Below are 55,711 nucleotides of genomic sequence, written 5' to 3' on the forward strand. Positions count from 1 at the left end.
CTGGTGGAGGCGAATGACTCGGCGTGCGCTCACGCCCCGGAGCAGGAAGCACTGCGGGAGTGGGTTACTCGCGGGGCGAGAGAGTTGCCCCTCCGCAGTGGCGAGCACCACGCATGAGGGGCGCGCCTCCTGGACGTGCGTGAACCATCAGGTGAAACAGGGCGCTTCGGCAGGCGGACGGGCCCGGGCCGCATGGGCATACCCTGAGAGGCATGCCATACCGGCCCGGCTCACCCTCGCGTCGCCAGGCCCTCGCGCAGCATTTCATCCACGAGTGACGCGGCCTTCTCCTCGGCGGTTGCGCCCTGCACGCGCAGCGCGACGGACTCGAAACGCTGGGTATTGGCAACCACCCAGTCGATGTACTCGGGAATGGAAAGGCGCTCCACGCCGAAGGCGATGTCCTGCATTCCCTTCACGATTTGGACGGCCGTGCCCTCGAAGACACGTCCGTCGCGCATGATGATCATCATGACTTCTTCTCCTTCAGGTGAGTGCGCCAGCAACCGGACTCGATGATGGGGCGGCCAGCCAACCGCCCCTTGGGAAACAGGTATGCCTCGACGCGGCCGGCACCGTCGAGGGCAATGGGCGTGCGCTCGTAGAAGCGAGGGTGCCCCTCGAGCCTGTCGAGCGCCGCCAGCATGAGCGCGTCGACTTCGTACACTTCGCCCTCGATGGCGTGTTTGCCGCCGGAGGCGAGAGCGGGGAAGGGCCCGTAGTCGTGAAGCGTGAAACGCGGACGCGTCCGCGCGGGGCCGATGAGGCGTGCGCCGCGCAGGAGGCGGTGATTGGGCTCGCCGGACAGCAGCGTTCCGTAGACGAAAACGCGTGTCGATGTCGACGCGCGCGTCACGCCACACCTCCGAGGGCGCCCGCGAGCGCGGCGCGGTTGAAGCCCAGGCGCCCGTAGGCGTGCCAGAGGACGCGGAAGTAGCGGCCAGCGGGCGGCCAGGCCTCGAAGCCAGTCTCGGGCTGGAGGTACACCAGCGCGCGGCGGCGCAGGCCAGCTCTGTCCATCACCAGCCGGATGGCGCGCCGGTACGCGAAGGGGTGGCCCTCGAAGATGTCGAGGGCCCGCAGGTCCTCGGGAGTGAGGCGGTACAGCAGTCCCTCGACGTGGGCGCCGCGCACCCGCTGGAGGCTGGCGACGGCCCCGCCCCAGCGGCGGCTGTATCCGCCGAACACCAGGGTGTGGCCGGAGAGAGTGGCCCGGGCTTCGACAGTGGCGTTGGGGCAGCGCACGCGCATTTGGGCCCTGTCGAGGTTGGAGCCGTAGGCGAAGTAGAGCATGGGGATTCTCCCGTGGGTGGCAGGCGCGCGGCCCGCCGTTGTCAGTGCCAACCAGGGCCCCGAAGGGCCCCGGCGTTGAGTCCGCTTCAGGCGGCCGCCAGGGCCTCGTTCGTGCCGCCCTGGGCGCTGCCGCTGCCGCCCTGCGCGCCTTCGCTGCCGGGCGTGCCTTCCCCACCCGGCCCGCGCCCGTCGCGACGCTGGCCCTTCCAGGCGGCGCTGCCTTCCAGGTGCTTGAGAAGGTGCAGGCGCGCCGTTTTGAACTCCTCTCCAATCAGGCCCAGGTGGAGCAAGAACACCCGGAAGTCGTACTTCGCGGTGGCGGGGTTGAAGTCGCGGCGCTTGCTGGAGGCGGCCTTCGAGGCCAGGGCGCGGGCGGCGAGGGCCAACACCAGTTGGACGTAGGCCTTCACCTCGCCCGCGTGCACCGAGCCGTTGAAGTATCGGAATTCAATCGTGCCCCGGAAGAAGAGGCTGTTGAGGTTGAGGCCGTGGTAGCGGTTATGTAGCGCGCTACATAACCGCTATTATGTGGAGCCCGTGATTATGTGGCGTGGCGCTCGACGAGGCCTCTCGTAGCCGCGTCGAGCGCCGGCCGACTCCACATAATCCTTTAGAGCTTCTCGAGGAGCGCGAGCAGCTCATCGGGCGGCTCGTACTTGTCGAGCGCTGCCGCCTCGTCGTGCTGTCCCTTGGCGAGCGCGGCACGCTTCATCTCGGTGTTGGCCTCGACGTAGTGGTGCGTGGTCTCCTCCGACGCGTGGCCCAGCACGGACCTGATGGTAGTCAGGTCGACGCCCGACTGCAGCATGTCCATCGCCGTCGTGTGGCGCAGCAGGTGCGGCGTCACCGAGCGACCTCGCAGGCTCGGAGCCTTGGCTGCCGCCTCGTTCACTGCGCGCGCGAGGATATGGTTCACGCCCCAGCGCGTCAGCCGCTCACCACGGGAGTTCGTGAACAGCGGACCGCGCTGCTGCCCGCGCGGCTTGCTCTTCACGAAGGACTGCAGCGTCGTCGCCAGCTCGGGTAGCAGCGGGACGACGCGGTCCTTGCTGCCCTTGCCGTGCATCAGCACCTGCGTGGGTGTGGCGAGCCGGAGGTCTCCGACATCGATGGCGATCGCCTCGGAGACACGCGCGCCGGTGCGCACGAGGAAGAGCACCATCGCGTGGTCCCTGCGCCCCTGCGCCGTCGCGCGGTCCATGGTTGCGAGCACAGCGGCAACCTCCTCCTTGTTCAAGAACGACACGACCTTCCTGGTGGCGCGCTTGCCCGGGATGGAGAGGATTCGCTGGGCCATGGCTACGGACGACGGGTCGGCGTAGGTCACGTGCCGGAAGAACGAGCGGATCGCCGCGAGCCTGGCGTTGCGCGAGCGCACGCTGTTGCCTCGCTTCTTCTCGAGGAAGTCGAGGAACGCCAGCACGAGGTCGCGATCGAGGTCCTTGACCTCCAACGCGACCGGCGGCTTGGCGAGCTTCTCCGCCGCGAAGACGAGCAACAGGCGCAGGGCGTCGCGATACGTGGCGATGGTAGCAGGGCTCGCGCGCCGCTGCGCCGCGAGGCGCTGGCGGAAGAACGACTCAATGAGTCCGGCGAGTGCCGAGGGCTTGCGGCGGCTCACAGCGTCACCTCCTTCGCGTCACCCACGAAGCTCGCGAATCGATCAGCGGCGAGGCCGAGCAACTCGGCGGTCGCCGTGAGGTAGTACGCAGTGTCGCTGTAGTGCGCGTGGCCCATGTAGGTCGCGAGCACGGGCAGCATCGCCATCAGGTCGAGCCCCTCGCGATACCAACCGGCGAGCCGTCGCACTGCGAAGGTGTGGCGCAGGTCGTGGTACCGAGGTCCGTCACCGGCTGCCTCGCGCAACCCGGCGGCGCGCCCGAGCCGCCAGAAGTCGAGCTGCGCGGTGTGCCGGGAGTAGCGGCGCCCGCGCAGGTTGAGGAAGAACGCGGGCTCCGCGACCTCGCCGAAGTGCGCGTCTCTCAGCTCTGCGTAGCGTCGCAGTACCTCCAGCGTCGTCGCATGCACGGGGACGAGGCGGTCCTTGTTGAACTTCGTGCGCACGATGGTCAGCACGCCGGTCCGGAGATCCACCTGGTGACGGTCCAGCCGAAGCACCTCGCTGATGCGCATACCGGTGGCAGCTCCGAGCCCGACCATCGCGTGCACGGTGGCACCGCGCACCGGGTGGCGGCTGGAGATCTTCTTGGCCTCCTTGAGCAACCGAAGCACCTCGTCGTCCGTGTAGATGTGCGGCACGGGCCGCTGCCGAGGCCAGCGGATGAACCTCGGGTCCATGAGCGGCGTCTTCGGCTCGAAGTTGGCGAGGTACTCGGTGAAGTTGCAGACCACCTGGTAGCGCCGCGACTGGTGCACCTCGCTGACGTTGCCCGAAGTCGCGAAGGCGACGATCAGCTCGGCAGTCATGGCGCCCTCGTGGCGGCGCGCGTACGTGAACCGGTCGAACTGGATCAGCAGCTCGGCCTGGGTCTTGAACTGGAAGCCGAGGCGCCGACGAAGGGCGACGTACTCGCTGAGGTGCGGCGCGAAGCAACTCAGGAAGGCTTTCATTGCGCACCTCCCATCGCCGGGAACGGCAGAGCCGCCATCGCGAGCCGCGTTACGTCGACCTTCGTGTAGATTGCCGTGGTGTCGATGCTCGTGTGCCCCAGCACGTCGGCAATCGTCTTAATCGGCACGCCCGCGTTGACGAGCCTCGTGGCCATGCTGTGGCGAAGCATGTGCGCGCCCTTGCTGGGCGCTGCGATGCCCGTGCGGAGCAGGTGCTCCCTGACGATCGCGTTGATTCCGCTGGGCGTCGTGAACACACCACGAGGCGCCTTGTGACGAACAAACACCTCGGGGTCGTCAACCATCGGACGGCCGTGGAGCACGTAGTCGGCGACCGCCGCGCCGACCTCCTTCGGCATCGGCAGCACGCGAGCCTTGGCGCTCTTCGTCTGCGGCAGGTGCAGCTCCCCGGTGCGCCAGCGGATGTCGGCGAGCCGCATCCGCCGAACATCGGCGTTGCGGAGGCCCAGCACCGCCAGGCAGAGCAGCACCGCCTTGTCTCGCATTCCGTGCGGATGCATGACGTCGACCGAGTCGATGAGCTGCCGCACCTTCTCCCAAGGAAGGTGCTTCGGAATCGTGTCGAGCCGCCACCGAGCCGTGCGCGGCACGGCCGCTTCGAGCCCGAGCGGCGCGTGCCCCTCACCGCCGAGGAAGCGCAGGAAGGCACGCGTCTCGCTGGTCAGGTGCTTGCCCCAGCTCGAACTCGGGGCACTCGCCAGCGACGACGAGACGTACGTCAGCACGTCGGCCCGCGAAACCTTGGCGAGCTTGCGCCCCCAATCGCCGACCCACTGCATGAAGCGCGTCGCGGTGCGCAGGTACGCCTCGCGCGTCGACGGCTGCAGCCCCTTCACGTCGCGGAGGTAGACGTCGTACGCGTCCATGAGCGGGGCGCGCACCAGCGGCGGCGTCGACACGGCGGGCGCGCTCACGCCCTTCGCGCGCAGATGGCTGAGCAAGAGGCTGGTTGCGAGCTGCGCCTCGGGGAACACTCCCTCGGTGGCGAGGTCCTCGAGGAAGCGCTGCGCGAGGGAATCGTCGAAGTCCGCGACGTCAACGCCCTCGCTGCGCGCGAATGCCCCGAACCGAGCGCACAACGACAGACGGTTCTGCCCGGTCGAGAGCGCGAAGCCTTGGCGATGGAGCTCAGCGGCGAGGTCGTCGAGGTGCGGTCCGAGCGGGCCTCGACGGAGCTGACGCAGCCTCGTGGGGCGAATGAAGTACTTGTCCAACATGCGAGTCCTCCTTGAACGCCGGGGGATTCCGGCTGGAGGACACGATCCGGATTATGTGGAGTTGGCGCGAGCTTCGCGCCGCTACGTCGACGCTGGCTGGGTGCCACGCCACATAATCACGGGCTCCACATAATAGCGGCTGGAGTCGTAGCGCTGCGGGGCGAGGTTGCGGCGCCCGTACCAAGCCTCATTCACGTCCTGGAGGGTGCGCGGGCGCCGGGCCTCCAGCCGCTGGAGGAAGGCCCCGTCGATGGGCTTGCAGAAGCGGTTCAGCCGCGCGGCGCTCACCCCGAGGGCGGTCTCCAGGAGGCGCTCCTGCTTGTGCACCATTTTGACGAGGTTGGTGACGCCCTTGGCGTCGAAGCGGCTGCCATCGACGTGGATGAGGCCCCCGGTGGAAGCGTCGGCGCGGGCGCCGGCCTCGCGAGCGGCGCGCACCACCTGCTGTAAGGCTTCCAGGTCCTGGTAGGTGAGGATGGGGGAGACGATTTCGCCGCTGTACTCGCCCCCGCTCAGCGAGCCGTCCGGCACCACCTTCCAGGCGCGGCCCTGGGAGTCCATCACCTGCCAGCCCCGGTAGTCGCCGGAAACGTGCCCGCCCACCGCGCCCTGAATCGCGTGGGCCAGCTTCTGGCGGCTGGCGCCAACCGTCTCAATCTCAATTCCAAACCGGAGCGTCTTCATGGAGTTTGCCTCTCGCGTTCGCGCGGGGCTGTGGCGCCCGTTGCGAAACACATACACGCTCTTGTATGCGAATGAAGCAAGTCCACTTCGACGGCCGGAAGGGCGGATTTGGGCGTCTGGAGTATTCGCGAGAATATGCGGGGTTTCTCGTCCGCTCTCGACGGGTGGCGCGTGTTTCAGGCGCTTGGGTTGCGGCTGGTGGGGGAATTCCAGTGTGTGTGATTGACTGGGTGAGGATGGACGGGGAAACCTGCGCGGTGCTGCGGCGCGGACTCCCGCTGACCTCTCCGCTCAGCCCAGCAGGGTGTTGAGGAGCATCATCCCGCGCATGGCCTCGGCATGGTCCCCCTCGGCCAGCTCCAGGTAGATGCGGCCATGGTTCGGCTCCGAGAGGCGCTCGCTCTGCACGATCCACCGCTCGCTGGCGGGGGTGCTCAGCTCCAGGCTGGCGGCGAAGGCGTGGAGCAACGCGCTCATCTGCCGGTGGGTTGCGCTGGGCGGAAGGAAGATGTCCAGTTGGGGCTGGGCCGTGCCGTACCGGCTTTTGCCGAGGTCGAGGCTCAGCTTGGCGTTGCTGAAGTCAATCACCTTCATCGGGATAACGTGAAAAGGGATGGCCGTCGCGCTCATGGTCGGTATTCCTGTGGGATTGCGCGGTGCTTTTTTGTGCCCGTCGCGAGGGGCATACACGCTCTTGTGGGCGGGTGTATCAAGTCCTCTCTGCTGTCTTTGGGGTGTATGTTCTGTGGCGGGGCGTTGGCGTTTGGCTGGGGCGCTGTTCCCGATGGAGCGTGTGTCTGGTGGTGAGGCTGGGCGTGCGCGCTTGGGGCCTATTTCGGCCGCTTCGAGTGGCTTGCCGGACGTGCCTGTCGCAGCCCGGCAAGGCCCTCGAATGGCGAGGGGCTGCGGCTAGGTTGCACCCTTGGCGGTCGGCGTGGGCTTCGTGTCCTCCCGCTCTGCTCGAATCTTCATGAGCTTGTCGATGATCTTGGCCTTCTTGGTTTCCCCCAAGTAGGGGAAGCTGTTTCCGGTGTCGATGACGTAGCGGCGCAGTTTCTTGACGGTCATCGTTTCCAATTCTTCGCGTGTCTTCATGTTGTTCCCGTGGGGACTGCGTTGAAGGAGGGGCCGGTCGAAGGTCTCGGGCGGTGTTTCACTTCACGGCGATGTTGGCGCCCGCCTCGCGTGTGGACGGCGGGGCGGAGCGCGTCCGGGTTGGGAGGGCCTCTCGGCCTATTCGCTGTCCTGCTGGGGCGAGTGGATGCGGGCCTCACTCCTCCTCTTTCGGGGCGAAGCGCGCGGCGGCTTCGGTGGCGCCCATGGCCGTGAGTTCTCGGTGGACCGCGCGCATGAAGAAACGAGTCCGGCTCGGGATGCCCGCGTCGCGCCAGGCCTTGTCCAGGGCCGCCAAGTCCTCCGCGTCGAAGGAGAGGGGGATGACGCGCTTGCCGTCCTCGCGCACCTTCACCTCGCGCTCGGGACGGGGACCCACCGGCACGCGTCCGGCCTCCGCCTCCCGAATCTTCCACTTGAGGTAGGGGATGTCGCTGCTGCCCGTCGGGCGCCCCACGACTTCGCGGTACTTCGCCTGCAACGCTTCCAGCGACATGCCGGCGAAGCGCCCGCGCTGGTTGGCAGACTGCGTGCCCTCGACCGACGTGGGGGGCTGTGCGGCAGGCGCCGGAGGCGCGCTGGGGGCGGTGGCCGTCGCCCGGCGGGAGGGGCTGCGCCGCTTCTTGGCGGCGAGAGACTCCTCGATGCGGCGGATGAGGAACTTCTTGTTCGGGCTGCGCGTCTCCTCGCCCACCACTTCGCGGTAGCGGGCGCGCAGCTCCGTCAGGTTCATGGACTCCAGCTTCTTCTTCGGGGCGGTGGTGCGGGACATGGTGCTGTTTTCCTTTCCGGGCCGTGGGTACACGTCTGCCGTTCACGAGGGCGGCCCGGTGTCCCTCATGCGCTGGTGCCCCGCTGGGCGGGGCGTGGGTGGTGAGAGGAGGTGCTACTTGCTGCGGGCGCTGTTGGCGGCGCTCAGGCCGGCCTGATAGGCCGCTTCGAGGGCCTCCTTCAGGCCCCACACCGCCACGTCGTGGAAGTCGAGGCTGTCGCTGTTGCGTGTCTTCAGGGTTTCGATGTTGAGCGATTGGCGTGCAATGCGCTCAAGGACTTCTTCGGGCGCCCGGGTGGGCTTCGCGGCGGTGGCGGGGCGGGGCTTGCGGGGTGTCATTGTTTCGTCTTTTCGTACGCTTTCGGAGGCGCGCGTGAGACATACGCGCTCTGTTTTGCGCGTATGACAAGTCATTGTTCGTTGGGCTTGCTCAGGTGCGCGAAGCACTCCAAATCGATGGCGCGCGGGTCGACATGCACGAAGGAGGTGGTTCCGTCCGGGTGAATGGGAGCCGCGTCGATGCAGTCCTCGGCCGTTACACCCCCGAGGCGCGCCAGCTTTTCGTTGTCATTCACGTAGTAGTCGTCCGCGTCCGGGTTGGCGTCGGGGCGGAGGCTGCCTCGCAACACCGCGAAGATGCGGACCCTCTGCCCCCGGAGCCCGGGGATTTCATTGCCGATGTAGGTGGTGTCAGTGCCGATAAACATGCGTGTCTCCCTGGCGCGCAGTAGGCGGCGCGTGAAGACATACACGCTCTGTCTTGGGGACATAGCAAGTCGAGGAACGAGGGATTCGCGACGCCCCGGGGCATCGCGGCGCGAGGGACTGTTTTGCCGACAGTGTATGTCTATTGACTGGACTCTTCAGGGGCGCGGGGCTGCTCGTCGGCGGGGACCGCGATTCGGAGGCCCTGGGGGAGCCAGCGCTCGCGAGCCTCCTGAGAAAGGGGCCGCATCAGCACCTTGCCGGCGCTGCCCCCCTTGGGCTTGAGCACCGTGTGCAGTCGCCCGCGCTGGACCAGCTCGGCATGGAGGTGGGCGACGAGGAGCCGGTGCAGGTGCCCGAAGCTGCCTGGGACGGGGTGCCCCGGCTCGCGCTCGGCTGCGCGGGTGAGGAACTCGGTGGATCGGCAGGCGGGGCAGGGGGGCAGTTGGACGAGGCTGTCATCCGCGTCCCCTCGCCGGGCGACGCCCACCTCCTGAGGGTCGAGGGCAAGGCGGTTGTCTCTGCCGCACCTGATGCCGCGCTGCAGGACTTCAGTCGAGGTGATTTCGTAGAGGGCCGTTCGAGTCCTCACGCGAGAGCGGTGTACGCGCCGAGCCAGTACGTCGCGACGAGGTGGTCGTAATCATGCATGGTGTTGATGATGGGTACCGTTTGAGCCGCCTTCCTTGGTACGCACCACGTGCGTATCGACCTCGTCCTCTGGCCAAGCGTCCGTATGGGGGGCTGGACATACGATGCTCAAGGTCAGCTGCGACGTCTTTAACCATGGCTCTGGAGAGCGCCAGGGGGGTGGTAGGGCCGACACCCCTTTCATCGCCTCCAGGTGGCTCAGGGCGTCCCGGCTGTTGGCGATGCCGAGGGCCGCGCAGACGTCGGCGGCGACGAACCATGGCTCACCCCGCTCGTCCATGGAGACACGGATGCGGTGTGTCTCGAAGTTGAAATGGGCCAGCGGATGCACAGCGACTCCTTTCGGGGAAACGCCGAGGCCGCGCGGGGCCCGACTCAAGAATGCGCAGCGTGGTTAATGACTTGTCTTGTGGGGGCGACAGAGCGTGCATGGCCGCGTCCTCTTCACGAAGGAGTCTCCATGTCTGCCTATGCTGCTGTCGCGCGCGCACCCCGCACTCTCACGGAGAAGGAGGTGGCGTTGCTGCTGCGCACCACGGGGTTGCACAAGGAGGGATTCAGGGACCACTGCCTCTACAGCCTCGCGCTGGCATCGGGCCTGCGCGAGCACGAGCTGGTGGCCCTCAACGTCGGCGACATCTTCGACGAGCGCGGACGCGCACGCCGGCACGTACCGCTGCGCGTCTTCAAGGGTTGCCGCCGGCACCCGGGCCCCCAGGAAGTCGTCTTCTCGGACACGGTGCGCGCGAAGCTGGAGAAGTTGTTGCGCCTGAAGCGCTCGCTGGGGCACGACGTGGGCCCCCAGGCTCCGCTCTTCCTGAGCCGCAAGGGCCTGCGCCTTTCCACGCGGCAGGTGCGCCATGGCTTCGCGGTGTGGCAGCAGCGCGCGGGCCTGGAGCGGCACCTCAACTTCCACGCCGTGCGCCACACCGCGTGCACCGGGGTGTACCGGCGGACGAAGGACATTCGCCTCACCCAGCGCTTCGCGCGGCAGCGCAGCATCGACTCCACGGTCATCTACACGCACCCCTCGGACGACGAGCTGGTGCGCGTGACGCAGGACTTGCCCTGCTGATGGGGAATGCCGCCTCCGCGCTGAGCGCCCGCGAGAGCCCCTGGCTGGGCCGGGGTGCCGCGCGGAGGCGGTGAGGGCAGTTGTGCGCGGAGATCGCGCGGGCTGCCCCAGGCACGGCCGGCGAAAGTGAACAGCGCGAGGCGTTCACTTACCGGGTGCAAATGAACAGGCGCGGGGTGTTCACTTTTTCAGAGGTGACTCTCTCGAAAAGGGCCCCAGGTACACGCCCCGGCGGCGAGGCCCGCACGAAAAAACGCACCACCCCCCACCCTGGCGTCAGGGGTAGGCGGGGTAGGCGTGCTGGCGTCGTCGGTAGGCATGGTGGCGCCCGGCAGGGGCAGGCAGTGACGGTGACGGGGGAGGAGCTGGGCCGCGAGGGTGCGCGGCAGGCGGCCCCAACCAGCGGAAAGCGGCAATCGGCCTCGGCGCTTCGGCCCTTTATGAGGCCTCGTAAGCGCGCGAAACAGCGTGGGGTCCGTGACGCCGAATGGCCGCCTTTACCTGTTTTCGGCCATTCGGCTCGGCCCTGGTAACGGCACGCGCGCCCAGCTGCGCGCGGGACGGCGGGCCGGTGCTTCGAGGGCGGTCGCGGGGAGTCGTGGGCCTCACGGAGAGCACAAAGCCCTGCGGCCCGAAGCGCTGGAGGACACGCGCGCACGAACGGGGCGCCACGCAGAGGAGGCGTTGGTGCGCGGGGCTGAATCGGGGGCGCGCGCTAGGGGCCAGGGGCGGCAAGCGGACCCCAGCGGGGAGGGGGCAGGTGGGCCGGGGAAGTGAATGGCGCGCTGGAGTCCGGCCCGCTGGACGGAGTGTACTTCCGGGCGCGAGTTCAGGCTCGGACTCGGACCGCGGTGCTCGAGCACCTGGTGGCTTGGCGCCCCAACCCCGCGAAACTACGAGACCTGCGGCGCCAGGCGTGTGCTTCCGCGCGCCAGGTGAGCTCCACGGCGGAGCCTGGCCTGGTGGGGCTTGGTCCGGTGAAAGTGAACGGGCCTGAAAGTGAACAAGCTCGGGAATGAAGCCCGTTCACTTTCTTGGGATTCGCCCCAAAGGGGGGCGTGGGGGGAAGAGAGCCTGCTGGAGGGGCATCGTCCCGAGCGCGGGAGTGTCGCTGGCCCAGGGCCCACCTGGACGAACAGCTTCGGGCTTCGCGCAGCCGCCGAGACAGCCGCGCCTTCGAACTGTCATGGGCCGCCCTCTACTGTGGGGCACCTGCGCGAATCGAAGTCCAGCTCCGCTCAAGCAGCCCGGGTGCTCAGGAGCGTCAAAGGGCCGCTTCGCTGAAGCCTGAACGGTTCTCGCCCTTGCCCCGCCTTCCTCGCGCAGGCGAAGGGCAACCGGGCGCAAGTGGCCAGTCCTGAGAGCGCAGGAGTCGCGAGCTGGTTGGCCGACCCGGATGCGATCCGTTGAGCCGGTCCCTGGCGTCCAGAGCAACCAGGGCAGGGAAGCCGGAGGTGCCGAGGTCTCACCCAGGCGCCCTGTACCTCCAGTTGAAGCAAGGCACCAACACCCCGACTTCAGCCGCCGGACTTCTCCAAAGTCCGGCAGAAGTCCGGCATGAAGTCCGGCAGTAATTTCCGTAACAACTTCATGGGGTTGAGTCACTCTGCCGGACTTGCCGGACTTCAAAGCCACTTTTACGTACGCGAGGGAAAATATTTTGGGAGGGAAGCGCGCAGAAAATATTTCCCCGTAGAGGGGCGGGACGGGGGAGGAAGTCCGGCAAGTCCGGCAGGATGGTTTAACCCCTCGCAGTTACAGCGATTTTTGGTGCCGGACTTCAGCGGGGGAAGTCCGGCATGAAGTCCGGCAGTCCGGCAGGAATGCGAGAGTCGGAGGGGAGAATGTAGGTGGTGAGGCGACTCACTCTCCTGTTCCCCGCCTTCATCGTCCTATTTGCCCTCGCGTCGTGCTGGGGCCGCCGGTTGCGCGTCACCGGTGAGCACCACCCCGTGCGTCCTGCTGGGGTTGCCCTGGTTCGAGCGAGAGCGGCTTCTGGGGAAGGCGGCTGTCCAGGCCCTTCGGCGCAAAGGTTGCCTCGCCCACGCACTCCTCATTCGTTCCGAGCAGTCGTAGGCCAGCCCCTCGTGGAGTGCTCGTGGCCTCTTCCCTTGGAGCGCAGCGTGGGCGTCCGAATGGAGGAGGTGGGAACTCCGCCCGTGTCCAAGGCAGGGGCATGAGGCCCGCCCAGCAGAGGCCATCGCCGCCCTCATGAAGGAGCGCCCCTCCATGCGGGATGGCCCGCCGCAGCCTCCTCATGGTGCTGCCGGACGCCGGGCAAGCCACCAGGACTCCCGCAAAACCTGAGTACCTGGCGAGTCGGAGGCCCCGGTGGAAATTCGGGCGCGTCAGCATGTCCCCGATTGCGGGCCCCGAGCCTTTGTCCCTGCAGGGACGGAGCGGCTTCTCAGCAGCAGCGGCCACAACCTCCTCCGGCCCCGAGGCACACATGCGTGACGAGAGCGACTCCCCCAGGCCAGTTACCCAGACGCCCAGCCCTGCCCCAGCCCAGTCCTTGAGGGAGGACTGCCGCACGCAGGAGTTGGCGAAGCAGCCCAAGGAGGCCGGGGACGCCTGGCTGAAGCTGGAGAATGACGGAGACAGCGCCGTCGTCGTCTTCCTCGGGGAGCCGCACCCGCGCGACGTGGCTTTCATTGACAACAAGTTCGTCCCCTTCACCCGGAGGCTGAAGGTGGAGGGACACAAGCCCGTGCTGCGATTCACCCACAACGTCGCCCTCTTCGAGACGCGCGAGGTGAAGGTGCTGGAGTACGGGATTGCCTTCTTCAAGGAAGCCCTGCGCATGCGGCACACGTTTGGGCTTGAGACGTGGGCTGTTGAAGTCCAGCGTCACGGGGCCGCGAAGGACTGGTGGCAGACGCGCTACTCCCTGCAGCCCGAGCGCCGCCTGTCCCCGGAGCAGCAGCAGGCCTTCCAGGGGCTGCCGCTTCACGACTTGGCGAGGCTCCGGGTGGACGCGGCGACGCAAGCCGAAGCGGCGCGCCGCGGCGACGCGGGCGCAAGGCCACCCAACGCGCGCCTCGTGCAGTACCTCTCTGACGTACTGAAAACCATGCCGCGCAAGAGGGTGGAGCGCCTCCTCCACCACCACCTCGGAATGCAGCAGGTTGGGGACGTGTCAGCCATGCGCGGCGAGGAGTGGCAAACCTTCGTCGAAGCGGTTGCCGTCGAGTACCGGGCGTTTTGGGAACGAAACTGCTGAGCGCCAGCCCGAGGTGAATTGAGCCTCCAAGCGAGGGCGTGCTGCGAGGCAGCACGTCTACACGTCCCCGGAAAGAAACCCATGCAGGACTCCTTCTCCGCGAGCCGCGGGGACGAGGGGCGCGTTGCCTCTCATGTCCTCGGCCTCCCAACAGTCATTGGGCAGATGCAGCCCGGCGCTATGCTGGCGTGGCGTGCGCGTCAGCCCGTTGTGCGTCGAGGGCTGGACTCCGCGGCGGCGAGGCGCAGCCCCCAGGTGCCTGCGCCATGAGCTTTCGCGTCTTCGTGGAGCAGGTGCGGAGCCGCTCGGACATAACCGACGTCGTCGGCGCCCACGTCGAGTTGCGCCCTTCGGGCAGCACCCTCAAGGGACTCTCACCCTTTCACCCCGAGAAGACGCCTTCCTTCGTCGTGTGGCCCGCCACGCAGACGTGGCACGACTTCTCCAACGGCGGCAGCCTGGGGGGAGACGTCTTCACCTTCGTCCAGGAGAGGGAGAAGGTTGACTTCAAGGAGGCGGTATTCCGACTGGCAGGGCGCGCCGGCATTCCCCTGCCCGCGCCCCATGACGAGTCCCACGCGCGTGAGCTCGAGGCGCTGGTGGAGCGCCGCGACGTCGAGCGACTCCTCACGGCCGCCGCCGACTACTACCACCGCCACCTGCCCGCGAACATTCGCGAGGAGTCCTTCAAACAGCACTACGGCTTCACCGACGAGGTGGTGGACAGCTTCAAGCTGGGGTGGGCAGACGGCGGCCTCTTCGCGCACCTGAGAGAGGGTATGGGCGCGAGCCGCGAGGCGGCCCTCAAGACGGGCCTCTTCGTCCAACTGCCGGGCGGCCACGTCGAGGACTTCTTCCGGGAGCGCCTCGTCTTCCCATATTGGAAGGATGGCCGCGTCGTCTACTTCATCGCCCGCGCGACGCAATATACGGGCGACGAAGAGTGGGAGAAGGCGAAGTACAAGAAGCTCCTCACCCATTCGGAGCGGCACCCCTACGTCTCACCCACCGTCCGCAACGACTACTTCTACAACGAGGACGCGGCACGCAAGGCCGACACGCTGCTGATTACGGAAGGCGTCACCGACTGCATCAGCGCCATGCAGGCGGGCATTCCTTGTCTCTCTCCCGCCACGACGCGCTTTCGCAAGCAGGACATTCCTCGGCTGCTGAAGCTCACGCGCGACGCGAGGCGCGTCGTCATTTGCAATGACGCCGAGGCCAGCGGCGCCGGAGAGGCGGGCGCGCGGGAGACTGCCGCAGCCCTCTGGGCCGAGGGCCGAGAGGCGTGCGTCGCCCTGCTTCCACGTCCGCAGGGCACCGAGAAGGTGGACGTCAACGCGCTTGTCGCGTCGCAGGGCGCCGCGACGCTTCACGAAGTCCTCGGACGCGCGAGGGCATACCCGGAGTACCTGCTGGATGGCATTCCAGAGAGTGCGCCCAAGGCAGACTTGGACAAGGCGCTGGCGCCCCTCCTGGCCTCATTGCAGCAATGCACGGCAGTCCGAGCCGACGTGGTGCTGGACGCCATTTCGGCGAAGTTTGGCCTCCGGAGGCGGGCACTCAACGCCAACCTCAAGGGGGTGGTGGCGGAGAAGGAGGCGGCGGCCATGGCGCAGCGCCGTGCGTCCGCCGCGCGCCCGGAAATCAACGTGGGCAACCGCCAACTTTGGGCCATTGTCACCGAGGCGCGCCAAGCGGTGGTGCAGGCGAATGCGCGTCGCATGCGGGCTGCCAGCACGCAGGGCTTCGCCAACGAGGCGGCGCCACTCTTTGTGCGAGGCAACGCCCTCGTGCAACTCGCGCAGCCCGAGAAGGAGGCGCCCATTCTCTCGGAGATGACGGAGGCCGCCGTCTACGGAGTCCTCCTCCGGGAGGCGACGTGGGTAGCGGAAGTCGAGGGCAGGCCGCACTCCGTCTTCCCGCCGAAAGACGTCGCGCGGGACTTCCTCGCGTACCCGCCTCCGGGCCTTCCCTCAGTGGAGGCTGTCATTACCACGCCGGTATTCGGACAGGACGGGAAGCTCCTCCTGACGCCTGGGCTGCACCCGGAGGACAGACTCTGGCTGGAGCCCGCTCCTGCGCTTCACCTCGGCGCCGTGTCCGAGCGGCCGACACCCGAGGAGGTTGCCGCCGCACGTGCCCTCTTCTCTGACGACGTCTTCGTGGACTTCCCATTTGCCCACCCCAGCGATAAGGCACATGCCCTCGCCGCCGTCCTCCTCCCCTTCGTCCGGCGGATGATTGAGGGGTGCACCCCCCTCCACGTCGTAGAGGCGCCCGCTGTCGGCTCCGGCAAGGGCCTCTTGTGCGACCTCGTCTCGTGGGTGGCGACGGGCAGGGCGTTCGCCATTGGCACCTTGCCTGAGAATGAAGAGGAGATTCGAAAGACGCTCACCGCCGAGCTCGCCCTGGCGCGCCCCCTCATCCTCCTCGACAACGCCAATGAGAAGGCGACGCTCTCCTCCGCGGCCCTCGCCGCCATGCTGACGAGTACCTCCTGGACGGACCGTCTCCTGGGCAAGACGCAGAAGCTGACGCTGCCCAATACCGCCATGTGGATGCTCACCGGCAACAACCCGAAGCTTTCAAAGGACATTGCCCGTCGCTCCGTGCGCATCCGCATCGACCCCAAGCTGGACAGGGCCTGGACGCGAAGTCGCTTCAAGCATGACCCGATTATCCTCTGGGTGAAGGAGCACCGGAGCGAGTTGGTGCGTGCGGCCCTGACGCTCGTGCAGGCGTGGATTGCTGCGGGGAGGCCTCTGGGGCGCGAGCGGCTGGGCTCCTTCGAGCACTGGGCGGCCGTCATGGGCGGCCTTCTCAATGTGGCTGGGGTGGAGGGCTTCCTCGGCAACCTCGACGAGCTTTATGCGAATGCGGACGTCGAAGGGGAGTCCTGGCGCGAATTCGTCCAGGCCTGGTGGGGAGCGCATGGCACGGCGGAGGTGCTCGTCTCGAGCCTCAACGAGCTGTGCGAGAAGGACGAGCTGATGCTTCAGGTGCGAGGCGAGGGCGGCTCCCGCTCGCAGCAGAGCCGGCTGGGCCGAGCGCTGCAAACGGCGAGGGACAGAGTCTTTGGGGACTTGCGGGTGGTGGTGCGGAACCAGGACCGCAAGAAGCGGACGATGTACGCACTCCAGAAGTTGGGAGGCGAGCCGGAGGTGAATGCAGACATGGCTGCCGCAGAGGTAGATGAGGTCGACCCATGGGCGGAGTAGTGACCCGGCGCGCCCCGCAGCAACAGTGCGAGGCCGCAGTGGAGATTCTCTCGGAGGCCCTCTGGGAGTTGTTGCTTCGTCGCCATTCGCAGCATGCGCCGCACGTAATGAAGTTGCACCAAGAGGAGAGCGCGCATGGCTGAGCCGCAGACTCTCGACTTGTCTTCTTCTGGGGACAGAGCGTCCATGGTTTTCGCCCGAGGGCGTGCTGCCCCGGACGAAGGAGACACCACCATGGCGAAGAAGGGGATTGCGTGGGCTGCCCGTAAGGAGCTGGCGGACGTGCCACAGCAACTGGCTGCGCTGGCCAGCATGTCGGTGCCGGAGCTGGCGGAGAAGTACCAGGAGCTGTACGGCGAGCCCACGCGCAGCCGCAACCGGGACTACCTGAAGAAGCGCCTGGCCTTCCGGATTCAGGAGCTGGCCGAAGGGGGACTCTCCGCGCGCGCCGTCGCACGAATCTCAGAGTTGGGCGACAAGCTGCCCGAGCGCTGGAGGATGCGGCAGGTGGAGGAGGCGAAGCCCTCCGCGACGCCTCCTCCAGCCCCTGCGGACGTGCGCGCAGGGACTGCGGACGGTCGCGACGCGCGCCTGCCCCCGCCGGGCACGGTGCTGACGCGCGTGTTCAAGGGCACGCAGCACCGGGTGACGGTGCGCGCGGACGGAATTGAGTACGAAGGCCAGCTTCACCGAAGCCTCTCCAGCGTGGCCAAGCTGATTACTGGCACGGCCTGGAATGGCTTCAGCTTCTTTGGACTCAAGGCCGGCAGCTCGAAGGCGGTGAAGTCATGAGCGGCCCCGCCTTCTTTCAAACGCACATGGGCCAGCGCTTCTTCGAGTCGACGATGCCGAGCCTCGTCCGCGAACTGAAGCGCCTCAACGACAACGTGGAGCGACTGGTGGCCGTGGCGGAGCAACTCTCCGGACAGAAGCCGTCGCCGAGCGTCGAGCCGGTATCGACAACAGAGGGGGCGGAGGGGCCATGAGGAAGAGCAAGCCAGCGCCCTCGGACGCGAAGCGCTGCGCCGTCTACACGCGCAAGTCCACGGCTGCAGGCCTGGAGATGGAGTTCAACTCGCTGGACGCCCAGCGCGAGTCCTGTGTCTCCTACGTGCAGCGCCAGCCCGGCTGGGTGTTGGTGGACGAGAGCTACGACGACGGCGGCTTCACCGGCGCGAACATGGAGCGGCCCGCCTTCCAGCGACTGATGCAGGACGTGGACGCGGGCCGGGTGGACGTGGTGGTGGTGTACAAGGTGGACCGCCTCTCTCGCAGCCTCCTCGACTTCGCGAAAGTCATGGAGCGCTTCAACGCGGCGGGTGCCTCCTTCGTCTCGGTGACGCAGAACTTCAGCACGGCGGACGCGATGGGCCGGCTGACGTTGAACATGCTGATGAGCTTCGCTGAGTTCGAGCGCGAGATGATCTCCGAGCGCACGCGGGACAAGGTGGCCGCCGCGCGCCGCAAGGGGAAGTGGACGGGAGGACGCGCACCACTGGGCTACGAGGTGAAGGACAAGCGCCTCGTGGTGAATGAGTACGAGGCGGTGGTGGTGCGGGAGGCCTTCGCGTTGTACCTCCAGCACCAGCAGGCCTCGGTGGTTTCGCGCCTCCTCAACGAGACAGGGCGCAAGACGAAGCGCCACGAGGCCCAGAGCGGTGCCACGCGCGCGGCTCGGAAATGGACGACGCAGGACGTGCTGCGCCTCTTGAGGAGTCCCTTGTACGCGGGCTTCGTGCCGTATGGCGACGAGGCGCATCCGGGCGAGCACTCGCCCATCGTGGACAGAGCCACCTTCCATCAGGTGCAGGACATCCTGGAGGGTCGCGGCCCTGGCATCCAGTACCACGGGCGCAACCCGGACTACGTGCTGCGAGGCCTCCTTCGCTGCGGCCTGTGCGGCGAGGCCATGACGCCCGGCTCCACGCGTAAGGGCACGCGCGAGTACCGCTACTACCGCTGCGTCACCCGGGACAAGCAGGGGAAGGAGGGGTGCCGGGCCTCGCCCCTCCCGGCAGCCGCCCTGGAGGACTTCGTCGTCGCCCGGCTGCGGGAAGTCTCGGTAGGTGGGGGCTTCGCGACGCAGGTACACGCCCGCCTCACGGCGCGGCTGGAGGAGAAGCACAAGGCCCTGCGCGCCGAGCGCGCGCAGCTCCCGAAGGACCTGGCCAAGCGCGCCGGGGAGTCGGCGAAGTGGGTGGACTCCCTCTCGAAGCTGGAGGGCCCCACCCGGCGCCTCCTGGAGGAGAAGCTGACGGCCGCTGAAGAAGAGTCCGTCGGCATGAAGAAGCGGCTGGCGGAGGTGGAGCGCGCCCTGGACGCCATGGAGGGGGAGAAGCTGGAGGCGGCCTGGGTGGCCCAGGCCTTGGCGGACTTCGACGCGGTGTGGGACGCCCTCACGGCCGCCAACCGGGGGCGCCTGCTGCAGGCCCTCGTCGGCCGGGTCGTGGTGGACGAGGAGACGGACAGAGTGGATGTGCACCTTGCCCATGCCGGTGCCTCCGCAACGCCCGCGCGCGAGGTGGCGGCGTGAGCGCGAGTCCCGAGTCTCGGCCGGCGGAGGCCGGCCTCGTCAGCGCGCAGTTTCACCGCGTGCGGCGCTCGAAGGTGCGCTTCCGGGAGGGCGTGCGCCCCCCGCCGCGAGAGGCGGCGCGCCGGCCAGCGCACGTCGCGCGCATGCTGGCCCTGGCGCACCACGTGGAGTCCGCTATTGCGCGAGGGTTGGTGGGGAGCGCGGCGGACGTCGCAGCCCAGTTGGGCTTCACCCGCGCGCGCGTGACGCACCTGCTGGACTTGCAGTTGCTGGCGCCCGACATCCAGGAGGAGGTGCTGTTCCTCGAGGCCGTGGATGGAGAGGAGCCCCTCAGCGAGCGAAGCCTCCGGGCCATTGCACACGCGGGGACGTGGGCGGTGCAGCGCGAGCGTTGGCGCGAGGTGAAGGCTTCATTTTGAGACAGGAGTCCGGATGCCTGGACTCCTTGGTGTAGCGTGAGTGCAAGAGGCTGAATTGTTGTCCGTGTTGAGAGCGCGAGGGTTGTACGTCCCGCGACGAAAGTGAGCGAAAGCACATGCAGAACGACATGAAGGGCATCATCCAGACTGCGGTGGCGGAGGCGGTGGAGAAGACGATGGGCCGGCAGGTGGAGCTGCAGGAGCGGCAACTGGAGCTGCTGGGGAAGATTGCTCAGTTCCTGGGCATTGGGTCCGGCTCGGCTCATGCGGCGTCCGCGCCGAAGCGGGCCCCCGTACCGCCTCCCGCGTCGCAGCGCATACCCGCGTCCGCGCCGAAGCGCACGCCCTCGGTGCCCGTGCGGAAGTATGTAAGGCCGGAGGCTGCGCCGAAGCCCACGCGGACGAAGGCTGCACCCCAGAAGCGCCGAGGGCGTCCGAGTGCGGCGGGACGCACCGCGACGGCCGCCGTCCCCAGCTCCAGCCCTGGCCCTAGCCCCGCGACGCCCGTCGCATACGAGGTGGGACAGGAGGTGCGTTACAAGCAGGGGCGGGGCGCCTTCAATGCGAAGGTGAAGGCCGTCGACGAGAAGGCGAAGACGGTGACGTTGGAGCGCGTCTCCGACGCCAGGAAGGTGGTGCGCCCCTTCGACAAGGTGACGCCAGCCTGAGTCTGGGCCGCGAAGCGCCCTCTCTGGAGGGCGCTCCTGCGGCAAGTAGCTCGAAGGCGAAAGTGACACTTTCGCCCGGAACACCGCTGCTGGAAGGCGCTCGTCGCTACGGCGCGTCGGCCATGTCTTCGAGCTGCCCTTCGGCGAGGGCGCGGTAGTGGGGCACGACTTCCACCTTGAGGACGTCCTGCATCTCCTGGCGGGCGCGGCCGAAGTCCCCCTTGTCCTTGTGCTGGTACATCCGGTGCAGCGCATCCATGAGCCGATGGGAGCCTTCTCGGATGCGCCGGGACTCCTCGCTCAAGAGGCCCAACGCACCCTCCTCCGTGGCGAGCGCGCTCTCGGCCTCACTGTCGCTGATGCCCACCTCGGAGGCCGTGCGCCTCAGCAGCGCCTTCGCCTCAGTTGTGAGGGCCAGGCGCCCTCCTGTGGTGGAGACACGACGCGCCAGTTCGCGAATCGGACCCCAGTCAACGGTTTCACTCATGCGTCATTTTTCCTTTGCGAGCAGCCCATGCCTCTCTGCGAAGCCGGGGCTGGGGCCGCTTGCACCCAGGCGGGGATAGGCGCTCATGGGAGGCGGCCTGTCCGCTACGAGGGGCAGAGGGCTTCACAGCCTCCCAAAGGTCATGTTAATTCGACGGTCCAGTCAACTGTACCTAGCAGATTCCGGAGAGTTGTCCGCGACGGCGAATCTCAGTGTCCGTGGGGCCGCGCCCCTTCTTTCAGGAGGATTCACAGCCATGACGAAGCGTTCGGAAGATGAAGTGTCGACGGAGGAGTTACCGCCCAAGCCCTCCGCTCCGCCCAGCCCCAGTGCGCCACGCTTCCTCTTCGAAGTGGAGGGCGTCCGCTACGAGGCGGTGCGGGAAATCGAAGTGCGGTCGAATGGCGAGAAGCTCCTGAAGGCGGAGCGGCGTGTGGCGGATGGAGCGCTGTCCGGTCCGTGTCTGGTCCGCAAGATTGCCAGCCCCTCCACGTACATGATGCGCAAGCGGATGATTGAAGAGGTGCAGTTGGCCTTCCGACTCAATCACCCCAACATCGCTCAAGTCTTCCATATGCAGGTGGATGAGGAAGAGGACGTTCCCTTCAGCGTCATGGAGTACGTGGGCGGGCCCTCACTGGAGACGCTGGTGTGCGCGGCGTTGGTGCGGGGCAAGCCCCTCTCGGAGGGCTTTGGCTTGTACGTGGGGGCGGAGGTCGCGGACGCGCTGCACTACGCGCACACGCTGACGTCAGAGAAGGGCGTGCCCCTGGGCATCGTCCACCGTGACGTGAGTCCCCGGCACATCGCCTTGGGCCTGCAGGGGGAGGTGAAGGTGCTGGACTTCGGCTCGGCATTCTCGCTGCTGGTGGGGCGGGAGGAGTCGCCGGAGAATCTGCTGCGAGGGGATGTGGCCTATGCCTCTCCCGAATACCTCCGCAAGGAAGGGCTGACACCGCGCTCCGACGTCTTCAGCCTGGGGGTGTTGCTGGTGGAATGCCTCACGGGGAAGCACCTCTTCGAGGTGCGCGACGTCCCGGTGGTGGCGAAGGAGAGCCGGTTTGTCGCGGAGTCGCATCCCTCGTTGCCGCTGCAGCAGATGCAGGCCCTCATGGAGAAGTTCGGTCCGGCCGTCGTCGAGAAGGCGGTGGCCCACCTCAACGAGGACCTCAAGGCGGTGCTGCACACGGCCCTGCGCCTCAACCCCGAGGAGCGCTTCGCGACGGCGGCGGACATGAGGGATGCGTTGCGCGGTGTCGCCCACGCCCAGCTCCGCAAGCCCTATGGGCGCGCGGAGGCCGCCCAGGAGGCCGCCCTCGTGGTGTCCGAGGGTGGGGTACTCCGTGACCAGGTGGAGTTCGGCGAGGCCGGCCTCTACCCGGATGGGTTGGAGAAGCACGAGTTGGGGCTCCCGAAGAAGGAGTAGGCCGCCGATGCTCTGCTTTCGCCTACTGCGCAATGGCCGGCACGTCGCAACCGCGGGGGTGTCGGGCTTCGGTGTTGTCTCCACCATTCTGACGTGGGTGCGCCGCCCCGATGATGAGACGCGCGACAACCCGGAGGTGGACCTCCACCTTGGGGGCTCCGTGGGCAGGGAGTACCGCGAGCGCCTGAGGTGGTGTTACGCCAACGACATCCGTGCGGGCGACGTCCTCACGGTGGAGGTGCGTGAGGACTTGGAGCCTGACCCTCCGAAGGAGAGACGCCTCGACGAGGAGGCGGGGCTGGATGATGTGGCCCGCCTCCAACTGAGGAAGAAAGCCCTGGAGGCGCAGCTCGCCGACGTGAATGAGGAGTTGGCGGAGCGCGGCGCGGCGTAGCGGGGTGCCTCCTCCTTCGGACGGGGAGGCGCTCCGTCATCGCCGGAGTCCGTTCGGGTTGGGGGCGCGCGTACTCCGGTGCAGGGCCCCGAGGCATGGGGCTCTGCCCGCCAAGCCTGCTCCCTGCTCGAGGCGCCAGCCGCACGCAGCCTGCTTCTGGAGGGGCGGGTGCCCTCGGGGCACTGCTTCAGCGGGCCAACTCGGTGGTGATGCGGACGAGGGCGTCCAGCTTCGACGCGTCGAGCTTCCGTGCGAGGAAGAGCAGCCGCCGCAGGGTGACGTCGTCGTCCGCCCGCGTTGGACTCCCGCTGTTGGGGGATTCGGTGAGCCCCATCATGTCCTCGGGGGAGACCATCAGCTCAATGCACAACTTCTTCAGCGTCTCGACGCTGGGAATCATGTGTCCGCGCTCGACACGGCTGTAGACGGCAGAGGCCAGCCCCACGCGCTCCGCGACTTGGACCTGCGTCAGACTCATCTGCTCCCGAGCAAGGCGGGCGATGCTTCCAAGGTGCGCAGCAAGCTGTTCGTTCATAGGTACAAGGGAGTATACCTGAGTTGCTCGTTGTCAAGGGAGTGCGATTCCATCAGCGCATGCCTGAGAGGAGCTGAATGAGGGCAAGGGCCTGGCGCCCGTCCAACTGGCGCACGCGGCGTCGCAGGGCGTCCTTGGCGGTAGCGCTCGTGCCCGGCGGCAGCGCGTAGGAGAAGCCCAGCAGCTCGTTGGGGGTGGTGCCGACGACGGTGCACAGGCGGAACAGCGTCGGGACGCTGGGAAGCATCAGTCCCCGCTCGAGCCGGCTGTAGGCGTTGCGGGAGATGTCGATGAGCCTCGCTACCTCTGTCTGCTGCAAGCCCGCGCGGAGGCGGGCGGCGCGCAGGGCCTCGCCGAGGATGGCAGGCAAAGGGCGCGAGCGCCTCTTCGGCGGGGCGAAGGTGAGGGCGTCAGGGGGGATATGCATTCCAAGTAAACTATACCCTATAGTCTAGTTGAATTCACCTGGACTGTGGCTCGACCTGTCGTGGTTGGTGGTGGTGGGAGGTGGGATAAGACTTCGCGCGATTTCCCTGGGCTTCTGGTAGCGTGGGCCGGCGCCGGGAGGGAATCGCATGCGCGTGGTTGCAGTCCTGCCGTCCTACAGAGCCGCCAGGAGGACGTCGCCATGAGGGACAACGGCCCCCCAGCCGTGCTGTCCCCTGGGGACGTGGTGAAGGGCTACACGGTGGTGAGGCAGTTGGACCGAGGTGGTTTCGGCACCGTGTACCTCGCGACGAATGACGGGCAGCCCTGCGCACTGAAGCTCGTGGAGCGGCAGCGCGTGGAGGGGCGGGCGGAGAAGGAAGTCTCCATCCTCCTGCGCTTGACGCACCCGAACGTGGTGGGCATTCGCGGCTTCACCTACTGGCAAGCCGAGGAGCGCGACTTCGCCCTCATCGCCATGGAGTACGTGGAGGGGCGGAAGCTGAGCGCGTGGGTGAAGGATGAGAACCCCTCGGCCCGGCGAATTGCGAAGGTGACGCTCGACATGGCGAGGGCGCTGGCAGCCTCGCACGAGGCGGGAGTGGTGCACCGGGACGTGAAGGACGCCAACGTCATGGTGCGCGACGCGGACGGCCTGGCGGTGCTGGTGGACTACGGCATTGGGGACTACGCGGGCGCCCCCTCCGGTGTCACCCAATCCCTGCTGCCGCCGGGGACGATGGAGTTCCGGCCCCCCGAGGCTTGGCTCTTCCTGCGGGAGCACCTTGGCCAGAGAGGCTTCCGCTACGTGTCCGCCCCCTCGGATGACATGTGGGCCCTGGGCACCCTCCTCTACCGTCTCCTGACGGCGAGGCTGCCCTTCGACGTGGGGACGGAAGAGGACTACATCCGGAGTGTCATTGGCAATTCGCCTGTGCCCCCTCACCACGTCAACCGCTTCGTCCCGGAGCCGCTGGGCATGTTGTGCATGCGGCTGCTGGAGAAGGACCCTGCTGCACGTCCTGCCGCGAGCACTGTCTGTGCAGCCCTGGAAGAGCTCCTGGCCGGGGCGGAAGGGGAGGCGTGGGACACGCCCTTGTTTGACTCGTATGGCCCGAACTCGGCCACCACCGAGGGTGAGGTGGACAAGCTGGCTCGGTGGGCGAAGCGGCCCCTGCGCCAGATGCGCCGGGGCAAGGCGCAGGGGCCGGAGCTGCTGGGCGAAGGCAGGCCTGCAGCATTGCCACTCGAGGCCCCGCTGGCGCCTGCGGCCCCCTGGCCCGTGGAGGCGCATGGGCCGGGCTTGGCGCTTGAGGGCGGGGTGGGGGCGGAAGCCGCAATGGAGGCGGACGCCGCGCGGCAAATGGCGCCTGTGGCCCCCGTCGTCGAGGCAGGGCGGCGCTCGTTCCTCTCGCGACTCAGGATGGGGCGTATGCTGGGGGCGGGGCTGCTGACCATGGCCCTCGCGTATGGGGCGTACTTCTCACTGCGGACGGACTCACCGCAGCCGCAGGCCGTCACCGGCCAAGAAGTAGCGCCATATATAGAAAAACCTCAAGCTGGCCAGGCCGCAGCTCCCATCGGGCCGGAGGCCACACCTGCGGCCGTCGCTCCCCCCGCGACGCTTCCCGAGGTGACTGCCACCGTGACGACGACGAAGAGTGACTCCCCGACCTCCCTGCCGGTGCCTTCCAAGAAGGCCACGAGGAGCGTCAGCAGTGCCGTGGCGACGGCGGCCCTCTGCACCACGTTCGCGTGCTCCGGTCCCCAGGTGCGCCCGGCTCCGGAGCCTGAGCCGTGCCCGGCAGGCGCCACCAAAGGCATGAAGAAGCTGGGCATGGAGATTGGAGACGACGAGGCGGCTACTTTCGTTCGGGGAACGCAAAAATACGTAACGGTGAAGGAAGGTACTGCGCAGATCATTGTGGGGTCGGACTACGCCACTCTGTCTGGGCGACTCATTATCGCCGAGCGCGTCTATGTCCGACTGACTCGAGCGCGATTTCGCGGAGAGAGCCTCCCCGTGTGCTTGGAGGTGCGAGACACCTCGGACAACCGCGGACTGGAGATAGAGGGTGGCGGAGGGGAGTCTGGAAAGGCGCGCGTGTACTCTGCCGTTTTTGTCAAGGCAGTGAGTGAGTTTGAATGACCTGTCGTTGTTGGGCAGGCGCCCGTGAGTCGCCAGCGGCGTCGCCGCTGGCTTGGTAGGGGAGACGTCGCGTGCATCATTCTGTGTCGGCCGTGCTGCTTTTCCTCCTCCTCGCAGGGGAGGGAACGGCCCTAGCGCAGTCGCCCGCCTCCACCGTGGGACTGAGCGTTCGCCGAATCGAGCTGGTCTCGGATGATGTTCAGCCAGCACCTGAAGTAGCAGTGAGCCCAGGGCTCTCGACGGTGTTTATCTTCGATTCGGAGGTGAGTCGAGAAGGGGTGACGCTCGAGGGGCGCGAGCGCTTCTCGGTCGTGGATGCTGGCCTCAGTACGATGCTGCGCTTGGTTCCTTCAGAGAAATTCAATCCGGGTGACCGACTCAAGTTGACGGTGCGCTTTCAGGATGGTGCGGCCCCGGCGAGTGCGACGTTTGTCCTGGTAGCGCACCCCGCACGGTCAGAAGCGCTCGTCGAGGTCTACCGGCGCAAGAGGAGCGTCGAGACATACCAGGAGGAAGTCCGCCAAGCGCGCATCGAGGCTGAGCAATGCCGAGAGGAGAATGAGCGTCTGCGCGCGGAGCGAAATGCTCCTGATGGGCTGACAGGACTCATCTCGACGGAAGTCCTCAGCAAGCGAGGCGTTGATTTCCGCGACGTGACCAAGGGGGTGACCGAAGGCCCAGGAGCGGCAGCCGCCAAACACTATGTCGCTGCATACCGCACGGCCCGCAGGGTGGCTGTTGAGGTCATCCTCATGTCACGGGGGGACGACCAACCGTGGACAGCAGTGGGGGCGATGCTCAGGGGCAAGGCCAACGAGGAGTTGAGGGTGCTTCGAGTGTGGCAGTCCGGTCCCATGGCCCCCGGTTCGACGTTCCAGCGAGTGGTGGTTGAGGCCGAGGCTGCATCTGAGTCCCCTCAAGGGAGCTTCACGCTCAAGCTCTGGGACGCGGATGGGCGCCGCACCGTCACCCTGGGCAACGTCACTTTCCCTTAACCTTGCGAGCACTGCCTCCAAGCACTTTCGTGGGTTTCCGACATTGGGGGCTTGTGCCGAATGTTAATCTAGGGTCCAATGGACTGTACCTATTAGTCTAGTTCATTCTGGCGTGCCCTGGAGGGCGATGTGTTCCTCACTGTGCTGGAGTGCGCGCGCGTAACTGCGCGCTTCCTTGGTGGCTGCGGAGGGCGCCCGGAGGGCGACGCGCCTGAGCCACCTTCCTAGCTCCACCTCGAAACAGGCGTTGGGCTCTCGCGCTGCGTCGAGGACCTCCCGCACCGCCATGTGAGGCGCGTGCTGGTGGTCCTCGTGCGCCGAGTAGCCGTCTGCACTTCGTCGGGCCGCGTGCCTGATGAGCGTTGAGGAGCCCTTCCTCAGTCATCCCTATTCGCGTTTGGAGTCATGAGCGGAGCCGGGCCTGCCCGGTGCCGTGGCGTGACACGTCTGCCTGCTGTTGGGGCGGGGCTGGGCTTCCCAGCGCCGTGACGTGACACGTCTGCCTATGGCTCGGCCCAACCGGCCGGCTGGCGACTCCCGCAATGCAATGCATCCACCCTGCAGCCCGGCGCCCTGCCGGACTGAATGGGAGACCTCTGTCCATTGCCCCGCCTGCGGGGCCTTCACAGGAGACATCGATGTACATGCGCTGGGCCGTCGTGCTGCTGCCGCTGCTGGTTCCCGGAACAGGGTGGGCGGAGGAGATTGCCTATGAGGACGACCTGGCGAAGGTCGAGGAAGACACCGTCCTCCTTGAGCCAGAGGTGGACGAGCAACTCGAGCCCTCCATGGACGAGGGTGACGCCCTGGTCGAGGAAGAGCCGGACTCGTCCAACTCGGGCTCTGGCTGGGCGAACCGGCTGAGCCTGGAGACCACCACATGGGCGTTGCTGCCTCGCCGTGGAGCGGGGACGGACGAAGGCTTCCTTCAGGTGCAGCCGCGGCTGGAGCTCGTCAAGCCGGACATCCTCCAACTCGACCTCGGGGCCCCGGTGCGGTTGCGCATGTGGGGCGCAGAGGCGGGTGCCAGTCTGGTGCGGAAGGAGGACTGGGACGAACTCTCCGACTGGGGCCAGGTGGTGCAGAACCTGATGGTGGGAGGGGACGCGCCGAACTTCGTGTGGGTGGGTGCCTTGGAGTCCTACACGCTGCTGTCCGGGCACCTGGTGCGCCGCTACAACAACCGGGGCAACCCCGACTACCACCCGGCCGGCGCGGTGGTGACGGCCATGCTGAGGCCCTTGTACGTGGAGGCCTTCGCCTCGGACGTGCTGGGCGCGCGGCTGATGGGAGCGGAAGTCGCCCTGGACATGCAGCACGTCCTCTTCGGCCGCCCTCCCTACCCCATGCAGTACACGCTGGCGCTGTCCGCGGTGCATGACTGGGGCAAGGCCGGAGGGATGTCGGAGCCGATGACGCTGGCCCACCTGGATGGGACGGCCATGCTTGTGCGGCGCCGCAACCCCGAAGGTGGCTTCGAGTTGCAGGCGAATGCGGGCTGGGGCGGACGCCCTGGCGAGGGCGGTGTTTGGGGCGCGGTGGCGGGGTTGGGAGCGGAGTACCTGACCTCGAAGATGGACATGCGCGCGCGCCTGGAAGGCCGCCTTCAGCGTGGAGGCTTCCGGCAGGGGGCCTTCGGCCCGGACTACGAGCTGGCGCGCTTCCAGGTGGCAGGCCCGGCCGCCGTGCCGCAGGCGGACGCTCCCTTTCCAGACGGGTACTCGGCCTACGGCGAGCTGATTTTGAGCTGGGACGCGGAGAGCCTGAGTGTCTTGGGACAGCGTCACTTCCGCCTGACGATGGGTACCGAGGTCTTCAACTGGGGCCGGGTGGACGTGGACGGCCGGCTGGAGACGCAGCTCTTCCACCGGAACCTCTCGGTGGGGGTGGGCGGGGTGGCGGTGGGTGCGGGCCAGCCGGGAGTGCGCTACCTCGCCTCGGGTGACGCGCGGTGGCGCTTTCTGGGCGGGAAGCTGTACGCGGTGGGGCAGGGCGGCACGCTGCTCTTCCCGACAGCGGAAGGGACACTGCGGCCAGGCGCCTTCGCTTCGGTGGGGCTGGGGGTGGACAATGCGCGCTGAGCAGCCTTGGGGCAGCGGGTTGGGCCTCGCGCTGGTGGTGGCCCTCCTGGCCTCCGGGTGCGCTTCGTTGCCGGCGAGGCCGGGCCAGGCGGGCCGTGGGGCGGCTCTAGCCTTCAGTCCCTTCTCCGCGCCCTCTCATGCGGCGAGGAGTGCGGCGGCAGGTGTGTATCGGGGCGAGGAGTCAGGCGCCGCGGATGGGACGCCAGAGACGGCCCCGATGGGCTATCGGCGGGTGCCCGTCGGCAACGCCGTCCACGGGAAGGAGGGGGCGCGGGGCTCGGGCGAGGAGGGCGGAGCCTTCGCCTGTGGCGGCAAGGCCCTGCCCTCGGGCTGGCCCCGTCTGAGCCACAGCCGGGAGGTGCTGGCGCCCTTCCTGGCGTGTGCCTCGCCCGCGGAGTTCGTGGCCATGCAGCGCGGGGTGGACATGGCTGCGCTGGTTCAGTCCCTCACTCCCTGGGATGCAGTCCGCCTCGGTGCCCTGGGTCCTTTGGACGAACACGCCTCGGCCGTCCTCAGTCGCAAGCGCGCGGCCTTCCTCGTCACGGCCACCGAGAAGTACGGCGTGCCGTATGCCGAGGTGCTCGCGCTCTTCGTCCTCCACTCGGCCTTCGACGACGAGCTACGCGAGGTGGTGCAACTGCTCGCCCGTGACAAGCAATTGGGCGAGACGCTGGGGGCCATGGCCGCTGTCCGCGAGGAGCTGAAGCGGCGGGGCCTGGCGCTGGAAGGCTTCCCGGAGCGGGGCGAGCAAGGCCGCGATGTGCTGCGCGGGCTGGGGCGCGCGGGCAGGGACATGCTCTCCAGCAGCTTGGTGAGTGGCGAGGCCCGGTACACGGAACTCATGGCCATGCGTGGGCAGATGCCTCCGCCCTACCAGTCCGCCCTCGACGAGGTGGAGAAGGCGTTGATGGAGAGGCACTACTCGCCGGGAAGCGTTTCGGCGGGGGCCTTCGACCACCTCACCTTCGGTGTGCCGGTGGGCTTCTACCACCTGGTGGCCGGCACAGGGCATGGGGCGTACTCGCTGGCGCAGGGCAAGTACGAGCAGGCCACGCGCGAGTTGGCGCCGGCCGCGCTGATGGTGGCGCTGTATGCCGGGGGCAAGGGCGCGCGCGCGCTGGTGGAGTCCAACGCTGGTGGGCGGGCGAGTCTGCGGCGGCTCGCGGCCTCGGAAGTCGAAGCGCTGAAGGCCGTCTTGAAGGAGCTGGAGGAGGAATTCGGCCCCGACGCCATCCGCGAGGGCTTCGCCATCCTGCGGGGCGACAGGAAGCTCGCCTTCGCCGCGCTGACGGAGGGGCGGGCTGGCGTCGTCGCCATCGTTGAGGCCCGCGGAAACCCCGCGAAGGCTCAGGCGTTGCTGATGGAGGCGGCCAGCCGAGAGTCCGCAAAGCCCGTGGTCACAAGGGGCTCGGCAGGGAAGCGGTCCGACAACCTGGACCTCTTCGAGCAGAACGCCGAGGTGTCCGCTGCGGAGGCGCAGGCGGCAAGCCGGGAGACCTCCAAAGCTGCAACGACGAGAGGCGAGGCGAATCGCGAGCCCGCCCGGTCTGCCGCGAGAAGGAAGCAGTTCGACAACCTGGACCTCTTCGCCCGGGACGCCGAGGTAGGCGCAACGGAGTCTGCGAGGGTCAAGCTGTTCCAGGCGGAGTTGGAGGCCTCGGGCCCACGGCTCCCGAAGGACGTGAATCTACTGCGGGAAATGGCTCCGAAGCTGGAGGAGCCACCGCCGGGAGTCGAGAAGGGGGCTCCGCTCTGGCAGGAGTACGTCGCCTACCGCAAGAGGCGGCTGAAGGAGATTCGGGACGGTGACGCCGTCAAGGGCCCCCTGAAGTGGGAGGGCTACGGGGGGATGCGCGCCTACTATGCTCGGGGCATGGCTTTCGAGCGGACCATGATCGCCATCCTGGAGGCGGACGCTGCGTTGCCCCGCGCACAGCGGCGGTGGCTCGGCGACTTCGAGCAGCCGCGCATCGAGACGCACGTGGGCGTGTCGAAGGTGGACTTCCGGTACGCCGACGTCCTCGTCATCGAGGAGCGCCCGCCACCGGGCCAACCACCTCGGGTGGAGACGTTCAGCTTCAAGAGTCGAAACCTCAAGCCTTTCGAGGCCGAGGACCTACGCGTGCAGTTGAATACGGATGCGAGCAATGCGATGAAATACTACGGTGGAACGTTGAAGATTGTTCGGGACGGACTGCGACAGCAGGCGAAGGTTCAGAGAGTGCGCCTTGTGTACGAGGGAGGAAAACTTCTGCCCAGCGACCCCGCCATATTGAACGATGCGGTAACCAGGACGCAGAGGCGGATCGAGGGGGTGGAGGTGTTGTTTCAATGAGGCTGGATGAACTGAGCAAGGTAGATAGTTTTCGCTTCACCTTCGATGGGGCCTTCGAGCCGAAGGATGGATTGGAGCGCGAAGTGGCTCCCTTCCTTGATGGCCTTGAGAGGCATTCCGTCAGTTGGATGCCGACGACTGTCAAAGGCAATCGGAAACGCAAATACTCCCGAGACGCTGTGCTGCGCGCGCTAGAGGAGCGACGCGATGAGTATGGCTCAATCATTGGGCTGTCTCGCGCGGAGAGTCCTGCTGTTTCGATGGCACTCGACCTCGGGCTCACTCAGCGGGCGTCCGACCTGAGCGTCAGTCTCACTATACAGCCGCTCAAGTTTTTTGCTGCGGCGGAGGCCTGTCGCGATTTTGTGGCTATGGTGCGTGCCTGGGCCTCTCGATACCCTACGCATCATTCGGTAGCTCATGGTTTGGCAGATTTGCAGTTGGCGGACTCTCCCGCATTCGGCCGTGACGATGCGGCATGGAAACGGGACGGGTTCGACAGGATCTATGAGCTGTTCTGGCTGAACGTCTTTGGTCCCAAGCTGGTCGAATCAGTGGGAAGAGAGCGGATGCTCTCGACGCCAGCGCACCTCGTGGAGGAGCTACCCAACGGCTCCGTCCTCGTGGTGCTATGGCCGACTGCTGCCGAGTTCGCTAGTGAGGAGGCGCGTGTGGTGCAGGCCCGAGCCCACGTCCACCTGCGGCCGGACCTCGACTTCAACACCGTGCTGCGCAAGTTGCGGGAGCGCAGCGCAGCGCTTGTGCCCGTTGAGCCGCGCTTCCACCCTGACGTGGCGCCGTTCCTCTCTCTGCTGCTGGACGAGTTCGCCATCAGCGAGCGGCAACGGAAGATTGCCGAGTTCAACGCCTTCCAGCCTCCTGTGCCGGATGAGTGGCTGCCGGTCGCCCTTCCATCGGACGTGGCGAATCCGGAGCGCGTCCTCGAATCCTACGGAGACCTGTCCGAAGGTCTCGTGGCTGGGCTGCACACGAAGGTGCCCTCCCTCATGGACGAGACGGCCGAGTCCATCACGGATCTCGACTTCTTCTTCTGGAGGGAAGACTTCCCCGAGAAGTACGAGCGGAAACTCATCGATGGACACACTGCACCGGCGCTAGGAGCCTATCTGGGAGACGTGCTGGTCCGGCGGTTGGGCGGGACATGGGTGCTGCGGCAGAAGATGGAAGAGTCCCAGGTGCGGGTGGGCAAGCGCGTCTGGCTGCCCTTCCTCCGCGCCCGCCGGTACATGCAGTCCTGCCGGTCGCTGCTGGACTACTCGCTCACGCAGTTCTTCCACGAGGTGGAGCGGTACCGGCCCTGACGGCGGCGGCTGGGTCGGGCTATGGGGATCGAGGCAGAAGCAGGAGGAGCAAGGGCGCGTGCCCGCAGGCGCGCCTGGCGGCTCCTGCCTCACGCGCCGGTACACGACGTCCAGCGCGTTGCTGCTGGACCATTCACCCACCCAGCCCTCCTGTGGGGAGACGGTTCCTGAGAGACGCGGTGGGTACCACGGTGTGAATGACTGTCGTTTCTTGCGTGGGGTTGAGTGTGAAACATCCAGGGATGTCGGCTGTTGTTGGCATGGTCGCAGGCTCCATGGGCGCAGTCTGGCTCGCGTGGAAGCCTGAAGAGCGGACGATGGCGTGGGTCCAGACCGCGTTGCTTCTCGCCATCTTCATCGCCTTCATTGGCTACAAGTCATGGAGATTCCGGAAGTGGGCGGCGCTCTGTGAGCGGGGGGCCGCGCTGCTTGATGCTGGCGACCTCGGAGCTGCCCAACGCGCGCTCGAAGATGCCGATGGCTACGCCCTCCGCCCTCCGGAGCGCGTACTGACGCGCTTCCACCTTGCGTTGTGTGCGTTGTTCCAAGGGCATGTGGACGCCGCACACGCGGTACTCTTGGCGCTCTCTCGTGGGTGGCGTACCAAGGAAGTGCCCGACGTCTACGTTCGTGCCCCCGACATGTTGGCGGCATGTCTCGCCCTCCAAGGAGACCTGGTCGAGGCGCGGCAATGGCTGGAAGAAGCCCATCGTCGCCGCGGGCCAGGCGCTGCGAGCTTCTCGTTAGGGGAACTGCTCATCCTGTGCCGAGAGGAACGTCACGGTGCGACGGTGCGTTTGCTCGACGACCGTCGAGAGGCGATTGAGAAGTCCGGCGTCCTTATCCGCAATCAGCTTCGAGTTATTCGGGCTTTCTCCTGGGACGCGCTCGCCATGGAGACGGGCGGCACCCCGCCCGAGGAGCTGAAGGGCTTGGAGCCAGTCCGGCCTGGAAAGTTCAACTACCTTGGCGCCCAGTGGCCTCGAATGGAGGCATTCCTCCGTGCTCGCGGCCTGGGCGAGAAGGAGGCCGCATGACGTTGCCATGTGGCCTACCAGCGGCTGCGCACGAACACGTCCAGCGCGAATGAAAACGGAAACCCCAGTGCGCCTAGGAACACCGCAGCCAAGGCATGGCGGCGTTCAACATCCGGCGCCTGTCCGGCCCTGACTGCGCGTAGGTGCTTCCATCCCAGGAAGGCTCCCGCGAGTGCGCATGGGAACAGGACGAGTCCGAGGCAGGAGAGGGCAAGGACTCCCCAGGCATGAGCCGAGACCTTCTGCGGGACGGCCGGCCGCAGCTCGAGGCACGGGCCACAGTAGACGGTAGCCACGGCACTTCGAACGCATTGGAGGCACACGAACGCCCCGCAGCGGTGACAGGTGTCGATGGCTGCCTGTTCCTGATGAAGGTGACAGCGGGGGCTGTCAGACCACCTCGGCTGCATTGCTACCTCGCCCAGTGCGGGCCTGTTCGTATGGTGCCGCGAACGGCGGGAGCCTGGGCGAATTCATACCGCAGTGCGGAGCGCATCGCTGGTGTGCGAGGCATTCAGAAGAAGCGGCGCGGGAGTTCTCGCTCTCGGCATTGAGCTCCTCGGTTGGCGCCCCGACGGGGCGTGGCACGTCTGTCCATACTCCCAACGGGCCGGGTCGCCTTTGACTCTTGCAGTCAACTTCCCTACCCGGTTTGCCGACCTGTCGGACTGAACAGGGAACCTCTGTGCTGAGCGCCCCTGCTGGGGCCTGCCACGGAGGCGTCCATGGGAATGCATGGGAGTTGGGCCGTCGTCTCGTTGCTGCTGCTGTTGCCCGGGGCCGGAGGGGCGCAGGAGGCCAACACTCCAGAGGACTTCGACGCCACCGTGCGCAGGCTGGAGGAGGCCATCTCCGACAACTCTTCCGACGAGGAGGAAGAGGGAGAGGCTCAGCCCGAGGAGGAGGCTTCTGCACCCGCGGCGCCCGACTCGGCACCTCCGATGACGAACCTGCTGCGCATGGACGCGGCGACGTGGACGTTGCTGCCCCGGAGGGGCGCGGGCACCGAAGAAGGCTTCTTGCAGGTGGAGCCCATGGTGGCCTTGGGGAAGGGGGAGTCGTTCCGCCTCATTCTCGGGGCGCCGGTACGACTGCGGCTGTGGGGTGGAGGTGAGGGCGCGGGCCTCGTGAGGAAGGAGGACTGGGACACGCTGTCCGACTGGGGGCAGGTGGTGCGCCTCTTCATGGTGGGAGGGGATACGCCCAACTCGATGTGGTTGGGGATGATGGAGGGTTACTCCCTCTTGTCCGGGCACCTGGTGCGGCGCTACGGCAACCGCGTCAACCCCGACTACCACCCGGCCGGCGTCATCGCGACGGGGACGCTGGGGCCGGTGTACGCGGAGGCCTTCGCCTCGGACGTGCTGAGCGCGCGCCTGGCGGGGACTGAAGTAGCCCTGGACGTGCAGCACGTCCTCTTCGGCCGCCCCCCTGTCCCGGGGCGGTACACGCTGGCGCTGTCGGCGGTGCATGACTGGGGGAGGGTAGGCGGCACCGCGCGGCCCATGACGCTGGCGCACCTGGACGCCACCGCCGTGGTGCTGCGGCGCGGGCGCAAGGGGCAGAGGCTGGAGGCGCACCTGCTGGGCGGGTGGGGTGGACGCCCGAGCGAGGGCGGAGCCTGGGGCGCGGTGGTGGGCGTGGGCGTGGATGCGCTGACGCCGACGGTGGACATGCGCGCGCGCCTGGAAGGCCGCCTTCAGCGAGGAGGCTTCCGTCAGGGCGCCTTCGGCCCGGACTGCGAGTTGGCGCGCTTCCAGGTGGCGGGCCCGGCCTCCGTGCCGCTGGCGGAAGTGTCCTTCCCGGAGGGGGCTTCGGCCTACGGGGAGGTGATTCTCGGCTGGGACGCGGTGCGGCTGAGTGGCATGCGCCAGCGACACCTCTTCCTCTCCCTGGGGGTGGAGGCCTTCTCCTGGGGCCGGGTGGACGTGGACGGGCGTGTGGATGCTCAGCTCTTCCACCGCAACCTCACGGTGGGCGTCGGCGGACTGGCGACGGCCATGGGCCAGCCAGGGGCGCGCTACGTCGTCTCGGGAGAGGCCCGGTGGCGCTTCCTGGGGGGCAACGTCTACGCGTTGGGGCAGGGCGGCACGCTGCTGTTTCCCACTCCGGAAGGGACGCTGCGGCCGGGAGCCTTCGCGGCCGTGGGGCTGGGGGTGGACAATGCGCGCTGAGCTATGGCCGTGCGGCGTGGTGGGCTTGGTGCTGTCCCTGGCCCTCCTGACGTCGGGATGTGCCTCGCTACCCTCACGGGCGGGCCCTGGAGGCACCCTGGCGTCCGTCTCGGGCGCGACGCCCCTGGTGGCCTTGGGGCGCGGTGCTGTCGCGAGTCTCCCCGAGGACGACGCCCACGAGGACTTCGACGCGGAGTCCGCGGACGGACCGCTTCTGCACCGCCGCCGGGCCACGCCGTCTCCCCCGAATCCCGGAGGGGGAGAAACGGCGCCCCTGCGTGTGGTGGGGGCCCTGGAAGGTGTGTGCGGGGACGTCCCCTCGGGCTGGCCTTACCTGGACTCGGAGGAGGAGGTGCTGGCGCCCTTCCTGGAGTGCACCACGCCAGCGGCCTTCCTGGCCTTGCAGCGCCAGGCGGACATGCCCCGGCTGGTGGAGGCCCTCTCAAACTGGAACGCCGTCAGGCTGGGCGCCTTGGGCCCCCTGGAGGCCGAGGCTGCCCGCGTCCTCCTCAAGAAGCGCGCGGCCTTCCTCTCCACTGCCGTCGAGAAGCACGGCCTGGCCAAGGCGGAGGTCCTCGCCCTCTTCGTCTTGCACACCTCCCACGACGACGAGGTGCGGCAGCTCATGCGCCTGCTGGCCAAGGACAAGCTGCTGAAGCGCGCCCTGGGCGCCATGGAGGTGGTGCGCGAGGAGTTGAAGCAGCGAGGCATGGCCCTCGCTGACTTCCCGGAGCGGGACTTCCGCGGCGGCGACATCGCGCGTGGGCTGGGACGGGCCGTGGATGACGTCGCGGCCTCCATTCCTCTCGTCGGAGGAAGCCGGAGCATCGATGCGTCCGCGCTGCCCCTGCAGCTTCCACCGCCCTACCAGGAAGCGTACCGGGAGGTGGAGAACGCCCAGTTCCTGGGGGCCTTCGCACCGGGCAACGTGGCACTGGCTTCCTTCGACCACCTCACCTTCGGTGTGCCTCTAGGCTTCTACCACCTGGCGGCGGGGACGGCGCAGGGCGGGGCTTCCCTTGCCAAGGGTGAGTACGAGGAGGCCACGCGCCAGTTGGCGCCCGCGGCCCTCATGGTGGGCCTGTATGCGGGAGGGAAGGGGGCGCGCGCGCTTCGTGAAGCTGGCGTCTCCCGGCTGGAGCGCGCTCGCCTCCAGGCGGTGGTGTCCCGCGTCGAGGCACTCAAAGCGGTGCTGGAGAGGTTGGAGGCGCGAGTCGGGGAGAGCGTCGTGGGGGAGTTGGCGCGCTACCTCCAGCAGGACCGGGACGCAGCCATTCTGGTGGGGGAGTGGGGCGAGGCGGGCGCGCTGGCGTTGTACGAGGCGCGAGGCAACGTCGCTCAGGCACAGGCCACGTTGGCCGTGCGGTATCGCGAGCCCACCAGTGTTGCGTCCACCGGCGGGGGCTCCGAGAGAAGGGGTGGTCCCCGGCCCTCCGTGCCTCCTGAGGCGGCAGGCCTCCCGGCCGAAGTGGCGGAGGCCAAGTTCAAGCAGTTGGAGGCGGAGTTCCCGGGAGAGCGACTGTCGATGGAGGTGGCGGAGTTGGCGAGGCACCGCGAGGCTCTGCGGAAGGTGGCTCCTGCCGAAGTCACTGCGGAGCCCCTCTGGGCCGACTACGTGGCGTACCTGGAGACGAGGGCCGCAGAAATCAAGCAGGGGATCGCGGAGAAGGGGCCCCTGAAGTGGGCTGGCTACCAGGTGCTGAGAGACAGGTACGCTCGGGGCCTGGACTTCGAGAGGACTATGGTTGCCATCCTGGAGGCGGACGCGGCCCTGCCGCGGGCGAAGCGGAGGTGGCTCAAGGACTTCGACCAGCCGCGCATCGAGACGCATGTAGGGGTGGCGAAGGCGGACCTGCGCTTCGTAGACGTGCTCGTCATCGAGGAGGGCCCCGCTGCTGGCCCGACGCCCCGCGTGGAGACGTTCAGCTTCAAGAGCCGGGAACTCAATCGCCTGGGGAGGAGTGAGCTGACGGCGCAGATGAGAGCAGATGCAGGCGACGCCTTACTGTACTACGGAGAGACGGTGGACATTAGGCGGCCTGAATTCAAGCTCCGTGGTATGCCGGTAAAGGTCGAAAGGGTCCGCCTCGTCTATGAACGCAAGCTTGCGCCAAGCGATACGGACATGCTGACGAGTGCGGTAAGGAACGTCAAAGAGGATGTCAAGGGAGTGGAGGTCTTGTTTCAATGAAGCTGCTGACCCTTAAAGACCTGAACGTTGAAGATACGCTGAGGTTTTCGTTCGACGGGTCATTCAGCCATCATGATGCGTTAGAGCGTGAGTTGGAGCCCTTTCTTCAAGGGCTTGAGTCGCATGCGGGTGATTGGATGCCCGACGTTGTAAAGGGCAGTCGGCAGCGTAGATATTCGCGTGATGCTGTCGTGATGGCTCTGAAAGAGCGCCAAGATCGGTACGGTTCGACAGTTGGTTTGTATCGCACGGCTTTCCCGGCCGTCTCGTTGACGATTGATCTTGGGCTTGCGCTCACTCCTGCGAAAATACGCATCTGGCTTGATGTGCAGCCCGTATCTTTCTTTTCGGAACAGGAGCGCTGCCAGGAGTTCGTAAAGGCAGTTCGCGGATGGGGTTCGATTTATCCGGTTCCCTATGCTGTGGCGCACAGTGCAGCGGACAGGCAGTTGGCTGATTTTCCTCGGTTTGGCCGCGATGACGAGACGTGCGAGAGGTATGGGACCGACAGGGTCTACGACGTATTCTGGCTGAACATCTTCGGTTCGAAGTTGGTGGAATCCGTCGGCCGAGAGCGGATGCTCTCGACGCCCGCGTACCTCGTGGAGGAGCTTCCCCACGGCTCCGTCCTCCTGGTGCTGTGGCCAACTCCCGCCGAATTCGCGAGTGACGATGCGCGTGTGGCCCAGGCCCGCGCGCACGTCCACCTGCGGCCGGACCTCGACTTCGACACGGTGTTGCGCACGCTGCGGGAGCGCAGCGCCGCGCTCGTGCCCGTCGAGCCGCGCTTCCACCCTGACGTGGCGCCATTCCTCTCGCGGCTGCCAGACGAGTTCTCCATCAGCGAGCGGCAACGGAAGATTGCTGAACTCAACGCCTTCCGGCCTCCTGAGTCGGAAGAGTGGTTGCCGGTTGCCCTTCCATCGGACGTGGAGAATCCGGAGCGCGTCCTCGAGTCCTACGGAGACTTGTCCGAAGGTCTCGTGGCAGCACTGCACACCAAGGTGCCCTCCATCATAGACGAGACGGCCGAGTCCCTCACGGACTTGGACTTCTACTTCTGGCGGGACAACTTCCCCGAGCGGTACAGGCGCGAACTCATCGACAGTCACACGGCCCCTGCGCTGGGGGCCTACCTGGGGGACGTGCTGGTGCGGCGGTTGGGAGGGACGTGGGTGCTGCGGCAGAAGATGGAAGAGTCCCAGGTGCGAGTGGGCAAGCGCGTCTGGCTGCCCTTCCTGCGGGCCCGCCGGTACATGCAGTCCCGCCAGTCGCTGCTGGACTACTCGCTCACGCAGTTCTTCCACGAGGTGGAGCGGTACCGACCCTGACGGCAGCGGCTGCTGCGTGGGGTTGTCGGAATCGAGAAAGGAACTGGAGGAGCCAGGGCGCGCGTCGGTGCGCGTGCTTGGTGGCTCCTTCCTTCCTCACTCGCTGGTACGAGCCGCCTCGACGGGCGGCACATTACTCCCACAGTCTGTCCAACTCTTCGTTTGACACGCCACTATTCGGGTGGCGCGCGTACTGGACCTCGCAGGGCAGATCCTCAAGCGTGGCAATGATGCCTACGACCAGGGCTGCGACCTCGCCAAAGGCGATCACCTTTCGGTACCTGCGAGAGCACATCGCATCTCGCAACCATCCTGAGCAGGCGCGCACCGCAGCGGGGACTGGGGCCAAGTCCCGTGGGGCCTTCTCTCGGGGGTCCTCCTTTCCAGGGAAGCACTGAACAGCATTCGTGATGTTGAAGGACTTGCGCTCCTTATTCGTCCGTTCCCACGACTGCGCGATACGGCTTCCCGCAGTTCCGCCTTGTTTGACGGTGGGCTGCAGCGGCTTCCCAATTTCCCATTCCGCTTCTCCTGGAGCCTGAGCAACCAGGAGGATGTCACTCTCATTGTCCTCGACATCGAGGGGGACAGTCTCCCGGGCTTGGCACCACTCTGGCGGCAGATGCACTTGGTCAAGATAGGGGCACTTGAGGCAGTGCCTCGATTCGAAGCTGGGCATGACTCATTCTCCTCCTGACCCGGATACTACGGCTCCCCGTCGTTCAAGTGGGATTAACATCCGACGTTGCTTAGAGGAGGCGCCATCGAGTAGCGATGCCGCAAGAGGTACGCACCTGCCAGCTGGCGGCATTCATCCATCGCAACTTCGTGATTCGTACTGGGCCGCTCTGGGTGCGCCAGTACGTGGACGGGCACCAGCCCCTCGGTCCACGCTCACGCGGCCAAGCCGCCAGACTCTTGCAGTTGGGCTGGGGGTGCCGCCATTTCGGCGTCGGTCAGCATCCGCTCCCGGAGGAGGTTTAGCAGTGCCCATCGGAAGTCATCGGCCTCGAACGCCCTGCCAGTCAGCTCGCTTTGGACCCTCTTGGGCATTGGGCCTTCCCTGCGCGGCATGGAAGAGCTGCCGCTCATCGTGGGCAAAGTAGCGAACCCTCCATGGGGCATCGAGGAGCTACCGGTCGCCCGGATCTCACCCCTGGGTGGTATGGACCAAGAGGGTGGGCTCTGACTTCGAGCGCGCCGCGCCGGAAGGCGTGGACAAGCGGCTGCTGGAGAGTCCCTGTCTGCGGGCGGCGACAGAGACGTGCAGGCACGGAGCGATTCTCCGAGGCAGTCTTCTGCGCCCAGAGAGAGACTCACCAAGAGCCGGAGTGCCCGCTTGACGAGGGGAGTAGGGAAGGCGTCATCATCCCGGCATGAGTCAGGCATCTCCTTCTCAACCGCCTCCGTTTCCGACAACAGTTCCAATCCCCCAGGTGCCAGCGACCCTGCCTGGACTGGCTGCGGATGTCGTAGCGTCGGGTCTGCCGGTTCACCCCGAGGACCGGATTAAGCTATTTAGCGCGGAGCAATGGGAGCGCTTCGTCCAAGAGTGGGTCGACTCGCTTCGTGACATGTACGAACTTGTCGAACGATGCGGCGGCTCAGGGGACATGGGGCGCGACGTCATTGCGACGATGAAAGGGGGCAGTGGCGCGTGGGTCAACTACCAGTGCAAGCACTACAAGGCTGCGTTGGCGCCCACCGACATTTGGACCGAATTGGGGAAGCTCGCGTACTACACGAAGCGCGGTGATTACTCGTACCCGCACCGCTACTACTTCATCGCGCCTAGAGGCGCAGGCACAAAGCTATCGAACCTCCTGAAGAAGCCGGAGGAACTGCGGAGCGAGCTGTTTAAGCAGTGGAACGACTACTGTCGTGAGGGAATCACGAAGACAGAGTTGGTGGAGTGCGATGCTGCCATGAAGGCGCACATCGAGAGCCTCGACTTCTCCATTTTTGAGGCCACGCCAGTTCTGCGGATCATCGAAGCCCATGCAAAGACGCGTTGGTACGTAGCGCAGTTCGGAGGTGGGCTGCCCCTTCGCCCCGAGCCGCTTACGCCCCCGGCCGCGCCGGTGGGCAACGAGACGGTCTTCGTCGGTGAGCTACGTCGCGCGTACGCCGATCACATGAAGAAGGACGTGAACGACATTGAGAAAGACCTCGTGGGACGCGATGACCTTCGGGATCACTTCGCCGACGCTCGCATCGAATTCTACAGTGCTGAGGGCTTGCGAACGTTCTCGCGCGACACGCTGCCACCAGGTGAGTTCGAGAAGCTCCAAGACGAAGTCCACTCGGGAATCAAGGACGACCTGCGGGGCGATCACGCGGATGGCTACCGGCGCGCCGTGGCCGTAGTGAAGACCGCACGCACCCTGCAGCTCACCAGCCACCCGCTGATCAGCCGCATCCACAATCGAGATCGTGGGGGGATTTGCCATCAGCTTGCTAACAACGGGAAGGTTCGGTGGGTCAAATGACAGGAGAGATCCCGAGCCATTTCTTCACGCCGTTCAATGGGCCGGTGGAGATTGGTCTTCGCGCGCTTTGCGTTCTTACGGCGGCGTACCCGACTTCGTACGCACTTCAGCGGCTCGTGGTTTTCGACTACCTGCTGGTCCACTCCGATGACGTGCCTGGTGGTCCCGCCGGCCTACATCCGCGGACGCCTCATCGCGGAGGCGAGATCCTTGTGCGTCGCGGCGTGCTGCAGGATGGGCTCTCGCTCTACGAGAGTCGGGGGCTCATCCTTCGCGCCTACCAGGAGGGCGGAATCTTCTTCTCGGCAACCGATAGGTCTGGAGGCTTCCTCGATACGCTCAGCAGCGAGTATCTCAAGGGGCTTCGTTCGCGAGCTGACTGGGTTGTTGATAGCTTCGGGCTGCTGGATGGTACAGAGCTTGACGCGATGATTCGCGAGAGCATCGGCACATGGGGGGCGGAGTTTGCGATGGAGTCTGTCCTATGGGCAGAGGAGGCATCGTGAAGTTCGGCTTCGCGCTTCGTCGACTCTCATTGACCGGCCCCGGCAAACTGCCTGCCGAGGTGGTATTCACTCGCGGCCTGAACGTCATCGCTGGGCCCTCGGAAACTGGAAAAAGCTTCATCGCCCAGTGTGTCGATTACGCCCTCGGGGGTGGTGAGGAGCCGAAGGATATCCCAGAGGCAGAGGGCTATACGACTGTTCTCCTCGAGATCGAGTCGAACCCAGACCATCGGACCTACAAACTTGAGCGAAGTCTGCGCGGCGGCGAGGTGCGCTGCACAACGGAAGGCCAATCGGACCGCATCCTCGCGGCCAAGCACCGAGGAGGCAAAGAGGACACGGTCTCGCAATTCCTTCTCGACCTGTCAGGGTTGGGCAGCAAGAAGGTTCGCATCAACGAGGGCGGCAAGACCCGCCCGTTAAGCTTCCGCGACATCGCTCGGCTCGTTATCATCGACGAAGAGACGGTCATCAAGAAGACCTCTCCTGTCCTGAGCGGACAGTTCGCAGCCAAGACTGCCGAGAGTGGTATCTTCCGGCTCCTCCTGACGGGCACCGACGATTCAACGGTGATCGCGAATGAGGACCCGAAGGTTACAAAGGGGCGCCAAGCGGGGAAAGCCGAGCTCCTCGAGAGTCTGCTGATGAATGCTCGCGAGCGATTAGCTGACTTGGGCGACGTGGGAATCCTCACCGACGAACGCGACCGCCTCGCGCGCATCGAGGCTGCGCTGGAGACGGCGATCTCCGAACGAAATGCCGCACAGGTAAGCGTAGCACCGTTGGAGGCGAAGCGGCATGGAGCGTGGACTGCACTGCGCGTGGTCGACTCGAAGCTCGCAGTCATGGCCGAGTTGCAGACGCGGTTCGACCTCCTGCAGGAGCAGTACTCTTCCGACCTTCGAAGGTTGGAAGCGATTGCCGAGGCGGGAGTGCGCCTCGACCAGCTTAAGGAAGAGCGCTGCCCAATGTGCGGTGCTCTCGCGGAGCACCACGAGAACGGCCATAGAGAAGTGCGGCTCTCTCCTACAGACGTGTCCCAGGCGTGCAAGGCGGAGTCTTCCAAGACCTTCAAGCTCCTTCAGGACCTGCAGGCGACGCGCGCAGCGACCGCCGCCGAGACAGAGCAGCTCCGAAGTGTGCGTGCGGTACGGCAACAAGAGTTCGACGCGATTGCAGCGGAGTTGAAGGCTCTACTGGAGCGACACGTAGACGTCGCCACGAAGAAGGTCGATGAATTGCGAGCACATGAGAGCACCTCTCGCAAGGCACTCGAGCTGCTCGAGCGTGTCCTGGAGTTGGAAGCGCTCCTTGAGGAGGCGAGCACGCCGAAGAAGAAGGAACGAGCTGAGGGGCCGAGTTCGGCGGTAAGCACCGCGCAGGCCGACCCCTTCAGCCGAGAGGTCGAAGCACTCCTTCAGGCCTGGCACTTTCCGGCCGCTGAGCGGGTCTCCTTCAGCGAGAAAGCCCAAGACATCGTCATTTCAGGGCGCGCACGGAAGAGTCGCGGTAAGGGCGTTCGTGCAATCACCAGGGCTGCATTCAACCTCGCGCTCTTGCACCTCTGCGTGAAGGACGAGCGTCCGTTCCCCAACTTCGTCCTCATCGATTCGCCATTGATCGTCTATGAAGAGCCTGATGCAGACGAGGCCTCGTTCCCACAGGACGTCAAGAAGCACTTCTGGGAGAGCGTGAAGTCGTCCTTCGCTGAGGCCCAAGTCCTCATCATCGAGAACAGCAAGCAGCTTCCAAACGATGGCGCCATCGGCGACGCGAATGTCGTGCTGTTCACCGGGAACGATCAGGGACGCCGAGGTTTCATCCCGCAGGCGGGGGCCGCTAAATGAGTTCCGGCGTGACTTCGCGGGACGGCGCCCAGTGGCACGTTCGGACTGCGAGGCACCCAGCCGTCCGGTACGGCCCGTTCGCCACGCTGCGCACCAAACGTAGGCGTCTTTGCGGCTCCTTGTTGGCCTACCCCTGCCCGCCGGACTTCTGCGCGGGCGCTGGAGGGCCCAGGGGGGCGTACCCTCGACGCTGTTCCCTGCCCAGAAGGCCCGAGTGGGCAGGGGCAGTGAGGCGGAGCAGGGGGCTGTGGTGGCCGAGGATTCGGCCAAGAGAGTCTGAGAGCCGTCTCGGAGAGTCTGCGCCGCGCGACGAATTCGTGAGTACCCAGTAACTGCCAGCCGCATTTCGCTCTCTCGGTTAACAGGTGGCCTTTTTTGGCCTTCTGAAAGAGGGAAATGGCGCAACCCTGGAAGGTACGACATCGAAAGCCAGGGATTGTCAGAGTCGAGAGCCCGCGGTGGTTAACAAAACTGTTAACCACTCTCGGCCTCTCTCTCCCCAAAACGGGCGAAAGAGCGCTCCAGAGAGCCCAGTTGGCGGCGGAGAAGAGGGGGCATCTCGCTCTGCGGGGTAGAGAGCCGAGAGCGCCCTCTTCAGCACCGCGAGCCAAAATCCCTTGGGATTCAGCGGCTTAAGCACGAAGGCCCCGCGATGTCATCGCGAGGCCCTTGTTAAACAAAAAAGGCCCTACCAGTTGGTAGGGCCTTTCAAGTAGCTCCCCGACGTGGACTCGAACCACGGACATGGTGATTAACAGTCACCCGCTCTACCAGCTGAGCTATCGGGGAATATGTCCCGTCGCGGCGGTGCGTTGCCGTGACGGATGCGACTTCTAGAGAACCGAGCCTGCCCTGTCAACTGTCCTGTTCGATCCGATCTCCCGGCTTACTTCGCAGCCCTGGTCCGCGCTCCAGGGGCTGAGCGCCGTCGTGTCCGAGGCGCTTGCCCGCGTCCTCTCAGGCGACCCCGCCGAGCGCGTCCTTGACCGGACCCTGCGCTCCAACCGCGACCTGTCCCGCGAGGGACGCCAGGCGCTGAAGGAGGCTGTCTTCAACGTGGGGCTCTGGCGCCGCCGCCTGGCGTTCCTCCTCGACTCGCCGGACGCGCCTCCCTCTCATCTCCTGTTCGCGCTCCTGCATGGCCTCGTAGGCGTTCCCGCCTCGGATGCCGCGTCGTGGGCGGGGCTTGCGGCTCCGCTGCCTTTGCGGACCGGAACGCCTCCATCACTGGCGCTCCGCGCCTCGCTGCCGGACTGGCTCGCGGACCACTTCTCCCGGGAGCTGGGGGCGGAGGCGGAGGACTTCTGCGCCCACCTCAACGTCCCGGGCCCCATCACGCTCCGGGTGAATCCGGCCCGCATCTCCCGTGAGGCCCTGGCCGCGCGCCTGGCCTCCGAGGGCGTCTCGACCCGCCCCGGCTCCTGGAGCCCGCTGGCCCTCCATGTCGACGGTCCGCGTCCGAACCTCTACGCCCTGCCTTCCCTCCAGGAGGGCCTGTTCGAGGTCCAGGACGAGGGCAGCCAGCTCCTCGGGCTGCTCGTGGAGGCCCGGCCCGGAGAGACCGTGCTCGACCTCTGCGCCGGGGCAGGGGGCAAGACGCTCCAACTGGGCGCCGCCATGAAGGACTCCGGCCGGCTGCTCGCCTACGACCCGGACGCGGAGCGGTTGGACCGGCTCCAGCAACGCGCCTCCCGGGCCGGGCTCACCCGCGTCCAGGTGCTCCGGGCGCCTCCGTCACCGGGCCTCGACGCCGACCGCGTCCTCGCGGACGCTCCCTGTTCCGAACTGGGTTCGCTCCGCCGGGGGCCGGACCTCCGCTTCCGGCTCACCCCGGACTCGCTCTCCCGGTACACCGCCGTCCAGCGCGACATCCTGGCCCGGGCCGGGGACGTGGTGCGCCCCGGTGGCCGCGTCGTCTACGCGACCTGCACCGTCAACCGGGCGGAGAACCAGGACGTGGTCGCGGACTTCCTCCGCTCCCGCCCGGACTTCCGGGCCGTCACTCCGGGCGCTGGCTGGCTCCCGGACGCGTGCCTCCAGGACGGCTTCCTCCTCGTCACCCCCCACCGCCACGGCACGGACGGGTTCTTCGCGGCGGTGCTCGAACGTGGCACGGCGGGGGAGGGCGGCTCGGCTCCAAACCTGTCCGACAGTCGGACAGGTTTGCCATGACGGCCGGGCGGACGAGCGCTCCATGGGGCCTCGTTCCCCCGTCCTGCGGTACTCAACGCTTCGGGCCACGGCCTCCCTGAAACACCGTGTCGCCCTGGCACCGGGTGCTATGAAGCGCTGCGTGCGTTGGCTCAAGCCCCTTCCGCTCCGTCCCCGCGACACGGTGCAGGTCGTCGCCCCCGCGGGTCCCTTCGAACAGGCCCCCTTCGAGGCCGGCCTGCGCATCCTCTCCGAGCGCTACTCCCCGGTGGTCCGGCCCGACATCGGCGCGTCGCATCGCTACCTCGCCGGGGATGACGCCCGCCGCCAGGAGGAGCTGTCGCACGCGTTCCTCGACCGTGCCTCCCGCGCCATCTTCTGCGCCCGGGGCGGCTATGGCAGCTCGCGCCTGTTGCCGGAGCTGCCCATCGACAAGGCCGGCCCCGTCGCCTTCACCGGCTTCTCCGACCTGACGTCCATCCACTGCGCGCTCCAGGCCCTGCACCGCGTCTCCATCCACGCGCCCGTGCTCACGCAACTGGGCCGCCAGTCGACCCAGGTCCACGACTACCTCTTCCGCCTGCTCGAGTCCGCGGAGGCCCCGCCGCCCCTCAACGGCACCGCCACCTACGTCCCCGGCACCGCCGAGGGCGTCCTCGTGGGCGGCAACCTGTCCGTCTTCTCCCGGCTCCTGGGCACGCCGTACATGCCGCCGCTCGACGGAGCCGTGCTCCTCCTGGAGGACGTCACCGAGCGCCCCTACCGCATCGACCGCATGTGGACCCACCTGCGGCTCGCCGGGGTCTTCTCCCGCGTGCGCGGCATCGTCCTGGGCGACTTCACCGCCTGCGAGGAGAAGGACGCGAACTACTCCAGCGCGGACGTGCTCCGGGAGCTGGCGCGCGACGCGAAGGTGCCCTGCGCCGCGGGCTTCCCCATCGGCCATGGCGCCATCAACTACCCCGTGGCCCTGGGCACCCACGTGCGCCTGGACGCGGACGCCGCGCGCCTCACCTTCCTCGAAGGCGCGGTGAGCCCCGGATGAGCCAGCACCCCATCGCCAACCTCCAGGCCGTGCTCGATGACGGCGTGGAGCTGGGCATCTTCCCCGCCGCCCAGGCCGTGGTGCTCCACAAGGGCATGCAGGTCTTCGGCGGCGTCGCCGGCAACGTGACGGGCGACACGCGCTTCGACCTCGCGTCCCTCACCAAGGTCCTCTCCACCACCGCGCTCTTCCTGCGCCTGTGGACCGAGGGCAAGGTGGGCCCGGACACGCTCGTGTCCCGCTACTTCCCCGGCTCGCCCGCGGGCGACGCGGGCGTCACCGTCGCGGACCTGCTCTACCACCGCTCCGGCCTGCCGGCCTTCGTCCCGTTCTTCGCGGACGCGCTCAAGGCCCACCCGGAGCTGCTCGATGCCGGCTGCCCCGCGTCCGTCCGCGCGCGGGTCCACGCGGACGTCCTCCACGCCGCCGCCGCCACGCCGCTGGACTCGCCCGTGCGCACGAAGTCCGTGTACAGCGACGTGGGCTTCATCCTCCTGGGGGACATCCTCGCCCGCGCCGGTGGCGCCCCGCTGGACGTGCTCTTCCACCGCCACATCGCGGAGCCGCTGGACCTGAAGGCCCGCTTCCACCGCCTCACCGACTTCCCCACCGACGGCACCACCGCGCCCACCGGCGCCATGCGCCCGCGCGAGCCCGCTCCCGGCCAGGAGTCGCTGTGGAAGGACGTGCCGTCCCGGCCGTCCCGCCCCGCCGAGGTGGACGACGACAACGCCTGGGTGCTGGACGGCGTCGCGGGACACGCGGGCCTCTTCGGCACCGCCGTGGACGTGGCCCGCTTCGGCCAGGCCGTGCTGGAGGGCGCCGCGGGCACGCATGCCGCGATTGCGCCGGGGCCCCTGTGGCACCGCGCGCTCGCCACCGACCCGAAGGTGGAGGGCAGCACGCGCTCCATGGGCTTCGACTCGCCGTCGAAGGGCTACTCCAGCGCGGGCCGCTTCATCGGCGACACGCCTCCGGGCGCGGTGGGCCACCTGGGCTTCACCGGCACCAGCCTCTGGGTGGACCTGAGGCGGTCGCTCGTCGTCGCGCTCATCACCAACCGCGTGGCCCAGGGCCGTCAGGACCTGCGCATCCGCGACTTCCGCCCCGCCTTCCACGAGCTCGTCGTGGAGGCGCTCGACCTCCACGTCCTCCCCTGAGGAAACCGCAGCATGGCTGACGACAACGGCAACGTCCTCGACTCACTCGACCCGAAGTCCGTGCGCCGCATCCACCTGGTGGGCGTGGCCGGCACCGGCATGGGCTCCTTCGCCGGCATGCTCAAGGCCGCCGGCTACGACGTCACCGGCAGCGACGAGAACGTCTACCCGCCCATGAGCGACATGCTCCGCACGTGGGGCATCCCCGTCAGCACGCCGTACGCGCCCGCCAACCTGGACGCGGCGAAGCCGGACCTGGTCATCATCGGCAACGTCATCCGCCGGGTGAACCCGGAGGCCACCGCCGTGCGCGAGCGGGGTCTCAAGCAGATGAGCTTCCCCGCCGCGCTGGGCACGCTCTTCCTGGACCGCTCGCACTCCGTCGTCGTCGCCGGCACGCACGGCAAGACGACGACGTCCTCGCTCATGGCCCACGTGCTGGTGGCCGCGGGCAAGGACCCATCCTTCCTCGTGGGCGGCGTCACCCAGAACTACGCGGGCAACTACCGCGTGGGGACGGGCCCGCACTTCGTCGTGGAGGGCGACGAGTACGACACCGCGTACTGGGACAAGGGCTCCAAGTTCCTCCACTACCGCCCGCGCACCGCCATCGTCACCAGCGTGGAGTTCGACCACGCGGACATCTTCCGCGACCTGCCCCACTACGAGGCCACCTTCGAGAAGTTCGTGCGCCTGGTGCCCAGGGAGGGCCAGTTGGTCGTCTGCGCCGCGTACCCCAACGCCGTGCGCATCGCGCGCGGGGGCACCGCGCCCGTCAGCACCTACGTGGCCAAGGAGGGCGCGGACGCGGACTACACGCCCGTGAACCTCTCCTTCGGTCCCGAGGGCGCCCGCTTCAACGTCGTGGAGAGGGGCCACGACCTGGGCACCGTGACGCTGCCCCTGTCCGGCGCGCACAACGTGGAGAACGCGCTCGCGGTCATCGCCGCCGCGCGCGGCCTGGGCCTCACCTTCGCTGAGATCCAGCAGGGCCTGTCCACCTTCCAGGGCGTGAAGCGCCGGCAGGAGGTGCGCGCGGAGATGGATGGCGTGCTCGTGGTGGATGACTTCGCGCACCACCCCACCGCCGTGCGGGAGACGATTGCCGCCATCCGCCACCGCTACCCGGACCGGCGCCTGTGGGCCATCTTCGAGCCGCGCTCCAACACCAGCCGCCGCAACATCCACCAGGAGGACTACGCGCACGCCTTCCCCGGCGCCGCGCGCGCCAGCCTCAAGGTGCCCGAGCGCCACGACAAGGTGCCCGAGGGCGAGGAGCTCAACGTCCCCAAGCTCATCGAAGCGCTGAAGGGCCAGGGCATCGCCGCGGACGGCGCCACGGACGTGCAGACGCTGGTGGACCGCGTCGCCTCCGAGGCGAAGTCCGGCGACGTGCTGCTCGTCATGAGCAACGGCGCCTTCGGGGGCTTCATCGAGAAGCTGCTCACCGCCCTGAAGGCCCGGGCGGGGAAGGGGGCCTGAAGCCATGCGCCGTCCGTTCCTCCTCTCGCTGGGAGCCCTGGCGTTCGCCATGGGCTGTGCCTCGTCGCCGGCTTCGTCCCTGCCGCCGCTCACGGACCGGACCGGTGACGGTCCGCGGAGCAGCAGCGCCGCCCTGGAGTCGTCGAACCGGGGCCCGGGCCAGCCGCTCGTCTTCCAGGTGAAGCGCTACCCGGACAACAGCCCGTACGACTTGAAGAGCGACCGCGGGCAGGTCGTCCTGCTGGACGTGTGGGCCACGTGGTGCGAGCCCTGCAAGGACGCGCTGCCCATGTACGCGCAGCTCCAGAAGGAGTACGGCGCGCGCGGCTTCAAGGCCTACGCCCTCAACGTGGACGAGGACGTGCGCGCCATCCCCGCCTTCCTGGAGGAGGCGAAGGTGGAGGTGCCCATCCTCCTGGACGCCAACGCGCTGGTGTCCGAGCGCCTGCTGAAGGTGCGGCTGATGCCCACCACCTTCCTCATTGACCGCAAGGGCGTCGTCCGGCACGTGCACGAGGGCTTCGCCGAGGAGTTCCTCCAGCAGTTCCAGACGGAAATCGAGCAACTGCTCGCCGAGCCCGCCTCCTAGCGCGCACCCCCGGGAAAACGCATCCATGGCCCACGAACCGGAAACGCCCGCCGCGCTGCGCCGCACCGCGGAGGAGGGAGCCCGCATGGCCGGCCACATCCTCCGCGAGCGCTTCCCCCAGCACCGCACCATCGAGTTCAAGGGCGGCATCGACCTGGTGACGGACGCGGACCGCGCCTCCGAGGACGCGCTCCTGGCCTTCCTGCGCCAGCGCCACCCGCACCACGCCATCCTCGCGGAGGAGAGCGGCGCCACGCAGGGCACGGACACGTTCCGGTGGATCGTGGATCCGCTGGACGGCACGACCAACTACTCGCACCAGGTGCCGCACTTCTGCGTCAGCGTGGCGGTGGAGGGGCCGGAGGGCACCGTGGCGGGCGCCGTCTACGACCCCATGCGCGACGAGCTCTTCTCCGCCGCGAAGGGGCAGGGCGCCACGCTCAACGGCGTGCCCCTGAAGGCCAGCCCCACGGCCACGCTGGAGCGGGCGCTCCTGTGCACGGGCTTCCCCTACGACGTGCGCGAGCGGCCGGACCTGCCCGTGGGCCTCTTCAGCCAGCTCATCCTCCTGGCGCAGGGCATGCGCCGCACCGGCAGCGCCGCGCTGGACCTGGCGTACGTCGCGGCCGGCCGCTTCGACGGCTACTTCGAGTTCGGCCTCAAGCCCTGGGACATCGCCGCGGGCGGCCTGCTGGTGGCGGAGGCCGGCGGCGTCATCGTGCACATCGACGGGCGGCCCTTCGACGTGCTCAAGGGCGACGTGCTGGCGAGCGGCGCGAACCTGGCGCCCCAGCTCATGGCCCAGGCGAAGCGCTTCCTGGATGAAATCGGCTGGGCGCCGCGCGACTAGAAGAAGCTCTCCGGCACGAAGACGATGTCGCCGGCCTGGAGCAGGAAGTTGCGCTCGCGCCCTACGCCGATGTCCTCCACGGGCACGCGAATCTTGCGCTCCTGCCCGTCCACCACGCGCGTGACGAGCGTGTTGTTCTTCGCCGCCAGCTTGGTGAAGCCACCGGCCAGGGTAATCGCCTGGATGATGGACACCTCGCCGGTGACGGGGAAGGTGCCGGGCTTCTGCACCTCTCCGAAGACGAAGATCTTCTGCGAGTTGTACTCCCGCACCAGCACGGACACCTGCGGGCGGCGCAGGTAGCGCGCCAGGCAGTCGCGCAGCGCGTCCGCCGCGGCGCTGGCGGTGAGGCCGGACAGCGACACCTTGCCGCACAGCGGATAGTCGATGGTGCCCTCCGGCGACACGCGCCAGGTGCCGGAGTGCTCGGGCTCCTGGAAGACGCGCACCTCCACCACGTCCCCGGGCCCCAGGTTGCCGCCGGACGTCGCCGCTGCCTCCGCGGACGCGGCGGGCGTGGGCGGAGGGGGCGGCGGGCGCGTGTCCGCGTGACACGCCGACAGCACCGCGAGCAGGACGGGCAGGACGAAGCGGAGCCGCGAGGGACGCATGGGCGCGGAGGGCCTCAGTAGGAGACGGACACCCGCGCGTAGCCTTCGTGGCGGGTGTAGTTGAGGCCGGCGGCGCCCAGCGACGAGGAGCGGGTGCCCAGCATGTAGCCCACCGCGCCCACCAGCCACGGGCGGATTTGATACTCGGGCCCCAGGTCCAGCGTCACCAGCGTGTCGCCGCGGCCGCCCGCGAAGGAGAGGAAGTCCAGCGCGCCCGTGGCGTGCAGCGCGAGCCGGCTGCCCATCACGGAGCGCCCCTCCGCGTAGACGCGGTCGTCGCGGAAGGTGCCGTAGGCGGCCACCGGCTGGAAGGCGCGCAGGTAGCCGCCCTTCACGGTGAGCGATGGGCCCAGCAGGTACGTGCCCTCCACCTGTCCCACCACGGTGCCGCCGCCGCTCGAGCCCAGGTTCTGGGCCCAGCCGGCCTTCGCCGTCAGGGTGATGCGCGGGGACACCAGGCCGGACACGCCCGCCATGGCGTGCAGGATGGCCGCGCTGGGCGTGGTGGTGTCGTTGAAGTAGCCCCGGTACTGCAGGCCCGTGTCCACCACCACCGCCGTCTTGGGCAGGAAGCGCCAGCGGCCCTCGGCGCCCAGCCGCAGGTTGCCGTAGTTGAACTGGCTGGCGGCGAGCGGATCACACGCGGCGTCCGTGCAGCCGATGGGCGTCATGCCGCCCAGGGGCTCGAAGAACTCCATCGCGTACGCCAGGCCCGGCGTCACCTCCAGCGCGCCGCCGCCCGGCTTCCACTGCGCCTTCACGCGCGCCTCGTTGAAGAGGCTGAGGATGCCCGCGCCCAGCGCCGCCGTGCGCGTGCGGTCCGAGCGCGTCAGCTCGTCGCCCACCTCCACGGACAGCGTGCTCTCCTGGTTGAAGCGCAGCGCCAGGTCCGCCGCGCCCTCCAGGTGGGACGCCGCGCCGGAGCCCGCCGTAATCAGGCCCGTGTAGGCCACGTAGTCCAGGTTGCCGCGCAGCGCGACGGCCAGCTTGGGGGACGGCACGTCCAGCATCAGCCCGGGGCGGATGTGCAGCGCCAGCTCTCCGGAGAGGTCCGGGGACAGGGGGCCGGTGCCTGCCTCGCGGAAGTAGCCCACGCCGCTGTCCAGCCGCGTCTCCAGGTCCAACGTCGGGTGCAGCCGCCCGTTGCCCACCTTCAGGCCGTTGCCCCCCGGGGGCCGTCCGCCCACGAACGCCTGTGCCGACGCCGTCAGCGGCAGCAGCGCCGCGAGCGCCAGGGCCCCGAGGGCCAGACGGAATGTCCCAGGCTGCTTCATGGTGTCAGACGCGCTCCACGCGGTGGGACGGCGGGCATAGCACGCGGGTTCCCGCGCCGGAACAAACGGTCCAGGGCCGGGACCGCGGGAGGTGGAAGGAGGCCAGCCACTCAGTCCACGGGGCTCGCGGGAGGAGGCCGGACAATCAGGTCCGACGGCGGCGGGGGGCGCGTGGGATCACCCCCGGGCAGGTTGTCGGGCTCCTCCACCTCCACGAAGAGGTTCTCGTCCGTGCGGAAGGCGAGCTGGCCGATGCACTCCTCGGCCTCCGAGCGCAGTTGGCCCACCTTCTGCTGGGCGATCATCACCTTGGTGAACTCGTGCTCGCCGGGCGCCGCCTCGCTCTTGCTGACGGCCTCCTGGAGGGCCACGTCGGCCTGCTCGGAGATGCGCAGCAGGCCTTTTATCTGCGTCAGCTTCTCGTTGGCGCAGTTGAGCTTCACCACGTCCTTGGTGCGCCGCGCCTCCTCGACCTTCTCGAAGACCTGGCGGAGCGACTCGCGCATGCCGCCCAGGGCCTGCGTGCTGCGCTCCAGCTTCTGGCTGTCCGGCACGTCACCGGCCTTGTCCAGCGCGGGCGGAGCGGGGCGCTGCGGCGCCGCGGGCGACTGCGCGAGCGCCATCCCGGAGGTGACGAGTCCTCCCACGACGGCGAGCATTCCCAGGGTGCGCATTCGCCTCACGAGTCCTTCCGGCCCTTCCCAAGCTTCGAGAGTCGAGCCTAGGAGTGAGGGGGAGGGGTGTCAACGCAATGCCCCATCGCCCCGGAGTCCGGTTTTCAGAGGATGGAGTCAGTCCTGGGGGGCCAGGCGGGCGTTGGCCTCGCGCAGGCGGGCGGACAGGCTGCGCGCGATGTTCACCACGATGAAGGTGAAGCCGTCCGCGTGCGCCAGCCGGAAGGTCCGCAAGTCCTGCGCGGTGAGCTGGAGCAGCTCCACCTCGCCCAGGGCGCGCACGGTGGCGGAGCGGTGGTCCTTGTCGATGAGGCCCATCTCCCCGAAGAACTCCGGCGGGCCCAGGACGGTGAGGGGCTTCACCCCGTTGCCCGCGCTCCGGCGCACCACCTCCACCTGGCCGCGCACGATGACGAAGAGGCTGTCACCCAGGTCGCCCTCCTCGAACACCACCTCACCGTGCGCGTAGCGGTACAGCCGTGCCAGCTCCGCCAGCCGCGCGAGCTCGGCCGGGGCCAGCATCTCGAAGAGTGGGGATGTGGCGATGACTGCCAGCTTCTCCATGTGCTCCCCGCGGTTCCGGTGCCTCCGGAAGGTCCGGGAGGTCCAGCCTATTCCCCTGGCGAGAAGATGAACGGGTAGCTGACGGGGACGTCATCACTCGGTTGGAAAGGGAACTTCCAGGCGCGGATGGTGGTGATGATGCAACTGCTGACGCCCTCGGAGCGCAGGGTGGATTCCTCCACCTCCACGTTGCCGGCGCGACCGTCCGGCTTGAGGTTGAAGCGGACCATCACCCTGCCCTTGAGGGTGGGGTCGCGCTTGAGCTCCTTCTCATAGCAGCGCTGGATGGACGCCTTCATGCGCTGGATGAAGCGGGCCAGCTCCTTGGGGCTGACCTCCGAGCTGTCCACTTCCGGCACCGAGTCCGCGACCTGGGGCACCTTGACGGCCTGCTTCTGGCCGGTGTTCACGGCGCCCGCGCCGGAGGTCTGCGTGGCGCCGATGCCCGCCACCTTGCCGCCGGTGTCCCCCTGCGGGTTGGCGATGCCGTTGCCGCCACCGGAGCCCACCGCGAGCGCGCCGCCCGCCGTCGCGCCCTTGAGCGCCTCCTCCACGCTGCCCGCGCTGCTGCTGTCACCAATCAGCTTCGCGATGGCGTCCCCGCCGCCGGCGCCGGTGCCGCCCAGCAGCTTGAGGATGCCGGCGTTGCCCACCTTCTCCGCGATCTGCTGCCGGCGCTCCGCGCTGTTGGCGGGCGCGGCCGGCGAATCCGGGGAGGCGGCCTTCTTCGCGGGGGCCTTCTGCTCGTCCGGCTTCTTCTCCTCCGTGGCGGGGCCCGTGTCCTTGGGCTCCTCCTTCTTCGCGGGCTGGGGCGGGATGATGGCGCGCACGAAGCGGTCTTCCAACTGGTCCAGCTCCACCTCCGCCTCCACCGGCGCGGGCTGGGCGACGATGAGCGCCACGCTCAGCACGTAGAGCACCAGCATCGTCGCCAGGATGCCGAAGAAGACGCGGTCCACCGTGCGCCACGGGCTGGCCTTCAGCTCCGGGGGGAGGGCGGGCTTGGAGCCCTCCGCGGGCGCGGGGATGAAGTGGAAGAAGAGCGTGGCGTCCGGCAGGTCCACCTTGCCGCGGGCGCTCTCCTGCAGGGGCAAATCGAAGGTGTCGTCCGCGCGGCGGGTGGCCAGGCCCTGGGCCCGGAGCGCGTCGAAGTCCACGTCCGACGAGCCCAGGTTGACGCGGCCCTGCATGTGCTCGTCGATGATGAGGTGGAACTGCTGGCCGCGGTTCTCCAGGACCTTGAAGCGCGGCGGGCGCTCCTGGGTGGGGGGCAGGACGATGGTGTTGCGGGCGTCCTCGCCAATGGTGACGGAGTCGTGGAGCAGGTGGTGCTCTTCGACGATGCGCCCGTCCTGGATGACGCCGACGCGCAGCAGCTTGGGGCGGGTTTGAAGGGCCATGGAACTAGAACGGGTCCTGC

General features: G+C 67.6%; 51 protein-coding genes, 1 tRNA gene and 1 pseudogene (1 of these 53 running past the window's edge). 28 read left to right on the forward strand and 25 right to left on the reverse strand.

The window, feature by feature from the left end; translation table 11 throughout:
* Positions 1–230: 230 nt before the first annotated feature.
* The 14 genes and pseudogenes from K8556_RS02560 to K8556_RS39680 all read right to left on the reverse strand — a co-directional run bounded on the left by K8556_RS02560 (position 231) and on the right by K8556_RS39680 (position 9,307).
* A complete protein-coding gene (locus K8556_RS02560; protein ID WP_223738810.1) occupies positions 231–461 on the reverse strand; it encodes a hypothetical protein in 231 nt (76 codons plus the stop codon).
* 8 nt (positions 462–469) lie between these two features.
* Entirely contained in the window at positions 470–856 is a 387-nt protein-coding gene (locus K8556_RS02565) for a gamma-glutamylcyclotransferase (protein WP_223738433.1), read from the reverse strand.
* The gene (locus tag K8556_RS02570) at positions 853–1,293 is read right to left on the reverse strand and encodes a gamma-glutamylcyclotransferase family protein (protein WP_141647213.1); all 441 of its coding nucleotides are present in this window, start codon (positions 1,291–1,293) and stop codon (positions 853–855) included. The genes K8556_RS02565 and K8556_RS02570 overlap by 4 nt, the downstream gene beginning before the upstream one ends.
* Before the next feature lie 86 nt (positions 1,294–1,379).
* Positions 1,380–1,793, reverse strand: a pseudogene (locus tag K8556_RS02575) (amidoligase family protein); the annotation flags it as partial.
* 110 nt (positions 1,794–1,903) lie between these two features.
* Positions 1,904–2,914 (reverse strand): tyrosine-type recombinase/integrase, encoded by a 1,011-nt coding sequence (locus tag K8556_RS02580; protein WP_223738434.1) that lies wholly within the window; start codon positions 2,912–2,914, stop codon positions 1,904–1,906.
* On the reverse strand, positions 2,911–3,864 hold the full coding sequence (locus K8556_RS02585) for a tyrosine-type recombinase/integrase (RefSeq protein WP_223738435.1): 954 nt from the start codon (positions 3,862–3,864) through the stop codon (positions 2,911–2,913). The genes K8556_RS02580 and K8556_RS02585 overlap by 4 nt, the downstream gene beginning before the upstream one ends.
* Entirely contained in the window at positions 3,861–5,102 is a 1,242-nt protein-coding gene (locus K8556_RS02590) for a site-specific integrase (RefSeq protein WP_223738436.1), read from the reverse strand. Before K8556_RS02590 ends, K8556_RS02585 begins: the two co-directional genes overlap by 4 nt.
* A gap of 81 nt (positions 5,103–5,183) precedes the next feature.
* On the reverse strand, positions 5,184–5,786 hold the full coding sequence (locus K8556_RS02595) for an amidoligase family protein (RefSeq protein ID WP_223738437.1): 603 nt from the start codon (positions 5,784–5,786) through the stop codon (positions 5,184–5,186).
* 291 nt (positions 5,787–6,077) lie between these two features.
* Positions 6,078–6,416: a hypothetical protein gene (locus K8556_RS02600; RefSeq protein ID WP_141648405.1), complete on the reverse strand. Its 339-nt coding sequence runs from the start codon at positions 6,414–6,416 to the stop codon at positions 6,078–6,080.
* Between the two features lie 279 nt (positions 6,417–6,695).
* Positions 6,696–6,881: a hypothetical protein gene (locus tag K8556_RS02605; RefSeq protein WP_223738438.1), complete on the reverse strand. Its 186-nt coding sequence runs from the start codon at positions 6,879–6,881 to the stop codon at positions 6,696–6,698.
* A 175-nt stretch (positions 6,882–7,056) separates the two neighbouring features.
* The gene (locus K8556_RS02610) at positions 7,057–7,671 is read right to left on the reverse strand and encodes a DUF2924 domain-containing protein (protein WP_223738439.1); all 615 of its coding nucleotides are present in this window, start codon (positions 7,669–7,671) and stop codon (positions 7,057–7,059) included.
* 114 nt (positions 7,672–7,785) lie between these two features.
* Positions 7,786–8,010 (reverse strand): hypothetical protein, encoded by a 225-nt coding sequence (locus K8556_RS02615; protein ID WP_141648975.1) that lies wholly within the window; start codon positions 8,008–8,010, stop codon positions 7,786–7,788.
* A gap of 71 nt (positions 8,011–8,081) precedes the next feature.
* Complete coding sequence (locus K8556_RS02620; protein WP_223738440.1) at positions 8,082–8,378, reverse strand: hypothetical protein; 297 nt, start codon at positions 8,376–8,378, stop codon at positions 8,082–8,084.
* 641 nt (positions 8,379–9,019) lie between these two features.
* Entirely contained in the window at positions 9,020–9,307 is a 288-nt protein-coding gene (locus K8556_RS39680; protein ID WP_141648983.1) for a BRO family protein, read from the reverse strand.
* Between the two features lie 180 nt (positions 9,308–9,487).
* Here K8556_RS39680 and K8556_RS02630 point away from each other — a divergent pair, with 180 nt between their 5' ends.
* From K8556_RS02630 to K8556_RS02665, 8 genes are all read left to right on the forward strand, one after another.
* Complete coding sequence (locus K8556_RS02630) at positions 9,488–10,102, forward strand: tyrosine-type recombinase/integrase (protein WP_141648973.1); 615 nt, start codon at positions 9,488–9,490, stop codon at positions 10,100–10,102.
* A gap of 2,542 nt (positions 10,103–12,644) precedes the next feature.
* Complete coding sequence (locus tag K8556_RS02635) at positions 12,645–13,325, forward strand: hypothetical protein (RefSeq protein WP_223738441.1); 681 nt, start codon at positions 12,645–12,647, stop codon at positions 13,323–13,325.
* 266 nt (positions 13,326–13,591) lie between these two features.
* Positions 13,592–16,546 (forward strand): CHC2 zinc finger domain-containing protein, encoded by a 2,955-nt coding sequence (locus tag K8556_RS02640; RefSeq protein ID WP_223738442.1) that lies wholly within the window; start codon positions 13,592–13,594, stop codon positions 16,544–16,546.
* Between the two features lie 234 nt (positions 16,547–16,780).
* Positions 16,781–17,338: a DUF2924 domain-containing protein gene (locus tag K8556_RS02645; RefSeq protein WP_223738443.1), complete on the forward strand. Its 558-nt coding sequence runs from the start codon at positions 16,781–16,783 to the stop codon at positions 17,336–17,338.
* Complete coding sequence (locus tag K8556_RS02650; protein ID WP_223738444.1) at positions 17,335–17,532, forward strand: hypothetical protein; 198 nt, start codon at positions 17,335–17,337, stop codon at positions 17,530–17,532. The genes K8556_RS02645 and K8556_RS02650 overlap by 4 nt, the downstream gene beginning before the upstream one ends.
* Entirely contained in the window at positions 17,529–19,079 is a 1,551-nt protein-coding gene (locus tag K8556_RS02655; protein ID WP_223738445.1) for a recombinase family protein, read from the forward strand. The genes K8556_RS02650 and K8556_RS02655 overlap by 4 nt, the downstream gene beginning before the upstream one ends.
* Positions 19,076–19,498 carry a hypothetical protein gene (locus K8556_RS02660; protein WP_223738446.1) on the forward strand — a complete coding sequence of 141 codons (423 nt, stop codon included), beginning with the start codon at positions 19,076–19,078 and terminating at the stop codon, positions 19,496–19,498. The genes K8556_RS02655 and K8556_RS02660 overlap by 4 nt, the downstream gene beginning before the upstream one ends.
* Before the next feature lie 116 nt (positions 19,499–19,614).
* Entirely contained in the window at positions 19,615–20,166 is a 552-nt protein-coding gene (locus K8556_RS02665) for a PspA (protein ID WP_223738447.1), read from the forward strand.
* A gap of 106 nt (positions 20,167–20,272) precedes the next feature.
* Here K8556_RS02665 and K8556_RS02670 read toward each other — a convergent pair whose 3' ends face one another.
* Positions 20,273–20,653, reverse strand: coding sequence for a DUSAM domain-containing protein (locus K8556_RS02670; RefSeq protein WP_223738448.1), 381 nt, complete (start codon positions 20,651–20,653; stop codon positions 20,273–20,275).
* A 256-nt stretch (positions 20,654–20,909) separates the two neighbouring features.
* Here K8556_RS02670 and K8556_RS02675 point away from each other — a divergent pair, with 256 nt between their 5' ends.
* Both K8556_RS02675 and K8556_RS02680 read left to right on the forward strand, forming a co-directional pair.
* Entirely contained in the window at positions 20,910–22,079 is a 1,170-nt protein-coding gene (locus K8556_RS02675) for a serine/threonine-protein kinase (RefSeq protein WP_223738449.1), read from the forward strand.
* Between the two features lie 7 nt (positions 22,080–22,086).
* Positions 22,087–22,473, forward strand: a complete 387-nt coding sequence (locus K8556_RS02680) for a hypothetical protein (RefSeq protein ID WP_223738450.1) — start codon at positions 22,087–22,089, stop codon at positions 22,471–22,473.
* 187 nt (positions 22,474–22,660) lie between these two features.
* Here K8556_RS02680 and K8556_RS02685 read toward each other — a convergent pair whose 3' ends face one another.
* Both K8556_RS02685 and K8556_RS02690 read right to left on the reverse strand, forming a co-directional pair.
* Positions 22,661–23,008, reverse strand: coding sequence for a helix-turn-helix domain-containing protein (locus tag K8556_RS02685; protein ID WP_223738451.1), 348 nt, complete (start codon positions 23,006–23,008; stop codon positions 22,661–22,663).
* A 52-nt stretch (positions 23,009–23,060) separates the two neighbouring features.
* Positions 23,061–23,378 (reverse strand): helix-turn-helix transcriptional regulator, encoded by a 318-nt coding sequence (locus tag K8556_RS02690; protein WP_223738452.1) that lies wholly within the window; start codon positions 23,376–23,378, stop codon positions 23,061–23,063.
* A gap of 258 nt (positions 23,379–23,636) precedes the next feature.
* Here K8556_RS02690 and K8556_RS02695 point away from each other — a divergent pair, with 258 nt between their 5' ends.
* The 9 genes from K8556_RS02695 (at position 23,637) to K8556_RS02735 (ending at position 39,049) form a co-directional block, all read left to right on the forward strand.
* Entirely contained in the window at positions 23,637–25,583 is a 1,947-nt protein-coding gene (locus tag K8556_RS02695) for a serine/threonine-protein kinase (RefSeq protein WP_223738453.1), read from the forward strand.
* A 71-nt stretch (positions 25,584–25,654) separates the two neighbouring features.
* Positions 25,655–26,578 carry a DUF2381 family protein gene (locus K8556_RS02700; RefSeq protein ID WP_223738454.1) on the forward strand — a complete coding sequence of 308 codons (924 nt, stop codon included), beginning with the start codon at positions 25,655–25,657 and terminating at the stop codon, positions 26,576–26,578.
* A 638-nt stretch (positions 26,579–27,216) separates the two neighbouring features.
* Positions 27,217–28,659, forward strand: a complete 1,443-nt coding sequence (locus K8556_RS02705; RefSeq protein WP_223738455.1) for a hypothetical protein — start codon at positions 27,217–27,219, stop codon at positions 28,657–28,659.
* A complete protein-coding gene (locus K8556_RS02710; RefSeq protein ID WP_223738456.1) occupies positions 28,649–30,994 on the forward strand; it encodes a hypothetical protein in 2,346 nt (781 codons plus the stop codon). Before K8556_RS02705 ends, K8556_RS02710 begins: the two co-directional genes overlap by 11 nt.
* Positions 30,991–32,316, forward strand: coding sequence for a hypothetical protein (locus K8556_RS02715; RefSeq protein ID WP_223738457.1), 1,326 nt, complete (start codon positions 30,991–30,993; stop codon positions 32,314–32,316). The genes K8556_RS02710 and K8556_RS02715 overlap by 4 nt, the downstream gene beginning before the upstream one ends.
* A 317-nt stretch (positions 32,317–32,633) precedes the next feature.
* Positions 32,634–33,353, forward strand: a complete 720-nt coding sequence (locus K8556_RS02720; RefSeq protein WP_223738458.1) for a hypothetical protein — start codon at positions 32,634–32,636, stop codon at positions 33,351–33,353.
* Positions 33,354–34,078: 725 nt separating this feature from the next.
* Positions 34,079–35,527 (forward strand): hypothetical protein, encoded by a 1,449-nt coding sequence (locus tag K8556_RS02725; RefSeq protein WP_370639879.1) that lies wholly within the window; start codon positions 34,079–34,081, stop codon positions 35,525–35,527.
* Positions 35,517–37,718: a hypothetical protein gene (locus tag K8556_RS02730; RefSeq protein ID WP_223738459.1), complete on the forward strand. Its 2,202-nt coding sequence runs from the start codon at positions 35,517–35,519 to the stop codon at positions 37,716–37,718. The genes K8556_RS02725 and K8556_RS02730 overlap by 11 nt, the downstream gene beginning before the upstream one ends.
* Positions 37,715–39,049 carry a hypothetical protein gene (locus tag K8556_RS02735; RefSeq protein WP_223738460.1) on the forward strand — a complete coding sequence of 445 codons (1,335 nt, stop codon included), beginning with the start codon at positions 37,715–37,717 and terminating at the stop codon, positions 39,047–39,049. Before K8556_RS02730 ends, K8556_RS02735 begins: the two co-directional genes overlap by 4 nt.
* 133 nt (positions 39,050–39,182) lie before the next feature.
* Here the strand turns inward: K8556_RS02735 and K8556_RS39685 are convergent, their stop codons facing one another.
* The gene (locus K8556_RS39685) at positions 39,183–39,728 is read right to left on the reverse strand and encodes a uracil-DNA glycosylase family protein (RefSeq protein WP_370639880.1); all 546 of its coding nucleotides are present in this window, start codon (positions 39,726–39,728) and stop codon (positions 39,183–39,185) included.
* A gap of 895 nt (positions 39,729–40,623) precedes the next feature.
* Between K8556_RS39685 and K8556_RS02740 the strand changes: the two genes are divergently transcribed.
* The 3 genes from K8556_RS02740 to K8556_RS02750 are packed head-to-tail and all read left to right on the forward strand — an operon-like array spanning position 40,624 to position 43,891.
* Positions 40,624–41,538 (forward strand): ABC-three component system protein, encoded by a 915-nt coding sequence (locus K8556_RS02740; protein ID WP_223738461.1) that lies wholly within the window; start codon positions 40,624–40,626, stop codon positions 41,536–41,538.
* Positions 41,535–42,044 carry an ABC-three component system middle component 2 gene (locus tag K8556_RS02745; RefSeq protein ID WP_223738462.1) on the forward strand — a complete coding sequence of 170 codons (510 nt, stop codon included), beginning with the start codon at positions 41,535–41,537 and terminating at the stop codon, positions 42,042–42,044. The genes K8556_RS02740 and K8556_RS02745 overlap by 4 nt, the downstream gene beginning before the upstream one ends.
* Positions 42,041–43,891 carry an AAA family ATPase gene (locus K8556_RS02750; RefSeq protein WP_223738463.1) on the forward strand — a complete coding sequence of 617 codons (1,851 nt, stop codon included), beginning with the start codon at positions 42,041–42,043 and terminating at the stop codon, positions 43,889–43,891. The genes K8556_RS02745 and K8556_RS02750 overlap by 4 nt, the downstream gene beginning before the upstream one ends.
* A 716-nt stretch (positions 43,892–44,607) precedes the next feature.
* On the opposite strand, the gene K8556_RS02755 is transcribed toward K8556_RS02750, so the two are convergent.
* Positions 44,608–44,680: transfer RNA gene (locus K8556_RS02755), tRNA-Asn, on the reverse strand.
* Positions 44,681–44,821: 141 nt separating this feature from the next.
* On the opposite strand from K8556_RS02755, the gene K8556_RS02760 reads away from it, so the two are divergent.
* From K8556_RS02760 to K8556_RS02785, 6 genes are all read left to right on the forward strand, one after another.
* Positions 44,822–46,063, forward strand: a complete 1,242-nt coding sequence (locus K8556_RS02760; RefSeq protein WP_223738464.1) for an RsmB/NOP family class I SAM-dependent RNA methyltransferase — start codon at positions 44,822–44,824, stop codon at positions 46,061–46,063.
* A 109-nt stretch (positions 46,064–46,172) separates the two neighbouring features.
* Entirely contained in the window at positions 46,173–47,087 is a 915-nt protein-coding gene (locus tag K8556_RS02765; protein WP_223738465.1) for an LD-carboxypeptidase, read from the forward strand.
* Positions 47,084–48,247 carry a serine hydrolase gene (locus tag K8556_RS02770; RefSeq protein ID WP_223738466.1) on the forward strand — a complete coding sequence of 388 codons (1,164 nt, stop codon included), beginning with the start codon at positions 47,084–47,086 and terminating at the stop codon, positions 48,245–48,247. The genes K8556_RS02765 and K8556_RS02770 overlap by 4 nt, the downstream gene beginning before the upstream one ends.
* A 12-nt stretch (positions 48,248–48,259) precedes the next feature.
* On the forward strand, positions 48,260–49,729 hold the full coding sequence (gene mpl / locus K8556_RS02775; RefSeq protein WP_223738467.1) for a UDP-N-acetylmuramate:L-alanyl-gamma-D-glutamyl-meso-diaminopimelate ligase: 1,470 nt from the start codon (positions 48,260–48,262) through the stop codon (positions 49,727–49,729).
* A 4-nt stretch (positions 49,730–49,733) separates the two neighbouring features.
* Positions 49,734–50,318, forward strand: coding sequence for a TlpA disulfide reductase family protein (locus tag K8556_RS02780; RefSeq protein ID WP_223738468.1), 585 nt, complete (start codon positions 49,734–49,736; stop codon positions 50,316–50,318).
* A gap of 25 nt (positions 50,319–50,343) precedes the next feature.
* Entirely contained in the window at positions 50,344–51,168 is an 825-nt protein-coding gene (locus K8556_RS02785) for an inositol monophosphatase family protein (protein ID WP_223738469.1), read from the forward strand.
* On the opposite strand, the gene K8556_RS02790 is transcribed toward K8556_RS02785, so the two are convergent.
* From K8556_RS02790 to K8556_RS02815, 6 genes are all read right to left on the reverse strand, one after another.
* The gene (locus K8556_RS02790; protein WP_223738470.1) at positions 51,165–51,779 is read right to left on the reverse strand and encodes a polysaccharide biosynthesis/export family protein; all 615 of its coding nucleotides are present in this window, start codon (positions 51,777–51,779) and stop codon (positions 51,165–51,167) included. The genes K8556_RS02785 and K8556_RS02790 overlap by 4 nt on opposite strands.
* A 14-nt stretch (positions 51,780–51,793) precedes the next feature.
* Positions 51,794–53,053, reverse strand: a complete 1,260-nt coding sequence (locus K8556_RS02795) for a hypothetical protein (RefSeq protein ID WP_223738471.1) — start codon at positions 53,051–53,053, stop codon at positions 51,794–51,796.
* Positions 53,054–53,163: 110 nt separating this feature from the next.
* Complete coding sequence (locus K8556_RS02800) at positions 53,164–53,727, reverse strand: hypothetical protein (RefSeq protein ID WP_223738472.1); 564 nt, start codon at positions 53,725–53,727, stop codon at positions 53,164–53,166.
* Positions 53,728–53,844: 117 nt separating this feature from the next.
* Positions 53,845–54,291 (reverse strand): cyclic nucleotide-binding domain-containing protein, encoded by a 447-nt coding sequence (locus K8556_RS02805; RefSeq protein WP_223738473.1) that lies wholly within the window; start codon positions 54,289–54,291, stop codon positions 53,845–53,847.
* 47 nt (positions 54,292–54,338) lie between these two features.
* A complete protein-coding gene (locus K8556_RS02810) occupies positions 54,339–55,691 on the reverse strand; it encodes a TonB family protein (protein WP_223738474.1) in 1,353 nt (450 codons plus the stop codon).
* A gap of 4 nt (positions 55,692–55,695) precedes the next feature.
* A protein-coding gene (locus K8556_RS02815; RefSeq protein WP_223738475.1) for a hypothetical protein crosses the window boundary here: on the reverse strand, positions 55,696–55,711 show its 3' portion. 275 nt of this gene lie beyond the right edge of the window; 16 of the gene's 291 nt are visible here — the last part of the coding sequence; its start codon lies off the right edge, out of view; it ends in the stop codon at positions 55,696–55,698.

Origin of the sequence: Corallococcus sp. AS-1-12 (genome assembly GCF_020036995.1) — a bacterium.
Lineage (GTDB): Bacteria > Myxococcota > Myxococcia > Myxococcales > Myxococcaceae > Corallococcus.

Bases quoted from the DNA above. Each gene is read 5' to 3' on its own strand.
- K8556_RS02560 (WP_223738810.1), bottom strand. From the start codon at position 461: ATGCGCGACGGACGTGTCTTCGAGGGCACGGCCGTCCAAATCGTGAAG.
- K8556_RS02570 (WP_141647213.1), bottom strand. From the start codon at position 1,293: ATGCTCTACTTCGCCTACGGCTCCAACCTCGACAGGGCCCAAATGCGC.
- K8556_RS02585 (WP_223738435.1), bottom strand. From the start codon at position 3,864: ATGAAAGCCTTCCTGAGTTGCTTCGCGCCGCACCTCAGCGAGTACGTC.
- K8556_RS02590 (WP_223738436.1), bottom strand. From the start codon at position 5,102: ATGTTGGACAAGTACTTCATTCGCCCCACGAGGCTGCGTCAGCTCCGT.
- K8556_RS02595 (WP_223738437.1), bottom strand. From the start codon at position 5,786: ATGAAGACGCTCCGGTTTGGAATTGAGATTGAGACGGTTGGCGCCAGC.
- K8556_RS02600 (WP_141648405.1), bottom strand. From the start codon at position 6,416: ATGAGCGCGACGGCCATCCCTTTTCACGTTATCCCGATGAAGGTGATT.
- K8556_RS02605 (WP_223738438.1), bottom strand. From the start codon at position 6,881: ATGAAGACACGCGAAGAATTGGAAACGATGACCGTCAAGAAACTGCGC.
- K8556_RS02610 (WP_223738439.1), bottom strand. From the start codon at position 7,671: ATGTCCCGCACCACCGCCCCGAAGAAGAAGCTGGAGTCCATGAACCTG.
- K8556_RS02615 (WP_141648975.1), bottom strand. From the start codon at position 8,010: ATGACACCCCGCAAGCCCCGCCCCGCCACCGCCGCGAAGCCCACCCGG.
- K8556_RS02620 (WP_223738440.1), bottom strand. From the start codon at position 8,378: ATGTTTATCGGCACTGACACCACCTACATCGGCAATGAAATCCCCGGG.
- K8556_RS39680 (WP_141648983.1), bottom strand. From the start codon at position 9,307: ATGGACGAGCGGGGTGAGCCATGGTTCGTCGCCGCCGACGTCTGCGCG.
- K8556_RS02630 (WP_141648973.1), top strand. From the start codon at position 9,488: ATGTCTGCCTATGCTGCTGTCGCGCGCGCACCCCGCACTCTCACGGAG.
- K8556_RS02640 (WP_223738442.1), top strand. From the start codon at position 13,592: ATGAGCTTTCGCGTCTTCGTGGAGCAGGTGCGGAGCCGCTCGGACATA.
- K8556_RS02645 (WP_223738443.1), top strand. From the start codon at position 16,781: ATGGCGAAGAAGGGGATTGCGTGGGCTGCCCGTAAGGAGCTGGCGGAC.
- K8556_RS02650 (WP_223738444.1), top strand. From the start codon at position 17,335: ATGAGCGGCCCCGCCTTCTTTCAAACGCACATGGGCCAGCGCTTCTTC.
- K8556_RS02655 (WP_223738445.1), top strand. From the start codon at position 17,529: ATGAGGAAGAGCAAGCCAGCGCCCTCGGACGCGAAGCGCTGCGCCGTC.
- K8556_RS02665 (WP_223738447.1), top strand. From the start codon at position 19,615: ATGCAGAACGACATGAAGGGCATCATCCAGACTGCGGTGGCGGAGGCG.
- K8556_RS02670 (WP_223738448.1), bottom strand. From the start codon at position 20,653: ATGAGTGAAACCGTTGACTGGGGTCCGATTCGCGAACTGGCGCGTCGT.
- K8556_RS02675 (WP_223738449.1), top strand. From the start codon at position 20,910: ATGACGAAGCGTTCGGAAGATGAAGTGTCGACGGAGGAGTTACCGCCC.
- K8556_RS02680 (WP_223738450.1), top strand. From the start codon at position 22,087: ATGCTCTGCTTTCGCCTACTGCGCAATGGCCGGCACGTCGCAACCGCG.
- K8556_RS02685 (WP_223738451.1), bottom strand. From the start codon at position 23,008: ATGAACGAACAGCTTGCTGCGCACCTTGGAAGCATCGCCCGCCTTGCT.
- K8556_RS02695 (WP_223738453.1), top strand. From the start codon at position 23,637: ATGAGGGACAACGGCCCCCCAGCCGTGCTGTCCCCTGGGGACGTGGTG.
- K8556_RS02705 (WP_223738455.1), top strand. From the start codon at position 27,217: ATGTACATGCGCTGGGCCGTCGTGCTGCTGCCGCTGCTGGTTCCCGGA.
- K8556_RS02710 (WP_223738456.1), top strand. From the start codon at position 28,649: ATGCGCGCTGAGCAGCCTTGGGGCAGCGGGTTGGGCCTCGCGCTGGTG.
- K8556_RS02715 (WP_223738457.1), top strand. From the start codon at position 30,991: ATGAGGCTGGATGAACTGAGCAAGGTAGATAGTTTTCGCTTCACCTTC.
- K8556_RS02720 (WP_223738458.1), top strand. From the start codon at position 32,634: ATGGCGTGGGTCCAGACCGCGTTGCTTCTCGCCATCTTCATCGCCTTC.
- K8556_RS02725 (WP_370639879.1), top strand. From the start codon at position 34,079: ATGGGAATGCATGGGAGTTGGGCCGTCGTCTCGTTGCTGCTGCTGTTG.
- K8556_RS02730 (WP_223738459.1), top strand. From the start codon at position 35,517: ATGCGCGCTGAGCTATGGCCGTGCGGCGTGGTGGGCTTGGTGCTGTCC.
- K8556_RS02735 (WP_223738460.1), top strand. From the start codon at position 37,715: ATGAAGCTGCTGACCCTTAAAGACCTGAACGTTGAAGATACGCTGAGG.
- K8556_RS39685 (WP_370639880.1), bottom strand. From the start codon at position 39,728: ATGCCCAGCTTCGAATCGAGGCACTGCCTCAAGTGCCCCTATCTTGAC.
- K8556_RS02740 (WP_223738461.1), top strand. From the start codon at position 40,624: ATGTACGAACTTGTCGAACGATGCGGCGGCTCAGGGGACATGGGGCGC.
- K8556_RS02745 (WP_223738462.1), top strand. From the start codon at position 41,535: ATGACAGGAGAGATCCCGAGCCATTTCTTCACGCCGTTCAATGGGCCG.
- K8556_RS02765 (WP_223738465.1), top strand. From the start codon at position 46,173: ATGAAGCGCTGCGTGCGTTGGCTCAAGCCCCTTCCGCTCCGTCCCCGC.
- K8556_RS02770 (WP_223738466.1), top strand. From the start codon at position 47,084: ATGAGCCAGCACCCCATCGCCAACCTCCAGGCCGTGCTCGATGACGGC.
- mpl (WP_223738467.1), top strand. From the start codon at position 48,260: ATGGCTGACGACAACGGCAACGTCCTCGACTCACTCGACCCGAAGTCC.
- K8556_RS02780 (WP_223738468.1), top strand. From the start codon at position 49,734: ATGCGCCGTCCGTTCCTCCTCTCGCTGGGAGCCCTGGCGTTCGCCATG.
- K8556_RS02785 (WP_223738469.1), top strand. From the start codon at position 50,344: ATGGCCCACGAACCGGAAACGCCCGCCGCGCTGCGCCGCACCGCGGAG.
- K8556_RS02790 (WP_223738470.1), bottom strand. From the start codon at position 51,779: ATGCGTCCCTCGCGGCTCCGCTTCGTCCTGCCCGTCCTGCTCGCGGTG.
- K8556_RS02795 (WP_223738471.1), bottom strand. From the start codon at position 53,053: ATGAAGCAGCCTGGGACATTCCGTCTGGCCCTCGGGGCCCTGGCGCTC.
- K8556_RS02800 (WP_223738472.1), bottom strand. From the start codon at position 53,727: ATGCGCACCCTGGGAATGCTCGCCGTCGTGGGAGGACTCGTCACCTCC.
- K8556_RS02805 (WP_223738473.1), bottom strand. From the start codon at position 54,291: ATGGAGAAGCTGGCAGTCATCGCCACATCCCCACTCTTCGAGATGCTG.
- K8556_RS02810 (WP_223738474.1), bottom strand. From the start codon at position 55,691: ATGGCCCTTCAAACCCGCCCCAAGCTGCTGCGCGTCGGCGTCATCCAG.